This is a genomic window from Polynucleobacter sp. Adler-ghost, assembly GCF_018688495.1.
In the GTDB taxonomy this organism is placed as follows: domain Bacteria; phylum Pseudomonadota; class Gammaproteobacteria; order Burkholderiales; family Burkholderiaceae; genus Polynucleobacter.
The window spans coordinates 34,586-90,334 of sequence record NZ_CP061320.1; the positions used below are offsets into that span (position 1 = coordinate 34,586).

A 55,749-nucleotide genomic window follows, 5' to 3' on the forward strand; every position below is an offset into this window, starting at 1 on the left:
GCTGTTCGCCATTTAAAGAGGTACGTGAGCTGGGTTTAAAACGTCGTGAGACAGTTTGGTCCCTATCTGCCATGGGCGTTGGAGATTTGACGGGGGCTGCTCCTAGTACGAGAGGACCGGAGTGGACGTACCGCTGGTGTACCTGTTGTTTCGCCAGAAGCATCGCAGGGTAGCTATGTACGGAAGAGATAACCGCTGAAAGCATCTAAGCGGGAAACTTGCCTGAAGATGAGATCTCCCGTAGGTTTAACCTACATAAAGGGTCGTTGAAGACCACAACGTTGATAGGTCAGGTGTGGAAGCGCAGTAATGCGTTAAGCTAACTGATACTAATTGCCCGTTAGGCTTGATCCTATAACCAGCACTATTGTGTTGGATGTTTGCCAGATTTAATCTGCATCCTTAATTACATGCTTACTCAAATAGAGTTGTTGATGATTTATCAGCAACTCGACCCTCTACGCCCGGTGACCATAGCAAGTTGGAACCACTCCTTCCCATCCCGAACAGGACAGTGAAACGACTTTACGCCGATGATAGTGCGGATTACCCGTGTGAAAGTAGGTAACTGCCGGGCACCAATGCGACGCCCAGACCCTCTTAGGTCTGGGCGTTTTTACTTGTGCAAAGCGTTTTGAGGTTTAAGAGATTGACAATAACTCCATTTGGAGTCAAAATATTGGGTTCGCGGAGGGGTGTCCGAGCGGCTAAAGGAGGCAGACTGTAAATCTGTTGGCTATGCCTACGTAGGTTCGAATCCTACCCCCTCCACCAGAGATGTGCGGGATTAGTTTAATGGTAAAACAGCAGATTTCCAATCTTCGGTCAAGAGTTCGATTCTCTTATCCCGCTCCAGTTTTAGCAGTATTTGTATTTGCCCATGTGGCTCAGTGGTAGAGCACTCCCTTGGTAAGGGAGAGGTCGGCAGTTCGATCCTGCCCATGGGCACCATGGCTTTAGCAGTAAATATTTTAATTTCGTGTGTTGGTTTAAGAGTTAACTAAAGGCAGACAAAAAAATGGCAAAAGAAAAGTTTGAGCGGACAAAACCGCACGTAAACGTTGGCACCATTGGTCACGTTGACCACGGTAAAACCACATTGACAGCAGCGATCGCAACTGTGCTTTCTAAGGCATTCGGTGGCGAAGCAAAAGCATACGATCAGATCGATGCTGCTCCAGAAGAAAAAGCACGCGGTATTACGATTAATACAGCACACGTTGAGTACGAGACTGCTAATCGTCACTACGCACACGTGGATTGCCCAGGACATGCTGACTACGTTAAGAACATGATTACTGGTGCTGCTCAGATGGACGGCGCTATTTTGGTTTGCTCTGCAGCTGACGGCCCAATGCCACAAACTCGTGAGCACATCCTCTTGGCACGCCAAGTGGGTGTTCCCTACATCATCGTATTTTTGAACAAGTGCGATATGGTGGATGACGCTGAATTGTTAGAGTTAGTTGAAATGGAAGTTCGTGAGCTTTTATCTAAGTACGACTTCCCAGGTGATGACACACCAATCGTTCAAGGTTCTGCTAAGTTAGCACTTGAAGGCGACGAAGGCCCATTGGGTAAAGAAGCCATCATGAAATTGGCTGAAGCATTAGATACCTACATCCCAACTCCAGAGCGTGCTGTTGACGGTGCGTTCTTGATGCCAGTAGAGGACGTGTTCTCTATCTCCGGTCGCGGTACTGTTGTTACAGGTCGTATCGAGCGCGGTATCGTGAAGGTTGGTGAAGAGATTGAAATTATCGGCATCAAGCCAACACTCAAGACAACTTGTACTGGTGTTGAAATGTTCCGCAAATTGCTCGACCAAGGTCAAGCAGGCGATAACGTGGGTATCTTGTTACGCGGTACAAAACGTGAAGAAGTTGAGCGCGGCCAAGTATTGGCTAAGCCAGGTTCAATCACCCCACATACTCACTTTACAGCCGAGGTTTATATCTTGGGTAAAGACGAAGGTGGCCGTCATACACCATTCTTTAACAACTATCGTCCCCAGTTTTACTTCCGTACTACGGACGTAACGGGTTCAATCGAGTTGCCAAAAGACAAAGAAATGGTGATGCCTGGTGATAACGTCACGATTACCGTCAAACTCATCGCACCAATCGCGATGGAAGAAGGTTTACGTTTTGCGATCCGTGAAGGTGGCCGTACTGTTGGCGCCGGCGTGGTTGCGAAGATTTTGGCTTAATAGATTTAATAAAGGGGTGTAGCTCAATTGGCAGAGCGTTGGTCTCCAAAACCAAAGGTTGGGGGTTCGATGCCCTCCGCCCCTGCCACGATTTGAACTGAAAGTTATATGTCTCAACAAACAGCAAGTCACTCTGAAGAAAAGAGCAGCTGGGTCTCCGGACTCGCTGCTTTAATCGTCGTTGCAGCGTTAGTTCTTTACTACACGTTGGCAGACCAATCTTTACTGATTCGTTTGGCTGTTTTGTTTGGCGGTATAGCAACTGCAGTTTTGATTGTGGCCCTGTCAGCAGATGGCCGTCGTTTTATCGCCTATGCTAAAGATTCTTGGTATGAAGTAAAAAAGGTTGTTTGGCCGACCCGCAAAGAGACGACCCAAATGACTCTAGTCGTATTTGGCTTTGTCGTGATCATGTCCTTATTTTTGTGGCTTGCAGACAAATTAATTGAATGGCTAGTTTTTTCAGTCTTTTTGGGCTGGAAGTGAGTAAAAAATGATTGATGCTGAATTGGTCTCAAATCCACAAGCTACTGGCAATATGCGCTGGTATGTAATTCATGCTTATTCAGGTATGGAAAAAAGCGTTAAAAGAGGCTTAGAAGAGCGTATTGCTCGTTCTGGTATGCCAGAAAAATTTGGCCGTATCTTGGTTCCATCCGAAGAGGTTGTAGAAATCAAGTCAGGCGCAAAATCTGTATCTGAGCGACGTTTCTTTCCAGGATATGTCTTGATTGAGATGGAAATGACGGACGAAAGCTGGCATTTGGTGAAAAACACGCCAAAAGTAACTGGTTTCGTTGGCGGTGTTCGTAATCGCCCAAGCCCGATTTCAACGGCAGAAGTATCCAAAATCATGGACCAAATGCAGGCTGGGGTAGATAAGCCTAAGCCCAAGACCTTATTTGAGGTCGGCGAGATCGTGCGAGTTAAAGAGGGTCCATTCGTTGACTTCAACGGCAATATTGAAGAAGTGAACTATGAGAAGTCAAGATTGCGCGTTTCTGTTACAATTTTTGGCCGCGGTACCCCAGTTGAGCTGGAGTTCGGACAAGTAGAAAAGATGTAAAAAATACCCAATTTAGGGGTGTTTTGTATCAAAAAGTAGTGGCATTAAGTGGTTAGTAATAACCGAGGAGCGGATCTAGAAAGCCAAAAACTAGTGAAGCGTTTACTCAACAGCGGTCTTACCTAATGAGGTTAGGCGCGCTTTTAGGAGCAATCAATGGCAAAAAAGATCATTGGCTTTATCAAGCTGCAGATCCCTGCAGGTAAAGCAAATCCATCACCTCCCGTAGGTCCAGCATTGGGTCAACGCGGCCTCAATATTATGGAGTTTTGTAAGGCGTTTAATGCTCAAACTCAGAGCATGGAACCTGGCCTGCCAATTCCAGTCGTGATTACAGCGTTTGCTGACAAGAGCTTCACTTTCATCATGAAGACTCCTCCAGCAACCATCATGATTAAGAAGGCTGCAAAGATCGAAAAAGGATCACCACGTCCGCATACCGATAAGGTAGGAAAAATTACACGTGCTCAAGCAGAAGAAATTGCTAAAGCAAAAATGCCAGATTTGACAGCTGCCGATATGGACGCTGCTGTAAGAACAATCGCTGGTAGCGCCCGCTCAATGGGCATCACAGTGGAAGGTCTCTAATCATGACTAAGTTATCTAAGCGTTTAAAAGCGATCGAATCTAAAGTAGACCGCAACAAGTTTTATGCATTAGAAGATGCATTGAATCTCGTTAAAGAGTGTGCAACTGCTAAGTTCGATGAGTCTATCGACGTTGCAGTTCAGTTGGGTATTGATGCCAAGAAATCTGACCAAGTTGTGCGAGGCGCAGTTGTACTCCCAGCCGGTACAGGTAAGCATGTTCGTGTAGCGGTATTTGCACAAGGCGAAAAAGCTGAACAAGCTAAAGCTGCTGGTGCTGAGATCGTTGGCATGGAAGACCTCGCTGATCAAATCAAAGGCGGAAAAATTGACTTTGATATTTTGATTGCATCCCCAGACACAATGAAGATTGTTGGTACTTTAGGTCAAGTATTGGGCCCACGTGGTTTGATGCCGAATCCAAAAGTCGGAACTGTTACTCCTGACGTTGCTACTGCAGTTAAGAATGCAAAAGCAGGCCAAGTGCAATTCCGTGTGGACAAAGCCGGTATCGTGCACGCAAGCATTGGCCGCCGTTCATTCGAGCCAGCTGCATTGAAATCAAACTTGCTCGCATTGCTTGAGGCTTTGAACAAGGCTAAGCCACCTGCATCTAAGGGTATTTATTTAAAGAAGGTTGCCGTAAGCAGCACCATGGGTGCAGGCGTACGTGTAGACCAAGCATCGATACAGGCGGCGCAGTAATCCGTTTGTAGCAAAAAGAACTTTGGGTCGACTCCTGCTCTTTGAGTGAGAGTCGAACATCAAAGACCGTTGGTGAATTATTTGCTTACTCAGAAGTAATTCTTAATCGTTACGAAAGTAATAGCCAGCGCAGATGGCGACCCTGAAAAGATTTCACAAGATTCACTTGTGATAAATGATCAGACGCTGGTGTGTAACCCCAACTGGAAACAGTTGGTTTTTTAGGAGTTAAACCGTGCCTTTGAATGTACAAGACAAAAAAGCGATTGTTGCTGATGTCGGCGCTCAATTGGCTGGAGCTCAAACAGTCGTGCTCGCTGAATACCGTGGTATTCCAGTAGAGCAGTTGACAAAGCTACGTGCTAGCGCACGTGACCAGGGTGTATATCTTCGCGTTTTGAAGAACACATTGGCACGCCGTGCTGCACAAGGCACACAGTTTGAGCCTCTTGCTGATTCGATGGTTGGCCCCTTGATCTATGGCATTTCTGCTGATCCGATTGCTTCGGCAAAAGTATTGCAGAACTTTGCTAAGACTCAAGACAAGCTAGTCATTACTGCTGGCTTATATAACGGCAAGTTGTTGGACGTAGCGGGCGTTAAATCCCTCGCGTCTATTCCAAGCCGCGACGAGTTGTTATCTCAGTTGTTGGGCGTGATGTTGGCCCCAGTATCTGCAATGGCTCGCGTATTGGGCGCAGTAGCAGCGCAAAAATCAGCCGGAGCACCTGCTCCAGTTGCAGCACCTGCAGTTGAAGCAGCAGCCCCAGCAGAAGTAGTTGCTGAAGCCGCCGCTCCAGAGGCAGCTGCTGAGCCTGCAGCCGCAGCCCCAGAAGCTGGAACAGAAACACCGCAAACCCCTGCCGCTGAATAAGCGCAGATTAACTATTAAGTATTAGGAGCTAAAAATGGCGATTACCAAAGAAGAAATCATTGATGCAGTAGGTAGCATGTCCGTAATGGATTTGAACGACTTGGTTAAGGCGTTCGAAGAGAAGTTTGGCGTTTCAGCTGCAGCGATGGCTGTTGCTGGTCCTGCTGGTGCTGCTGGTGGCGCTGCTGCTGAAGAGCAAACAGAATTTACTGTTAACTTGCTCGAAGCTGGCGCAAACAAAGTTTCAGTAATTAAGGCTGTTCGCGAAATCACTGGCCTTGGCTTGAAAGAAGCTAAAGACTTAGTTGATGGTGCTCCAAAGCCAATCAAAGAAGCTGTTGATAAGAAGACAGCTGAAGAAGCTAAGAAGAAGCTTGAAGAAGCTGGCGCTAAAGCAGAACTCAAGTAATACAAACTCAGTTAGTGCCCCTCAAAAAGGGGTGCTAGCCCTGTTGGGTTTGACCATTAGTGGTCAAACCCGATTTCATTTCTGATTGAAATCGGGTTTGCCTTCTGATACGACTGCAGAATGCAAGTTTGGTCGGACACTGGATCTAAGCGATTTAGTGTTGTCCGCCAGTGATTGGTAGTGGCCAATCGCCAAATCTTTGTACAGTCGCTGAATTCGGAGATGAAATGAACTACAGCTTCACCGAACGCAAGCGAGTCCGTAAAAGCTTTGCTAAGCGAGTAAATAATCATCAGGTTCCATACCTGATCGCAACGCAGCTGGAATCCTACGCTAAATTTTTACAGGCTGAAAAGCCAGCAATGTCTCGTCTTACAGAGGGACTTCAGGCTGCCTTTACATCAGCATTCCCAATTGTGTCTAACAATGGCTATGCACGTATGGAATACGTGTCATACCAGTTGTCACAGCCACCGTTTGACGTTAAAGAATGTCAACAACGTGGTTACACGTACCATTCAGCCTTACGTGCAAAAGTTCGCTTGATTATTTATGATCGCGAAGCGCCTACTAAGGTTAAAGAGGTAAAAGAGAGCGAAGTCTACATGGGTGAAATTCCACTCATGACAGATAACGGCTCTTTTGTGATCAACGGCACTGAGCGCGTCATCGTTTCTCAGTTGCACCGTTCCCCAGGCGTGTTCTTCGAACACGATAAGGGCAAGACACATAGCTCAGGAAAGTTGCTATTCTCCGCGCGTATTATTCCTTACCGTGGTTCATGGCTCGATTTTGAGTTTGATCCAAAAGATATTTTGTATTTCCGCGTTGACCGTCGCCGTAAGATGCCTGTCACCATTTTGCTTAAAGCAATTGGTTTAAACAACGAACAGATTCTTGCAAACTTCTTTAACTTTGATCATTTTGCATTGAGCGCAAACGGCGCATCAATGGAATTTGTACCAGAGCGTTTGCGTGGCCAAATGGCTAACTTTGATGTGCTCGATAAGAATGGCGTAGTTGTCATTCAAAAAGACAAGCGTATCAATGCAAAGCATATTCGTGAGCTCGAAGCCGCTAAGACTAAAAACATCGTAGTTCCAGATGACTACTTAGTTGGTCGCGTAGTTGCACGTAACATCATTGATCCAGACTCCGGTGAAATCTTGGCTTATGCTAATGATGAAATTACTGAGGAGTTGTTGGCTACATTGCGCGATGCAGGCATTAAGCAGTTGGAAACCATCTACACCAATGATTTGGATTCTGGTGCGTATATTTCACAGACATTGCGTACTGACGAAACTGCAGATCAAATGGCTGCTCGTATTGCCATCTATCGTATGATGCGTCCTGGTGAGCCTCCAACAGAAGATGCTGTTGAGGCCTTATTCCAGCGCTTGTTCTACAACGAAGACAGTTACGATTTATCACGCGTTGGTCGTATGAAAGTAAACAGCCGTCTCGGTCGTTCTGAGATGGAAGGCAAAATGGTTTTGTCGGATGAAGATATCCTCGACACCATTAAGTCTTTAGTTGACTTGCGTAACGGCAAAGGCGAAGTCGATGACATCGATCACTTAGGTAATCGTCGCGTACGTTGCGTAGGTGAGTTGGCTGAGAATCAATTCCGCGCTGGTTTGTCACGCGTTGAGCGTGCGGTTAAAGAACGTCTCGGTCAAGCCGAAACAGAAAACCTCATGCCGCATGACTTGATTAACAGCAAGCCAATCTCTTCAGCGATTCGTGAGTTCTTCGGTTCTTCCCAGTTGTCCCAGTTTATGGACCAAACAAACCCATTGTCAGAGATCACGCACAAGCGTCGTATTTCTGCATTGGGACCTGGTGGTTTGACACGCGAGCGCGCAGGTTTCGAAGTGCGCGACGTGCATCCTACCCACTATGGACGTGTTTGCCCAATTGAAACTCCAGAAGGACCAAACATTGGTCTGATCAACTCACTTGCGTTGTTTGCGCGTTTGAATGAGCATGGTTTCTTGGAAACACCATATCGTAAAGTTGCTAATAGCAAGGTAAGCGATGAAGTAATGTATCTCTCCGCTATTGAAGAGGCGAAATACGTTATTGCTCAGGCAAATGCAACGATCGACAAAAACGGTAAGTTAGCCGATGAATTGGTTTCAGCGCGTCAAGCTGGTGAAACTATGATGGTTAGCCCAGAGCGCATTGATTTCATTGACGTTGCTCCTAGCCAGATCGTTTCTGCCGCTGCTTCACTGGTTCCATTCTTGGAGCACGATGATGCGAATCGTGCGTTGATGGGTGCGAATATGCAACGTCAAGCGGTTCCTTGCTTGCGCCCAGATAAGCCATTGGTTGGTACCGGCTTAGAGCGCATTGTTGCGGTTGACTCAGGCACTGTTATTTTGGCTTCCCGCGGCGGTATCGTTGACTATGTTGACGCAAACCGTGTCGTGATTCGTGTAAACGATGACGAGACAGCAGCGGGTGAAGTTGGTGTGGATATTTATAACCTTATCAAGTACACCCGTTCAAACCAAAATACCAACATCAACCAACGTCCAATCGTTCAGGCTGGTGATCGTGTTGCCCGTGGCGACGTAGTTGCTGATGGTGCATCTACCGACTTAGGCGAATTGGCTTTGGGTCAAAACATGACTGTGGCATTTATGCCATGGAACGGTTACAACTTCGAAGACTCAATCTTGATTTCTGAAAAAGTTGTAGCTGACGATCGTTACACTTCGATTCACATTGAAGAGTTGTCGGTTGTTGCTCGCGACACAAAGCTTGGTTCAGAAGAAATTACACGCGATATCTCCAACTTGGCTGAGTCACAACTCTCCCGTTTGGACGAGAGCGGTATTGTTTACATCGGTGCTGAAGTTGAAGCTGGTGACGTATTGGTTGGTAAGGTTACTCCAAAGGGTGAGACAACTCTCACTCCGGAAGAGAAGTTACTGCGTGCGATCTTCGGTGAAAAAGCATCTGACGTTAAAGATACTTCTTTGCGCGTTCCATCTGGAATGATCGGTACTGTTATTGATGTTCAAGTCTTCACCCGTGAAGGTATTGAGCGCGATGCACGTGCACAGTCAATCATTCAAGAAGAATTACAACGCTATCGTTTGGACTTAAACGACCAGTTGCGTATTGTTGAAGGTGATGCCTTCATGCGTTTAGAGAAGTTGTTGATTGGCAAAGTTGCCAACGGCGGCCCTAAGAAATTAGCTAAAGGCACCAAGATCGACAAGGAATACCTTGCCGATTTAGACAAGTACCATTGGTTTGATGTTCGTCCAGCGGATGATGAAGTTGCTTCACAAGTTGAAGCAATCAAATCTTCTATTGAAGCTAAGCGTAAGCAGTTTGATGAGGCTTTCGAAGAGAAGCGCACCAAGCTTACCCAGGGCGATGATTTGCAGCCTGGCGTAACCAAGATGGTTAAGGTGTACCTGGCAGTGAAGCGTCGCTTACAGCCTGGTGACAAGATGGCCGGTCGTCACGGTAACAAAGGTGTAGTTTCTAAAATTGCCCCAGCAGAAGACATGCCATTTATGGCTGACGGACGCCCTGTTGACATCGTCTTGAACCCATTAGGAGTTCCTTCCCGTATGAACGTAGGTCAGATCTTGGAAACCCACTTAGGTTGGGCAGCCCAAGGTATTGGTAAGCGTATTGATGAGATGGTTCGTCAACAGGCTAAACAAGCTGAACTCCGTAAGTTCATGAAGCAGCTTTACAACGAAACCGGTCGTATCGAAGATATCGATAACTTCACTGATGAGCAGATTAACGTTTTGGCTGAGAATTTACGCCAAGGCTTGCCATTCGCAACCCCAGTGTTTGACGGTGCAACTGAAGCTGAAATCGGACGCATGCTCGAGTTGGCCTATCCAGAAGAAGTAGCTACTTCTTTGAAGATGACGCCTTCACGTCAGCAGATGATTTTGTGCGACGGCCGTACTGGCGATCAGTTTGAGCGTCCAGTTACTGTTGGTGTAATGCATGTCTTGAAGCTCCACCATTTGGTCGACGACAAGATGCACGCACGTTCAACCGGACCTTACTCCTTAGTGACGCAACAGCCACTGGGCGGTAAAGCTCAGTTTGGTGGTCAGCGCTTTGGTGAGATGGAAGTTTGGGCCCTCGAAGCATACGGTGCTTCATATGTCTTGCAGGAAATGCTGACAGTGAAGTCCGATGACGTCGCAGGCCGTACCAAGGTTTACGAAAACATCGTCAAGGGCGAGCACACAATTGATGCTGGCATGCCCGAATCCTTCAACGTGTTGGTAAAAGAAATCCGCTCGTTGGGTATTGACATTGACATGGAGCGCAACTGATATGAAAGCATTGCTCGATTTATTTAAGCAAACGCAGGGTGATGAGCAGTTTGATGTCATCAAGATTGGTCTTGCATCCCCTGAGAAAATTCGCTCATGGTCTTTTGGTGAAGTACGCAAACCAGAAACCATCAACTACCGGACTTTTAAGCCCGAGCGTGATGGTTTGTTTTGCGCCAAGATTTTTGGACCAACTAAAGACTACGAGTGCTTATGTGGTAAGTACAAGCGTTTAAAGTTCCGTGGCGTTATCTGCGAGAAGTGTGGCGTTGAAGTTACGCTCGCTAAGGTACGTCGTGAGCGCATGGGCCACATTGAGTTAGCGGCTCCTGTAGCGCACATTTGGTTCTTGAAGTCATTGCCGTCCCGTTTAGGCATGGTTCTCGATATGACATTGCGTGATATCGAGCGCGTTCTTTACTTTGAAGCATATGTAATCGTTGATCCTGGCATGACTCCTGAAGGCGCAATGAAGCGCGGTCAGATCATGTCTGAGGACGAGTACATTGCCAAGACTGAAGAGTATGGTGACGGTGCGTTTACCGCCATCATGGGCGCAGAAGGTATTCGTGATCTCTTGCGTTCGATTGATATCGATCGTGAAGTTGAGACCATTCGTGCTGATTTAAAAGCCACTGGTAGCGATGCCAAGATCAAGAAATACGCTAAGCGCTTAAAAGTGCTCGAGGCGTTCCAGACTTCAGGTATTAAGCCTGACTGGATGATCATGGAAGTATTGCCAGTATTGCCACCAGAATTGCGCCCATTGGTGCCATTGGATGGCGGCCGCTTTGCTACCTCTGATTTGAACGACCTTTATCGTCGTGTGATTAACCGTAACAACCGTTTAAAGCGTTTGTTAGAGTTGCGCGCACCAGAGATCATTGTTCGTAACGAAAAACGTATGTTGCAAGAAGCGGTTGACTCATTGCTCGACAACGGTCGTCGCGGTAAGGCTATGACTGGCGCTAACAAGCGTCCTCTCAAGTCTTTGGCTGAGATGATTAAAGGTAAGAGCGGTCGTTTCCGTCAAAACTTGTTGGGTAAACGTGTTGACTACTCAGGTCGTTCAGTCATCGTGGTTGGCCCAACATTGAAGTTGCATCAGTGCGGTTTACCAAAATTAATGGCCTTGGAATTGTTCAAGCCATTTATTTTCAACAAGCTCGAGACTTTGGGAATTGCAACCACGATTAAGGCTGCGAAGAAGGAAGTTGAAAGCCAGACTCCAATTGTTTGGGACATTCTCGAAGAAGTGATTCGTGAACATCCAATCATGTTGAACCGTGCGCCTACATTGCACCGTCTTGGTATTCAGGCTTTCGAGCCAATGCTAATTGAAGGTAAGGCAATCCAATTGCACCCATTAGTCTGCGCGGCATTTAACGCTGACTTTGACGGTGACCAAATGGCGGTTCACGTTCCTTTGTCGCTCGAAGCACAAATGGAAGCACGTACATTGATGTTGGCTTCGAACAACGTATTGTTCCCAGCTAACGGCGAACCATCCATCGTTCCGTCTCAGGACGTGGTCTTGGGTCTGTACTACGCTACCCGTGACAAGATCAATGGTAAAGGCGAGGGCATGGTCTTCGCTAACATCACTGAAGTCATTCGTGCATACGAAGCTGGCCAGGTTGAATTGGCCTCACGCGTTGCGGTGCGTATTACTGAGCATGAGATCGTGGATAAGAAGGCAGAGGGCGATGCCCGTTTTGCTGAAAAGACCAAGATCTATCAAACTTCAGTTGGCCGTGCCATCTTGTCAGAAATTTTGCCTAAAGGTATGTCTTTTGAGGAAATCAATAAGCCTCTGAAGAAAAAAGAAATATCACGTTTGATCAACACTTCATTCCGTAAGTGCGGTCTTCGTGAAACAGTTATTTTTGCTGACCGCCTCTTGCAGTCTGGTTTCCGCTTGGCGACTAACGCCGGTATCTCGGTTGCGATCGACGATATGCTGATTCCAAGCTCTAAAGAACGCATCATCACAGAAGCTTCTACCAAGGTTAAGGAATATGACAAGCAGTTCATGTCGGGTCTCGTAACCAATCAAGAACGTTATAACAACGTCGTTGATATTTGGGGTGCTGCTGGTGACCAAGTTGGTAAGGCGATGATGGATGAGTTGTCACACGTTGACGTACTCGACCGTAACGGCAAAACGGTGCGTCAAGAATCTTTCAACTCTATCTACATGATGGCGGATTCTGGTGCGCGTGGATCTGCAGCGCAGATTCGTCAGTTGGCTGGTATGCGTGGTTTGATGGCGAAGCCAGACGGCTCCATTATTGAAACCCCAATTACTGCGAACTTCCGTGAAGGTTTGAACGTGTTGCAGTACTTCATTTCAACCCACGGCGCACGTAAAGGTTTGGCTGATACTGCCTTAAAGACAGCGAACTCAGGTTACTTGACACGTCGTTTGTGCGACGTAACTCAAGACCTCGTTGTTATTGAAGATGATTGCGGAGCAACTTCTGGTGTAACAATGAAGGCGCTTGTTGAGGGCGGCGAAATTATCGAGGCATTACGTGACCGTATTTTGGGTCGTGTATGTATCGATGACGTCGTTCATCCTGATACACAAGAAGTCATCGTTCCACATGACACCTTACTCGACGAAGATCACGTTGATCAAATTGTTGCTTTGGGTATTGACGAAGTTAAAGTTCGGACAGTGTTGTCATGCTTAACTCGCTTTGGCTTGTGCGCGAAGTGCTACGGACGTGATTTAGGTCGTGGTGGTTTGGTAAACGTTGGTGAGGCGGTTGGTGTTATCGCTGCTCAGTCTATCGGTGAGCCAGGCACTCAGTTGACTATGCGTACCTTCCACATTGGTGGCGCAGCTTCACGTGCATTGGTTGCAAGCAATATTGAAGCGAAGTCTAACGGAGCCTTGAAGTTCTCTGGCACGATGCGTGTTGTGAAGAACGCCAAGGGCGAGCAGATCGTGATTTCACGTTCTGGCGAAGCAGTCATCATTGACGATAACGGTCGTGAGCGTGAGCGTCATAAAGTGCCTTACGGCGCAACGCTCTTGTTTAAAGAAGATGCAGCAGTGAAGGCTGGCGCAAGCTTGGCAACATGGGATCCGTTAACACGTCCGATTATTTCTGAGTACGCTGGTATTGCTCGCTTTGACAACGTTGAAGAGGGTGTTACTGTAGCTAAGCAGGTTGACGAAGTAACCGGCCTCTCCACTTTGGTGGTGATTGACGGTAAGCGTCGTAGTGCTGCTAGCAAAGGCGTTCGTCCAATGATCAACTTAGTTGATGCTAAAGGCGGCGAAGTGATGATTGCGGGTACAGATCACCCAGTAAACATCGGTTTGCAAGTTGGCGCTTTGATCACTGTTAAAGATGGTCAAAAAGTTGAAGTTGGTGAAGTATTGGCACGTATTCCAATCGAATCACAGAAGACTCGCGACATTACCGGTGGTTTGCCACGCGTTGCTGAATTATTCGAAGCGCGCTCACCAAAAGATGCCGCTGTATTGGCTAAAGTCACTGGAACTGTTTCCTTCGGTAAAGAAACCAAAGGTAAGCAACGTTTAGTGATTACCGATATGGATGGCGAGGCTAATGAATTCTTGATTCCTAAAGAGAAGCAAGTTCTCGTTCATGACGGTCAAGTTGTGAACAAGGGCGAGATGATTGTGGAGGGCCCTGCCGATCCACACGATATCTTGACGCTCAGAGGTATTGAAGAGTTGGCAATCTACATCGTTGATGAAGTGCAAGACGTTTACCGTTTGCAAGGCGTGAAGATTAATGACAAGCACATTGAAGTGATCGTGCGTCAAATGTTGCGTCGTGTGCAAATCACTGATGGTGGCGATACTGCCTACATCACTGGTGAGCAAGTTGAGCGCTCTAAGCTGTATGACGCAAACGATGCTGTGATTGCGCAAGGTAAGCGTCCAGCTCAGTTCGAGAATGTGTTGCTCGGTATTACTAAAGCATCCTTGTCGACAGACAGCTTCATTTCAGCGGCTTCTTTCCAAGAAACCACCCGTGTATTGACCGAAGCCGCGATTATGGGCAAGACCGATACACTCCGTGGCCTCAAGGAAAACGTCATTATTGGTCGCCTGATCCCTGCTGGTACCGGCTTGTCTTACCGCCGTGCACGCAAGGTCAGAGAGCAATTCGAGCGTGATCGCGCTCAAATGATTGCCGCTGAAGAGGAAGCAATGGCTGATATGCCTGTAGAAATAGAGGCTGAAGTGATTGCTCCTGCTGGGGAGGCTGATCCGAGCTAATTTGGTAATTCTGGCCAGAAATGGCCAGTTTTTTCCCCATTTGGTTGACGGAAAAGGCTGGCCAAGCTAGAATGCTGAGTTCTACTGATTCAGAAGAGGGTCTTTTTGGCCTAGAATTTATCTAAGTCATTGATTTTCTTGAAGAAAGCAACAAAGAAGTACTAACCGAGCTATTTTATGCCAACAATTAATCAATTATTACGTAAGCCAAGAACGCGGCTGACCGTTAAAAGCAAGAGCCCTGCGCTGCAAAACAGCCCGCAGCGCCGTGGTGTATGTACACGTGTGTACACAACCACTCCTAAGAAGCCTAACTCTGCGCTACGTAAGGTAGCTAAAGTTCGCCTAACCAATGGTTTTGAAGTCATTTCATACATTGGTGGTGAAGGTCATAACCTCCAGGAACACTCAGTCGTGTTGATCCGCGGTGGTCGTGTTAAGGATTTGCCAGGTGTTCGTTACCACATCGTTCGTGGCTCACTTGACTTGCAAGGTGTAAAAGACCGTAAGCAATCACGTTCCAAGTACGGTGCTAAGCGCGCTAAGAAAGCTGCTTAATAGCAAAAAAGTATTTGTAGTAAGTCTTCGTTTGTCAGACTTTAAAGACAAGTAAGTGGCCGTTCCGTCTAGAGACTAATTTATTTCAGTTGCTAGATAGTAGGACGGCCGGAGTGGGTGATCCATATGGGCCACCCCTAACTGAACTGAAGGAGTAGTTATGCCACGTCGTCGTGAAGTTCCCAAACGGGAAATCTTGCCTGATCCAAAATTCGGCAATGTAGAAGTAGCAAAATTCATGAACGTCCTGATGTTGGACGGCAAGAAATCGGTTGCAGAGCGTATCGTTTACGGTGCCTTTGATCACATCGAGAAAAAAGCAAACAAAGAACCACTCGAAGTTTTCTCAACAGCTATGGGCAACGTTAAGCCAATGGTTGAGGTGAAAAGTCGTCGTGTTGGTGGCGCTAACTACCAGGTTCCTGTTGAAGTTCGCCCATCACGCCGTTCAGCTTTGGCAATGCGCTGGGTGCGCGAAGCCGCTAAAAAGCGCGGTGAAAAATCCATGGCTCAACGTTTGGCCAACGAATTATTAGAAGCTGCAGAAGGTCGCGGCGGAGCAATGAAGAAGCGTGAAGAAGTTCACCGTATGGCAGAAGCTAACAAAGCTTTCTCACATTTCCGCTTCTAATCGCACAGCAAAGAAAAGGTACCAACAGTGGCACGTAAAACCCCTATCGACAGATACCGCAATATCGGTATCTCTGCGCATATTGACGCAGGTAAGACAACAACAACAGAACGCGTTTTGTTCTACACCGGTGTTAATCACAAGATCGGTGAAGTACATGATGGCGCTGCAACTATGGACTGGATGGAGCAAGAGCAAGAGCGTGGTATCACGATTACTTCTGCTGCTACTACAACGTTCTGGAAGGGCATGGCTGGTAATTTTCCAGAGCACCGCATCAATATTATTGATACCCCAGGACACGTAGACTTCACGATTGAAGTTGAGCGTTCAATGCGCGTTTTGGATGGCGCGTGCATGGTTTACTGTGCGGTAGGTGGTGTACAGCCACAATCTGAAACTGTTTGGCGTCAAGCTAATAAGTATCAAGTTCCACGTTTGGCATTCGTTAACAAGATGGACCGCACGGGCGCGAATTTCTTCAAGGTCTATGACCAGATGAAATTGCGTCTTAAAGCAAATCCTATCTTGATCCAAATTCCTATCGGCGCTGAAGAAAACTTCAAAGGTGTTGTGGACTTGGTAAAGATGAAGGCTATCTATTGGGATGAGGAATCACAAGGTACTAAATTTACCTACGAAGAAATTCCTGCTGAGTTACAAGCCTCCGCTGAAGAGTGGCGCGAGAAGTTGCTTGAAGCTGCTGCTGAAAGCTCAGAAGAGCTGATGGAAAAATACCTTGGTGGCGAAGCGTTGACCGAGGAAGAAATTAAAACAGCATTGCGTCAACGCACTATTGCTAATGAAATCATTCCGATGATGTGTGGAACAGCTTTCAAAAATAAAGGTGTTCAGGCGATGTTGGACGCAGTGGTTGAATTGCTGCCGTCACCATTAGATGTTCCTCCAGTTCCTTGTGAATTGGAAGACGGTACACCTACAACACGCAGAGCTGCTGATGATGAGAAATTCTCGGCATTGGCATTTAAGATCATGACTGACCCATTTGTTGGCCAGCTGATCTTCTTCCGCGTTTACTCAGGTGTAATGAAATCTGGCGACACAATCTACAACCCTATCAAGGGTAAGAAAGAACGTGTTGGTCGTTTGTTGCAGATGCATGCAAACGAGCGTGAAGAAATTAAAGAAGTATTTGCTGGCGATATCGCAGCTGCAGTTGGTTTAAAAGACGCAACAACAGGCGAAACATTGTGTGATCCAGATAGTATCGTTATTTTGGAGCGCATGGTATTCCCAGAGCCAGTGATCTCTCAGGCAGTTGAGCCAAAGACAAAGGCTGACCAAGAAAAAATGGGTCTAGCCTTAAATCGTTTGGCACAAGAAGATCCTTCTTTCCGTGTCAAGACCGACGAAGAGTCAGGCCAAACTATTATTTCCGGCATGGGCGAGCTCCACTTGGAAATTTTGGTTGACCGTATGAAGCGTGAGTTCGGTGTTGAGGCAACTGTTGGCAAGCCACAAGTTGCGTACCGCGAAACAATTCGTAAGGTTTGCGAAGAAATCGAAGGTAAATTCGTTAAGCAGTCTGGTGGTCGCGGTCAATACGGTCACGTGGTATTGAAGTTAGAGCCACAAGCCCCGGGTAAAGGTTTTGAATTCGTTGATGCTATTAAGGGCGGTGTAGTTCCACGTGAATACATTCCTGCAGTTGAAAAAGGCATCATCGAAACATTGAACTCCGGTATTTTGGCTGGTTACCCAGTTGTAGATATCAAAGCAACATTGTTCTTCGGTTCATACCATGACGTTGACTCCAACGAAAACGCATTTAAGATGGCGGGCTCAATGGCATTCAAAGACGGTATGCGCAAAGCATCACCAGTATTGCTTGAACCAATGATGGCTGTTGAAGTTGAAACACCAGAAGATTTCATGGGTAACGTAATGGGTGACCTCTCATCACGTCGCGGTATTTTGCAAGGTATGGATGACATTCCAGGGGGCGGAAAGATCGTTCGCGCTGAAGTGCCATTGGCAGAGATGTTTGGTTACTCAACTGGCTTGCGCTCGTTGACCCAAGGTCGCGCTACCTACACCATGGAATTTAAGCATTATTCCGAAGCACCTAAGAACGTTGCTGAAGCAGTGATGGCTGCTAAAGCGAAGTAATTTATCCACATTATTTTGAATATTGACTAGCTAAGAAAGCAGACAAAAAAATGGCAAAAGAAAAGTTTGAGCGGACAAAACCGCACGTAAACGTTGGCACCATTGGTCACGTTGACCACGGTAAAACCACATTGACAGCAGCGATCGCAACTGTGCTTTCTAAGGCATTCGGTGGCGAAGCAAAAGCATACGATCAGATCGATGCTGCTCCAGAAGAAAAAGCACGCGGTATTACGATTAATACAGCACACGTTGAGTACGAGACTGCTAATCGTCACTACGCACACGTGGATTGCCCAGGACATGCTGACTACGTTAAGAACATGATTACTGGTGCTGCTCAGATGGACGGCGCTATTTTGGTTTGCTCTGCAGCTGACGGCCCAATGCCACAAACTCGTGAGCACATCCTCTTGGCACGCCAAGTGGGTGTTCCCTACATCATCGTATTTTTGAACAAGTGCGATATGGTGGATGACGCTGAATTGTTAGAGTTAGTTGAAATGGAAGTTCGTGAGCTTTTATCTAAGTACGACTTCCCAGGTGATGACACACCAATCGTTCAAGGTTCTGCTAAGTTAGCACTTGAAGGCGACGAAGGCCCATTGGGTAAAGAAGCCATCATGAAATTGGCTGAAGCATTAGATACCTACATCCCAACTCCAGAGCGTGCTGTTGACGGTGCGTTCTTGATGCCAGTAGAGGACGTGTTCTCTATCTCCGGTCGCGGTACTGTTGTTACAGGTCGTATCGAGCGCGGTATCGTGAAGGTTGGTGAAGAGATTGAAATTATCGGCATCAAGCCAACACTCAAGACAACTTGTACTGGTGTTGAAATGTTCCGCAAATTGCTCGACCAAGGTCAAGCAGGCGATAACGTGGGTATCTTGTTACGCGGTACAAAACGTGAAGAAGTTGAGCGCGGCCAAGTATTGGCTAAGCCAGGTTCAATCACCCCACATACTCACTTTACAGCCGAGGTTTATATCTTGGGTAAAGACGAAGGTGGCCGTCATACACCATTCTTTAACAACTATCGTCCCCAGTTTTACTTCCGTACTACGGACGTAACGGGTTCAATCGAGTTGCCAAAAGACAAAGAAATGGTGATGCCTGGTGATAACGTCACGATTACCGTCAAACTCATCGCACCAATCGCGATGGAAGAAGGTTTACGTTTTGCGATCCGTGAAGGTGGCCGTACTGTTGGCGCCGGCGTGGTTGCGAAGATTTTGGCTTAATAGATTTAGGTATTAATAAGTAATCAATATTTAGCGGTTTGCTAACCGGTGACATCAGTGCTGCTGATGTCACCGAGCTCTTTAGAAATATAACGTGGCAGCACCACAACGCTCTTTGGAATTAATATGCAAAACCAAAAAATTCGTATTCGTCTTAAAGCATTTGATTACCGTTTGATCGACCAGTCCGCAGCTGAAATCGTTGATACAGCTAAGCGCACTGGGGCAGTTGTTAAGGGTCCAGTACCTTTGCCAACACGTATCGAGCGCTTTGATATTCTGCGTTCACCACACGTAAACAAGACATCACGTGACCAGTTAGAGATTCGTACCCATCTGCGTTTGATGGATATTGTTGATCCTACAGAGAAAACAGTGGATGCTTTGATGAAATTAGACCTCCCTGCAGGTGTGGACGTCGAAATTAAGTTGCAGTAATTCAGTATTTCCAGTCTTAGCGCTTGCCAAGACTGACCTTTCGGGATAGAATCTAAGGCTTCGCTCAATTATTTGGGCGAATTCTGAAGTTCTATCAGCATTAAAAACGTTGTAACTTATTGATTTAGAAGTACTTTTACTTGTAAATCACTTAAATTAATTTTGCCGACCAATCGAAGTCGGCGTGGAGCATGAATATGAGCTTAGGCTTAATCGGTCGCAAGATCGGCATGACCCGTCTATTTACGGACGAAGGGGAAGCAATTCCTGTCACCGTAATTGACGTGAGCGACAACAGAATCGCTCAAATCAAGACCCAGGCAACTGATGGCTATGATGCTATCCAGTTGGCACATGGCACACGTAGAGCTACTCGCGTTACCAAAGCAATGGCTGGTCACTTCGCTAAAGCGGGTGTGATGGCTGGTAACGGTCTCAACGAATTCCAATTAGATACAGCAAAAATCGCAGAAATGACTCCAGGCCAAGTAATTCCTGCTGACACTGCATTTGCTGCTGGCCAAAAAGTGGACGTACAAGGTGTAACGATTGGTAAAGGCTACGCCGGTACTATCAAACGCCATCACTTCGCTTCAGGTCGCGCGTCACACGGTAACTCACGTTCACATAACGTGCCAGGTTCCATCGGTATGGCGCAAGATCCAGGTCGTGTTTTCCCAGGTAAGCGCATGACTGGCCACCTTGGTGATGAAACACGCACTGTACAAAATTTAGTCATCGCACGCATTGATGCAGAACGTAATCTCATCATGGTTAAAGGCGCTATTCCAGGCGCCCCAGGCGGTAAAGTAATTGTTACTCCAGCGGTGAAAACACCGTTGAAGAAGAAATAAGGAGAGCGAATATGGAACTTAAGCTTCTCCAAGATAACGGAACTTTGGGCGCAGGCGTTCAAGCCTCACCAGAAGTATTCGAGCGCGAATATAACGAAGCATTGGTACACCAAGTAGTTGTGGCTTACCAAGCAAATGCACGTAGCGGTAACCGTGCACAAAAAGACCGTGAGCAAGTTAAGCACACAACCAAAAAACCTTGGCGTCAAAAAGGTACTGGTCGTGCACGTGCTGGTATGAGCTCTTCCCCGCTGTGGCGTGGAGGTGGTCGTATATTCCCGAATTCACCTGAAGAAAATTTCAGCCAAAAAGTAAACAAGAAAATGTACCGCGCAGGTATGAGATCAATTTTGTCTCAGTTGGCTCGCGAAGGTCGTTTGAATGTTGTTGACCAATTTAATCTTGATGCTCCAAAGACTAAAGTTTTAGCTGACAAAGTTAAAGCAATGGGCTTGGATTCAGTCTTGATCATCGTTGATCAGGTTAGCGAGAATTTGTACTTGGCATCACGCAACTTGCATAAGGTTGCTGTATGTGAGCCGCAGCATGCTGATCCATTAGCTTTAGTTCAATACAAAAAAGTATTGGTAAGCAAAGCAGCGATCGCAAAAATTGAGGAGTTGCTGAAATGAGCCAAGTCCGTAAAAACGATCACAGCTTGATGAAGGTTCTACTTGGACCAGTTATCTCTGAAAAAGCCACTATGGTTGCAGAGAAAAACGAACAAGTAGTATTTCAAGTTACACGCGACGCTAATAAGAGCGATGTGAAACAGGCCGTTGAATTGCTCTTCAAAGTGCAAGTTGACTCTGTTCAAATCGTGAATCAAAAAGGTAAGCCAAAGCGCTATGGCCGTTTTGAAGGTCGTCGTGACCACACTAAGAAGGCCTACGTAAGCTTGAAGCCAGGTCAAGAAATTAACTTTGAAGCGGAGGCGAATTAATCATGCCTTTGATGAAGACAAAACCGACCTCACCAGGTCGTCGCTCAATGGTCAAGGTGGTAAATCCTGACCTGCATAAAGGTAAACCTTTTGCAGCGTTGGTAGAGCCACAGTTCCAAAAAGCAGGTCGTAATAATAATGGTCACATCACTACCCGTCATAAAGGTGGTGGTCATAAGCATCACTATCGTGTTGTTGATTTCAAACGCAACGACAAAGATGGTATTCCAGCAAAAGTTGAACGCTTAGAATACGATCCAAACCGCAGTGCAAATATTGCATTAATCGTGTTTGCTGATGGTGAGCGTCGCTATATTCTTGCTGCAAAAGGCATGACTGTTGGTCAGGCATTGATGAGTGGCTCAGAAGCCCCGATCAAGTCTGGTAACAACTTGCCAATTCGCAACATTCCAGTTGGTAGCACGATTCACTGTGTAGAGATGTTGCCAGGCAAGGGCGCTCAAATCGCCCGTTCCGCTGGTGGTTCTGCAGTGTTATTGGCTCGTGAAGGTGTATACGCTCAGGTGCGCTTGCGCTCTGGTGAAGTACGTCGTATTTTGATCGATTGCCGTGCCACTATTGGTGAAGTTGGTAATGAAGAGCACAGCTTGCGCGTTATCGGTAAAGCTGGTGCAAATCGCTGGCGTGGTATTCGCCCAACCGTTCGCGGTGTGGCAATGAACCCAGTAGATCACCCACACGGTGGTGGTGAAGGTAGAACTGGCGAAGGCCGTGTACCTGTATCCCCATGGGGCACACCAACCAAAGGTTATCGTACACGTCGCAATAAGCGTACAACTTCGATGATCGTTCAACGTCGTCAAAAACGTTAAGCGATAAGGATAAATAGATATGACACGTTCAGCTAAAAAAGGCCCATTTTGCGAAGCCAGCTTAGTAAATAAAGTTGAAGTCGCACAAGCCAACAAAGACAAAAAGCCGATCAAAACTTGGTCACGCCGTTCAACAATCCTCCCAGACTTTATTGGTCTGACGATTGCTGTACACAACGGTCGTCAACACGTTCCGGTATATGTATCAGAAAACATGGTGGGTCATAAGTTAGGCGAATTTGCCTTGACCCGTACTTTCAAAGGTCACGCTGCTGACAAGAAAGTAACGAAGAAGTAAGGGGATGATGATGGAAGTTAAAGCTATTCACAAAGGCGCCCGCATTTCTGCGCAAAAGACACGTTTGGTTGCTGACCAAATCCGTGGTTTGCCAATTGCACGCGCATTGAACATTTTGAATTTCAGCCCCAAGAAAGCTGCCTTCATTGTGAAGAAAGTTGTTGAGTCCGCAATGGCCAACGCTGAACACAATAAGGGTGCTGATATTGATGAGCTCAAGGTTTCAACAATTATTGTTGATAAAGGTACTTCCTTGAAGCGCTTCACAGCACGCGCTAAGGGTCGTGGCAATCAAATCGAAAAACAAACATGTCACATCACCGTGACCTTGAGTAACTAAGGGAAGATATGGGACAAAAGATAAACCCAACCGGATTCCGACTCTCGGTAACGAAGAACTGGACATCAAAGTGGTATGCAAACAATACTGATTTCGCAAAGATGCTCAAAGAGGACGTTGATGTCCGCATCTATCTCAAGAAGAAGTTAAAGAATGCATCCGTAAGTAAAGTCATTATCGAGCGTCCTGCAAAGAACGCACGCATCACAATTTACAGCTCACGCCCAGGTGTTGTGATCGGTAAAAAAGGTGAAGATATTGAAGTTCTCCGTCGTGAACTCCAGAAGCGTATGGGCGTTCCAGTCCATGTGAACATCGAAGAAATTCGTAAGCCTGAAGTGGATGCTCAATTGATCGCTGACTCTATTACTCAACAGTTAGAAAAGCGCATCATGTTCCGTCGTGCAATGAAGCGTGCAATGCAAAATGCAATGCGCCTTGGTGCACAAGGAATCAAGATCATGTCTTCTGGTCGTTTGAACGGTGCCGAAATCGCACGTCGCGAATGGTACCGTGAAGGCCGTGTTCCACTTCATACATTGAAGGCTGATATTGATTACGCTACATCAGAAGCGGAAACAACATACGGCATCATCGGTGTAAAAGTTTGGGTATACAAAGGCGATACATTAGGTCGCGGTGCTGATGCTCCAGCTGTAACAGCAGAGCCAGTAGCTGATGAGAAGAAGCCACGTCGCGCACCAGCCAAAACAACCGCACGCAAACCAGCAGCTGACAGCAAGCCTTTGGTTGCTGCTAAGCCAACAGTGAAGCGTGTACCGAAAGCCGTTGAAGCCGCAAGTGCTGAAGCGCAGAAGTCAGGAGAGTAAGCATGCTACAACCAAAGCGTCGTAAGTATCGCAAGGAGCAAAAGGGACGTAACACTGGCGTGGCAACACGCGGTAGTTCAGTAGCCTTTGGTGACTTTGGATTGAAAGCTATTGGCCGTGGTCGTTTGACTGCACGTCAGATTGAATCTGCACGTCGCGCAATGACCCGTCATATTAAGCGTGGTGGTCGTATCTGGATTCGTATTTTCCCAGATAAGCCAATTTCACAAAAGCCAGCTGAAGTCCGTATGGGTAACGGTAAAGGTAATCCAGAGTACTACGTAGCAGAAATTCAACCAGGCAAGATTTTGTACGAGATGGATGGAGTGGATGAAACATTGGCGCGCGAAGCTTTCAAGCTTGCAGCTGCTAAGTTGCCATTACAAACCACTTTCGTGATTCGCCACTTAGGTTGATCGGGATAGAAATTATGAAAAAGACAGAATTAGCATCCAAAGACCTGGTTGCCTTGAACGCAGAATTAACAGAGCTCTTGAAGACAAGTTTCAAACTCCGTATGCAAAAAGGTACTCAGCAACTCACAAATACCAGCCAATTGGGTAAGACTAAACGTGAAATTGCTCGCGTTAAGACTTTTATTACCCAAAAAACTGCACAGAAATAAGGAAAAAGGGATATGACAGAATTATCTAAACCCTTGCGCCGCACCCTAGTGGGCCGTGTCGTTAGCGACAAAATGCAAAAAACTGTGACTGTGCTAGTTGAGCGCCAAGTAAAACATGCGCTTTATGGCAAATATGTTGGACAGTCCAAAAAATACCATGCGCATGACGAATCCGGTCAATACAAGATGGGTGATACCGTTGAAATTGCTGAATCTAAGCCAATTTCACGTACAAAATCTTGGGTTGTAACCCGCTTGGTTCAGGAATCAAAGGGCATTTAAAGAAATATTGGGGATTTTGGCGAAATATATTGCCAAATCCCTGTTTTACGTAGTATGATAGTCGGCTTCTCTGGTTTTATTGAGAGAAGCAGTGTTTTTTCATTAATTCCGGGTTTTAGCTTTCGTTAAAGCCCATAGACGGAACCAAGACTGTTTGCCTTTGGCTAACAAGTTGGGGATTAAAAAATGATTCAGACCGAAAGTAGATTACAGGTCGCCGATAACACAGGCGCCAGTGAAGTTTTGTGCATCAAGGTATTGGGCGGCTCTAAGCGTCGTTATGCCAGTATCGGTGATGTCATTAAAGTGACTGTAAAGTCCGCTGCTCCACGTGGCCGTGTAAAAAAAGGTGATATTTACAACGCCGTAGTAGTGAGAACTGCTAAGGGTGTTCGCCGTCCAGATGGATCATTGATTAAGTTCGATGGCAACGCTGCGGTATTGCTCAACGCTAAGTTAGAGCCAATTGGCACACGTATCTTTGGACCAGTAACGCGTGAGTTGCGTACTGAGAAGTTCATGAAGATCGTTTCTCTCGCCCCCGAAGTTATTTAAGAGGCTGATATGAAAAAGATTCGTAAAGGTGATTCAGTAGTTCTGTTGACTGGCCGCGATAAGGGCAAGCAAGGAACTGTTACTGCCGTTCTCGAGAACAAATTAGTGATCGAAGGCGTAAATATTTACAAAAAGAGCGTTAAGCCAAATCCAGCAGCCGGTGTTACTGGCGGCATGATTGACAAAACGATGCCTGTTCACATTTCTAATGTGGCTGTGGTTGACGGTAACGGCAAACCATCACGTGTTGGTATCAAACTCGTTGATGGTAAAAAGCAGCGTTTCCTCAAAACCACTGGCGCAACTTTAAGCGCATAAGGGGCACGGAGAAATTATGAGCACACGTTTTCAAGAACACTATCAAGCTAAAGTTGTTGCTGATTTGATCGCCAAGTTTGGCTATAAGTCGGTAATGGAAGTTCCACGTATCACTAAGGTAACCCTGAACATGGGTCTTGGCGATGCAGTGAATGACAAGAAAATTATCGAAAATGCAGTTGGTGATTTGACTAAAGTTGCAGGTCAAAAACCAGTTGTGACAAAAGCGAAAAAAGCGATTGCTGGTTTCAAAATTCGTCAAGGCTACCCAATCGGTGCCATGGTGACATTGCGTGGCGCACGCATGTACGAATTTTTAGATCGTTTCGTGACTGTTGCTTTGCCACGCGTACGTGACTTCCGCGGAATTTCCGGTAAAGCATTTGACGGCCGTGGTAACTACAACATCGGCGTTAAAGAGCAAATCATTTTCCCAGAAATCGAATACGACAAAATTGATGCTCTCCGTGGCCTCAATATCAGTATTACGACGACCGCTAAGACTGACGAAGAAGCAAAAGCTTTGTTAGCAGCGTTCAAATTCCCTTTCCGCAATTAAGAGGCTAACGTGGCAAAACTATCCCTAATTGAGCGCGAGAATAAGCGCGCAAAAACTGTAGAGAAGTACGCTGTAAAGCGTGCTGAACTCAAGGCAATCATTGCTGATCAATCACGCAGCGATGAAGAGCGCTATGAGGCTCGTTTGAAGCTACAGGCACTTCCACGTAACGCAAGCCCGATTCGTCAAAGAAATCGTTGTTCATTAACCGGTCGTCCGCGCGGTGTATTTAGCAAGTTTGGTTTAGCGCGCAGCAAAATTCGTGAAATCGCCTTCCGTGGCGAAATCCCCGGTTTAACCAAGGCCAGCTGGTAAGCGGCGAAAGAATTAGGAGAACTCATGAGTATCAGCGATCCAATCGCCGACATGTTGACAAGGATCCGCAATGCGCAAGCAGTGCAGAAACCCGTAGTCTTGATGCCGTCGTCAAAAGTTAAAGTAGCTATTGCAAAAGTCTTGCAGGATGAAGGTTATATCGATAGTTTTGAAATCAAAGGTGAAGCAGCTAAGCCAGTGCTACACATTGAACTCAAATACTACGCAGGCCGCCCTGTTATTGAGCGTATCGACCGTGTTTCGACACCAAGTCTGCGCATCTACAAAGGCCGCCACGACATTCCTGAAGTAATGAATGGCTTAGGTATTGCAATTATTTCAACCCCACAAGGCGTAATGACAGACCGCAAAGCACGTGCAAACGGCGTTGGCGGTGAAGTTATTTGCTACGTCGCGTAAGGAGAGAAATATGTCCCGCGTTGGTAAATCACCTATTCCAGTCCCAAAGGGCGCTGAAATCAGCATCAATGGTGCAAATATTACTGTTAAAGGCCCATTAGGCACTTTGACGCACAACTTGCATCCTTCTGTTGGTCTGAAACAAGAAGATGGCGTATTGACAGTTGTTTTAAATAACAACACACCAGAAGCTGGTGCACAGTCAGGTACGGCTCGCGCATTAGTAAACAACATGGTTGTTGGCGTAACTACTGGCTTTGAGCGCAAGCTCAGCTTGGTGGGCGTTGGTTACCGTGCTGCAGCTCAGGGCGAATCATTGAAGTTGCAGTTAGGTTTCTCACACGACATTATTTACAACCTTCCAAAGGGTGTAAAAGCTGAGACTCCAACTCAAACTGAAATCATTATCAAAGGCTCCAACAAGCAGCAAGTTGGCCAGGTTGCTGCTGAAGTTCGCGCATACCGTTCACCAGAGCCATACAAAGGCAAAGGTGTTCGCTACGTGGATGAGGTTGTGCACCTGAAAGAAACTAAGAAGAAGTAAGCGAGATTAGAAAATGAATAAAGACGAATCCAGACAAAGACGTGCTAGGCAGACTCGTATTCGCATTGCCGAAGCATTGGCAAATCGCTTAACAGTTATCCGTAGCAACACACATATTTCTGCGCAGGTTTATAGCCCATGTGGAACCAAGGTTGTAGCAGCTGCTTCAACAATGGAAAAAGATTTGCGCCAAGCGATCAAAAACGGCGGCAACGCTGAAGCGGCTAAACAAATCGGCAAGTTAGTTGCTGAGCGTGCTGTTAAGGCAGGCATTGTTGATGTTGCTTTTGATCGTTCCGGTCATCGTTACCACGGCCGTATTAAGGCCTTAGCTGAAGCTGCGCGTGAAGCCGGCCTGAAGTTCTAAAAAGGTTTAGGAAAAAGACATGGCAAAAATGCAAACCAAGATGCAAAACGAAGAGCGTGATGATGGTCTTCGCGAGAAGATGATTGCTGTTAATCGTGTAACTAAAGTGGTTAAGGGTGGTCGTATTCTCGGCTTCGCTGCACTCACTGTAGTTGGCGATGGCGATGGTCGTATCGGCATGGGCAAAGGTAAATCAAAAGAAGTGCCAGTTGCTGTTCAAAAGGCAATGGACGAAGCACGTCGCAAGATGATCAAGGTTTCCTTGCGTAAAGGTACTTTGCAGCACACTGTAATTGGTAAACATGGCGCATCACGCGTGATGATTTCTCCAGCTAAAGACGGTACTGGTGTTATTGCCGGTGGCCCAATGCGCGCCATTTTCGATGTAATGGGTGTAACTAACGTTGTTGCTAAGTCACTTGGATCAACAAACCCTTACAACATGGTTCGTGCAACGATTGATGGCTTGAGCAAGATGAGTACTCCTTCTGAAATTGCTGCTAAGCGCGGTAAGTCAGTTGAAGAGATTCTCGGCTAAGACCAAATATTAGGAATCTATAAATGACAACAACTAACTCCAAAGTCAAACTGCAATTAGTACGCAGCTTGATCGGCACACGCGAAAGCCACCGTGCAACCGTTCGCGGCTTAGGCCTGCGTCGTATCAATTCTGTTTCAGAATTGGAAGACACACCAGCTGTTCGCGGAATGATTAATAAAGTTTCTTATCTAGTTAAAGTCGTTGGCTAATAACTAGCAAGTAAATAGGCGAAGAATATGCAACTCAATACACTCAAACCCGCACCGGGCTCCAATAAAAATCGTCGTCGCGTAGGTCGCGGTATCGGTTCTGGTCTTGGAAAAACAGCTGGTCGTGGTCACAAAGGTCAGAAGTCACGTTCCGGCGGATTCCACAAAGTTGGATTCGAGGGCGGCCAGATGCCAATGTATCGTCGTTTACCTAAACGTGGTTTCGTGTCCTTGACACGTCGTCACGTTGGTCAAATTACTTTGAATGACTTAGCAAAAATCAACTTGCCAGAAGTGGATTTATTAGTTTTGAGAGCCCACGGTTTTGCTGGTGAGCAGATTAATTCAGTTAAAGTTATTAAGACAGGTGAACTGTCTATTGCTGTAACCCTCAAAGGTATTACTGCAACTGCAGGTGCAAAAGCAGCTATCGAAGCAGCTGGCGGCAAATTGGTTGACTTAGTTTAATTAGCTTTAAGTAAACGATGGCACTCGCACCTACCAACGCAGCAAATATTGCTCAATCAGGAAGCAAGTTTGGCGAATTACGCCAACGCTTGGTATTCCTGGTTTTAGCATTGCTCGTGTTCCGTTTGGGTGCGCATATCCCTGTGCCTGGTATTGATCCAGACCAATTAGCACAATTGTTCTCCGGTCAAAAAGATGGCATCTTAGGAATGTTCAACCTGTTCTCGGGTGGTGCCTTATCTCGCTTCACAGTATTTGCCTTAGGAATCATGCCGTACATTTCTGCATCGATCATTATGCAGTTGATGACTATTGTCATCCCTTCACTAGAATCTCTGAAAAAAGAAGGTCAAGCAGGACAGCGCAAGATTACTCAGTACACCCGTTACGGCACTGTGCTCCTAGCGACATTCCAGGCTTTAGGCATCTCCGTTGCTTTGCAAGCCCAACCAGGTTTGGTTATTAACCCTGGCCTGATGTTTGAACTCAACACAGTGGTGACTTTGGTTACTGGCACTATGTTCCTCATGTGGCTTGGCGAGCAAATTACTGAGCGTGGTCTTGGTAATGGTATCTCCATCATTATTTTTGGCGGCATTGTTTCTGGCTTGCCAACTGCAATCGGTAGCTTGCTTGAATTAGTTCGCACCGGTTCCATGAATATCCTCTCTGCATTGCTTATCGTAGTGATCTGTATTGCAGTAACTTATTTTGTAGTGTTTGTAGAGCGTGGTCAGCGCCGTATCTTGGTGAACTACGCTAAGCGTCAAGTTGGCAATAAGGTGTACGGCGGTCAGTCTTCCTACTTCCCATTGAAGTTGAACATGGCTGGTGTTATCCCTCCAATTTTTGCTTCATCTATTATTCTGTTCCCTGCAACGATTGCTGGCTGGTTTACATCAGGTGAGCCAAGCAATATGTTTAGCAAGGTGATCAAAGACTTGGCAGCAACATTAGCCCCAGGTCAGCCTGTCTACACAATCTTGTATGCGGCAGCGATTATTTTCTTCTGCTTTTTCTACACAGCTTTGGTTTTCAATAGCCGTGATACAGCGGAGAATCTAAAGAAGAGCGGTGCCTTTGTTCCAGGTATTCGTCCTGGCGATCAAACGGGTCGTTATATCGACAAGATCTTAGTACGTTTGACATTGGCCGGTGCAATTTATATGGTTTTGGTTTGTTTGTTGCCAGAATTCTTAGTGTTGAAGTACAACGTGCCATTCTATTTTGGCGGTACTTCATTGTTGATTATTGTCGTTGTTGCAATGGACTTCATGGCTCAAGTTCAGTCATTCGTAATGCAACAACAATATGGTTCTTTGATGAAAAAAGCTAACTTTAAGATGGGCGCTTAACTGAATGTCTAAAGACGATGTAATTCAGATGGCGGGAGAAATTATTGAGAATTTGCCGAACGCAATGTTTCGCGTGAAGCTAGAGAACGGACATGTGGTTCTAGGGCACATTTCTGGAAAGATGAGGATGCATTACATCCGCATATTGCCAGGAGATAAGGTGACGGTGGAGATGACTCCTTACGACCTGACGCGCGCCAGAATCATTTTCCGAGCAAAGTAAAGATTAAGAAGTACATATTTTTTTAGAGGTGAGTTATGAAAGTTTTAGCATCCGTTAAGTGTATTTGCAGAAATTGCAAGATCATTAAGCGCAAACGCGTTGTTCGCGTGATCTGTTCTTCAGACGCACGTCATAAGCAGCGTCAAGGCTGATCTGGTTAATTAAGAGGAAATCTCATGGCACGTATCGCTGGGGTAAATATCCCAAATCATCAACATACTGTTATTGGTTTAACAGCAATTTTTGGCATTGGCACAACACGTGCTCGCAAAATTTGTGAAACCACAGGTGTTGCTATCGACAAAAAAGTTAAAGATCTTACTGACGCTGACTTGGAAAAGTTACGTGATGAAGTAGGTAAGTTCATCACTGAAGGTGACCTTCGTCGTGAAGTAACGATGAGCATCAAACGTTTGATGGACTTAGGCTGCTATCGTGGCGTTCGTCATCGTAAGGGCTTGCCTGTTCGTGGTCAACGTACTAAGACTAATGCGCGTACCCGCAAGGGCCCACGTAAGTCTGGCGTGCAACTCAAGAAATAATCAAGAAAGTTTATTGACATGGCAAAACAACAATCCGCTTCTGCAGCTTCACAGCGCGCACGCAAGAAGGTTAAAAAGAACGTTGCTGATGGTATTGCACACGTTCACGCTTCTTTTAACAACACCATTATTACGATCACTGATCGCCAAGGAAATGCGCTTTCATGGGCAACATCTGGTGGACAGGGCTTTAAGGGCTCACGTAAATCAACTCCTTTTGCAGCTCAGGTAGCAGCAGAGGTAGCAGGTAAAGCTGCTGTTGAGTGCGGAATCAAGAATTTAGAAGTTCAGATCAAGGGCCCAGGTCCAGGTCGTGAATCAGCAGTTCGTGCATTGAACTCTTTGGGTATCAAGATCACTGAGATTCAAGACGTAACTCCAGTTCCACACAATGGTTGCCGCCCTCCAAAGCGTCGTCGTATCTAAGCTTGGATGTTGGCAGTACAACAGTTTTAGTAGTTTTTATTAAAGCCCACTGTTCATCTGAATTAAAGGGTGAACTCACCGTGAGTCGTAAGACTGCGGCAAAGAAAGGAAAGCATCGTGGCACGTTACTTAGGGCCTAAGGCCAAATTAGCACGTCGGGAAGGTACCGACTTATTTTTAAAGAGCGCACGTCGCGCCCTGTCAGACAAGTGCAAGTTAGATACTAAGCCTGGTCAACATGGCCGTACATCTGGCTCAAGAACATCCGATTACGGTAATCAATTGCGTGAAAAGCAAAAGGTAAAGCGTATGTACGGAATTCTAGAGCGTCAGTTCCGTCGTTATTTCGCTGAAGCTGAGCGTCGTAAGGGCAATACTGGCTCAACATTACTTCAGTTGTTGGAATCACGTCTTGATAACGTTGTTTATCGTATGGGCTTTGGTTCTACTCGTGCTGAAGCGCGTCAATTGGTTTCCCACTGCGCAATTTTGCTCAATGGTAGCCCAGTAAATATTCCATCTATTCAGGTCAAGCCTGGTGATGTAGTTGCTATTCGTGAAAAAGCGAAGAAGCAAGCTCGTATTACAGAATCACTCAATTTGGTTCAGCAGATGGCAGCAGTTGGCTGGGTATCAGTCGATGCGGCCAAGCTGGAGGGAACATTTAAGCAAGTGCCTGACCGTGAAGACATTAGCGGCGAAATTAATGAAAGTTTGATCGTCGAATTGTACTCACGCTAATTAGGCACTCTCAAGGAAAAAATATGCAAACAAATTTGCTCAAGCCAAAAATTATTTCTGTTGAAGCGCTTACCGCCAACCAAGCTAAGGTTGTTATGGAGCCGTTCGAGCGTGGTTATGGCCACACACTCGGCAATGCATTACGTCGTGTTTTGTTGTCCTCGATGGTTGGTTATGCGCCAACTGAAGTAGCAATTGCAGGTGTTGTTCATGAATACTCCACATTAGATGGCGTTCAAGAGGATGTAGTTAACCTTTTGTTGAACCTCAAAGGTATCGTATTTAAGTTGCAGTCACGTGATGAAGTTACTATCAATTTGCGTAAAGAAGGTCCAGGCGTAGTTACTGCAAAAGATATCGACTTGCCACATGATGTAGAAATCATTAATCCTGATCACGTTATCGCTCACTTGTCAGCTGGTGGCAAGTTGGATATGCAGATCAAGGTTGAAAAAGGTCGTGGCTACGTGCCAGGCAATATGCGTCAATACCATGACGAAGCTACCAAGATCATTGGTCGTATCGTGCTGGATGCCTCATTTAGCCCAGTAAGCCGTGTTAGCTATGCTGTTGAATCTGCTCGTGTTGAGCAACGTACCGACCTAGATCGTCTAGTTATGACAATCGAAACAAATGGTGTGTTGTCTCCTGAAGAAGCAATTCGTCAAGCCGCTACTATTTTGGTTGATCAATTGGTTGTATTCGCAGCCCTTGAAAGTAGCGAAGTTTCTGGTGATCTCGCGCCAAGCCGCTCTTCAATGGTTGATCCAATGTTGATGCGTCCGGTTGATGATCTCGAACTCACAGTGCGCTCTGCGAACTGCTTGAAGGCTGAGAACATTTACTACATCGGTGACTTAATTCAACGTACTGAGAATGAATTGTTGAAGACGCCTAATTTAGGTCGTAAGTCTTTGAATGAAATCAAAGATGTATTGGCGGCTCGTGGCTTAAGTCTTGGCATGAAACTCGAAAGCTGGCCTCCAGCTAACCTCGAGAAATAATTAGAAAGGAAGCATCATGCGTCACGGAAACGGCTTACGCAAACTAAATAGAACATCATCACATCGCTTAGCGATGCTGCGCAACATGTCCAATTCTCTTTTGGAGCACGAAGTGATTAAAACCACTTTGCCAAAAGCAAAAGAATTGCGCATGGTTGTTGAGCCTTTGATTACCTTGGGTAAAAAAGATAACTTAGCAAACCGTCGCTTAGCATTCAATCGCACACGTGATCGCGATATCGTTACCAAACTCTTCACAGAGTTAGGCCCACGTTATGCAACTCGTCCAGGTGGCTATCTTCGTATTTTGAAGTTCGGCTTCCGTCATGGTGACAATGCACCTATGGCTTTGGTTGAGTTGGTAGATCGCCCAGAAGTTGAAGAAACAGCAGTAGCTGAAGCAGCTTAAGCGCTTTAGTAAGATTAAAAGCCAGGCTTCGGTCTGGCTTTTTTCATTGATACGGTTATAAATACGAAATGACCCCTGATAAATCTACTGAGTTACTGATTGTTGTCACCACTTTTGCATCGCTAGAGGACGCAAAGAAAATGGCGCATCAACTGATTGAGGGCCAATTAGCGGCCTGCGTACAAATTCAAGAGGGTGTTCATTCCATCTATCGGTGGGATGGCAAGATTTGCGAAGAAAAGGAAGTTTTATTATCAGCAAAAACAATTGCAGATAAATGGATTGATATTTCTAGCTTCATCAAAATTCATCATCCCTATGATCTACCAGAATTGATTGCCCATGCCCCAGAAAAATACGAGGCGCATTATGGCAAATGGGTAGAGTCCGAGGTAAAGTAGTTCAATGAAATTCCTTAGTAAATTTATTCCCCTAGCATATGCATTGTTTGTAGTAATTAGCAATGCATATGCGGCGCCGGAATTCCTCCCTCCTGAGAAAGCATTTCAGGCTGAAGCAACATGGGTGACCAATACAAATGATGTCGAGATAGAAATTTTTCCGGCTAAGGCTTACTACATCTATCAGGAATCTCTCCATCTAAAGATAGGCTTTCAGCCGAATAAATTAGAGCTTGTGAAGACATCGTTCCCAGCTGGCATCGAAAAGTTTGATGAGACTTTTCAAAAGAAAATGCAGGTTTATAAACAGGCATTTCTTATTACACTAGATAAAAAAGCTGAAATAGGAAAGCCACTCTACGTGGAATTGGAATTGCAGGGTTGTGCCGAAGCAGGAATTTGTTATCCACCAATGACCCTGAAATTTTTACTTTCGGGTCCCGGAGTGAAGGCGCGGCCGATACCAGAAGTGTTGGATGGAGTTGATTCAAACAAGTATTCAAAAAAAGTATTTAGCTTGCTGGATGTCTGGCGTGAGCGCGATGATGTGAATGCCATAAGTCGCTTTTTAGAGAGCACGCCCACAGCATATTTATTCTTGGCCTTCTTCATTCTGGGTTTGGCTTTAGCTTTTACGCCTTGCGTACTTCCCATGCTGCCTATTTTATCGAGCATCGTGTTTGGAACGCAGGGCAAGCAATCCATTGCTAAGGGACGTGCTAGCCTCTTGGCGGCGGCCTATGTGCTTGGGATGGCCTGCGTCTACGCCTTGGCAGGGGTCCTGATGGCTGCGCTAGGGAGTAGCGTTCAAAGAGCCCTACAAAGCCCTGCAGCGCTGATTGGGTTTGCATTGCTTCTATTGGCCCTATCGGGGAGTTTATTTGGTCTATACGAGCTCAGAATGCCACACTCATGGCAGCAAAAGGTGGACCAACTGGCGGGGCGTCACAAGGGCGGTAGCTTTGCAGGCGCCTTTGCTTTAGGTGGAATTTCAACATTAGTTGCCAGTCCTTGTATTACCGCTCCCTTAGCTGGAGTGCTCGCTTTTATTGCTCAAACAGGTTCAATGAGTTTGGGGGCAGGGCTCCTTTTTGTAATGGCTTTAGGCATGGGATTGCCGCTTTTCTTTATTGCCATTGAGGCTCGCATCTTAATTCCATCCACTGGCATTTGGATGGTTTGGTTACAAAGAACATTGGGTGTTTTATTGGTTGCTACTGCGGCATGGATTGCTTCACCGCTAATACAAAGTAGCAGCGGAGAAGCGGGAAGCAAGAAGGTAGTCAATGGTCAGCGACAACATCAGATTGGAGCAGCTAGTTTTGTCGTGATTGACTCTAGTGCGCAATTAGACCAATTTTTATCCAAAGCAAAAGAGCAAAAGAAGTTAGTGCTCTTAGATTTTTATGCAGACTGGTGCATCTCTTGCAAGGAGATGGAGGTCAACACGTTTGCCAATCCCGCAGTGAATGACGAGCTACAGAAATTTGTTTTACTGCAGGCGGATGTAACAAAGAATAGTGTCGAGAATCAGGCTTTATTGAAACGCTTTGGATTATTTGGCCCGCCTGGAATTCTGATTTTTGATCTCAACTTAGAAGAATTAAAAGATCAACGGGTAATTGGCTATATGCCACCACAACGTTTTGTTGAGCGCTTGAAAAAGGTGCTGGGAAATTAATGGATCTTAAATATGAATGGGCATAGAACCCATTCATACCTAAATAATTATTTATTTGCTTTGATTAGGCGCGCTGCTTCGAGTGCGAAGTAGGTCAAAATGCCATGAGCACCAGCACGCTTAAAGGCGAGCAAGGATTCCATCATCACAGCATCATGATCAAGCCAGCCATTTTGTGCAGCAGCTTTGAGCATGGCGTATTCACCGCTCACTTGATAGGCATAAGTGGGGTAGTTAAATTCATCGCGTACTCTGCGAACGATGTCTAGGTAAGGCATGCCAGGTTTAACCATTACCATGTCAGCACCTTCACTAATATCTAGGGCAACCTCCCGCAAAGCCTCATCAGTATTAGCGCAATCCATCTGGTAGGTTTTCTTATCAGCTTTGCCTAAATTTTTTGCTGAACCAACTGCATCACGAAATGGGCCATAAAAAGCAGACGCATATTTGGCGGAATAAGCCATGATGCGGGTATGTATCAGATTCTTTTGCTCTAAGGCTGCGCGAATTTTTCCGATACGACCATCCATCATGTCCGATGGTGCAACGATATCAACGCCAGCTTGTGCTTGAGCAACAGCTTGTTGAACCAAGATTGCCGTAGTCTCATCATTCAGGATGCGACCTTGATCATCTAGTACGCCATCTTGACCATGGCTTGTGTAAGGGTCAAGCGCTACATCGGTCATGATGCCTAAATTAGGAAAGCGTTTCTTGAGTTCATGCACTGCATTTGGAACTAAGCCATTCGGATTGAAGGCTTCATTGCCGTCAGGTGTTTTTAGAGAGGCATCAATCACTGGAAAGAGTGCTAGTACGGGGATGCCTAAAGAGACGCATTCTTCGGCAACGCTAAAAAGTAAATCGAGTGATACGCGATTAACCCCAGGCATGGAGGCAACACCTTGAGATTGATTTGTACCCTCGAGTAAAAATACTGGATAGATTAGGTCACTTGTACTGAGATGATTTTCTTGCATCAGGCGACGTGACCAATCATCGCGTCGCATACGACGAGGGCGATGAGCCGGAAAGCTCAATACAGAGTTAGCTTGTGATTTCATCTTCTTGAGTCTCCGCTGCAAATAACCATTTAATAACAATATTGTCGGCCTCTTCAAGACCAATACGCTTGGTGCTTGAGAATAATTGTGCCGTAAGTTTCTTGGAATCACCATTGCCATCAGGCAAGGCTGGATCATATTGTTGTAATTGTTTGCGCACCGCCTCTAAGGCGTGCTTACATTCACTTTTATTGAGCTTGTCGCACTTACTGAGCAAAATATGGATGGGTTTGCCGGTTGGGACAAACCACTCAATCATTTGCTCGTCCAGCTCGGTAATACCGCGCCTGGAGTCCACAATCAGTACCATGCCTACCAGTTGCTCCCGCTCTTGCAGATAATCGCTGAGAAGGGCATCCCAATGGTATTTGGTCTCATGATTGACAGCGGCATAGCCATATCCAGGCAAATCCACCAGATAGGCCAAAAGATCATCTTTTGCAAAAAGGCCAAAATAGTTAATGTGCTGGGTGCGCCCAGGTGTTTTACTGGCAAAAGCAAGGCGTTTTTGGTTACAAAGCACATTAATTGCGCTGGATTTACCCGCATTTGAGCGCCCAGCAAAGGCTACCTCTCGGAGTGGAGTGGCAGGTAGACAATGGGTGTCATTGACTGTGGTTGCAAATCGGGCTTGAAAGAGTTTAGACATGTCCAGAAGCTATTGTAAAATCACGCAAAATCATGAAATATCTCATGGTGTTGGGTAAAAGGTTGTAAAAGTAGGGCCCAAACACTTTTAGGAATTTTTGCCAAGGTAAACATAATGCGTCAAACCCCTCAAATCTCCAAATTAACTAGCTTACGTGCTGGCTTTGCAGTTCTGTCTATTTTCGCTCTAAGCGGTCTTGCGCCACAAGCTTTTGCTGCCGATCCGGCACCCATGGCTCCCGCCGCAGAGACAAAGGCCGCGGTTCTAGCTAAGCCAAAGGTTGATGCGGCTGCTGGTGAATCACTCTATAACTCTGGAGATGCAAGTCGCGGAGTTGTAGCCTGTATTACATGCCATGGCCCTAAGGGTCAGAGCGCTGTAGCTACTTGGCCCAAGTTGTCTGCTCAGCATGCTGCATACACAGCGAAACAGTTAAAGAATTTTAAAGAAGGCACTAGAGTGAATGCCATCATGATGGGCATGTCTATGCCCTTAAATGAGCAAGATATGATCAATATTGGCACTTTCCTTTCTCAGCAGGCTCCATCCCAAGGTGTTGCCCAAAGTAAAGATGCTCTTGCATTGGGTAAGAGTATTTATGGTGGCGGTATTGCATCAAAGGGTGTTCCAGCCTGCGCTGGCTGCCATAGTCCTAACGGTGCAGGTATTCCTGCGCAATATCCACGCCAAGGCGGACAGTGGGCTGAATATTCCTACAATCAGCTAGTCAATTTCCGTGAAGGTACTCGTAAAAATAGTACTCAGATGACAACGATTGCCACGAAACTTTCTGATCAAGAGATGAAAGCGGTTTCTGATTACATGGCAGGCTTGCATTAATCATTACTTCAGTAAAAAACAAAAACCCCGCTGATGTAGCGGGGTTTTTTATTGCTTGGAATTTACCAAGAGAAATGAATTAAATTTATTCTGGCAAGGTGGCTTCACTAGAAAAGAGATCGGCAATGTTTTCACGTGCACGAATAACATAGGCATTCTTACCGTCAACCATGATCTCTGCGGGTTTTGGTCTTGTGTTGTAATTGGAAGCCATCACAAAGCCATAGGCGCCAGCAGATAAAATAGCGAGCAGATCACCTTCTTCAACCGCAAGCTGACGATCTCTTCCAAGCCAGTCACCAGATTCACATACGGGTCCAACGACGTCATAAGTAGAGCTTGTAACTTGCTTAGTTTGCACTGGAACGATTCCGTGATATGCCTCGTAGAGCGCTGGGCGCATCAACTCTGTCATTGCTGCATCCACAATACAAAAGTTTTTCTCAGCACCAGGCTTGAGATATTCGACTTGCGTCAAGAGTAGGCCAGCATTACCCACTAAAGATCTACCAGGCTCTAAGACTATATCAAGATGCCCAAAGCCACGTTCAGCAACGCGATTGAGTAAGGTGTTAGTGAACTCAGTAATGTCTGGCGGGTTATCGTCGCCATAAGAAATACCAAGACCTCCACCTAAATCAAGATGGTGTATCTCAATACCCTCTTTTTTCAATTGAGTCACTAGCTCAAGCACTTTATCAAGCGCGTCAAGATAGGGTGAAGTATTTGTGATTTGCGAACCAATATGACAGTCAATGCCAACCACATCAATTTGTGACAGTAGGGCTGCTTCACGATATGTTTTTAAAACCTCGTGATAAGCGATACCAAATTTATTGCCTTTTAATCCGGTAGAAATGTAAGGATGCGTTTGTGCATCTACATCAGGATTCACTCGTAAGGAGATTGGGGCACGGCGGTTTAGCTTAGTGGCAACCCGATTAATTTGGTGTAGCTCTGCAATTGACTCTACATTGATACATTTAACGCCTGCTTGCAAGGCTTGCGCAATTTCATGAGCAGATTTGCCAACACCTGCAAACACTAAACTTTTTGGATCTGCTCCAACAGCTAGGGCGCGCGCTAATTCACCGCCGCTGACTAAGTCAAAGCCGGAGCCTAATTTTTTAAAGCAATCAATCACCGCTAAATTGCTATTTGCCTTCATCGCATAGTGAACGCGAGCTCGTCTTTTGCCAGAGGAATCTACACAAGCTTTGTCGTAGGCCTGATAAGCCTCAGTTAATGCTTTTTTGCTATAGACATACAGGGGCGTGCCAAATTCTTTTGCCAAATCAGATAACGGAATTTCCTCTGCATACCAAGTGCCATTTCGTTCTGTAAATCCAGCTAAGTCGGGGAGTGGAATCGCTTTACTTGTCATTGCTTGGTCGATGTGGAGTTATTAGCAGTAGGGCTTTGGGGTGGATAAAGCTTGCCTTTGGGCTCTGGCTCAGCAGGAGGACTAGGTGCTGGCGGCACATTTGGCAAATACAGGGGACCTCTAACCCCACATCCAACTAGGGATATTAGCAGGCCAATGCCGAGAGTTCTTTTAAGAATCGCTATCATGAATGTCTCTAAAACGAATGATTGAATATAGCATGCAGGACTCTAATATGAAGCCAGGCAATTTAACTGTAGAAACCATTGACGATAAGCAATTTCATCAGTTGGGTAGTAATTTATTGGAGTCCATCGAAGTGGCCCTAGAAGCTGCAGACGATGCGCTAGACCTTGATTTGGATGTGGAGCGCCAGGGTGGAAACGTGATTAATATTCGGTTCAGAGATCGCAGCGTGATAGTGGTCAATACCCAGCCCCCTTTGCACGAGATTTGGGTGGCGGCTAAATCTGGCGGTTATCACTACCGTTGGGCGGGCACTTTAGGCTCCCCGCTGTGGTTAGATACTAAAACTGGGCGCGAACTACTGGGCGACTTATCCGAATTTGCCAGTGCTCAATCTGGTCAGGTGATCACTATTAGCCTGCTTCAGAAATAAGTAGGCCAGGAAATCAAACTGCCCCAGTCGCTGTTAGAGTTTCAATAACCCGATCATCGGGAACACTTTTAATTTGAGCTTTGCCAATCTTCTCTAAAACGACGTAGCGAATTTGTCCGCCCTCAGTCTTTTTATCCACTTGCATTAATTCCATATAACGCTGTGCGCCAAACTTGGGTGGTGTTATCGGCAAATTCATGGATTGAATGATTTGAGTTAGGCGGTTGGCCTCATCTTGAGTAATGAAGTTCAGGCGTCTTGAGAGGTCCGCACCCATGACCATACCGCAGCCAACAGCTTCGCCATGTAACCACTCGCCATAGCCCATGCCTGCTTCGATTGCATGGCCAAAGGTATGCCCGAAATTCAATGTGGCACGAATACCACCTTCTCTTTCATCGGCTGACACTACGGCCGATTTGATTTGGCAAGAGCGTAAGACTGCATGTGCCATTGCAGTGGTGTCGCAGGCCAGCAAAGCTTTTGCATTTACTTCAATCCAATTTAAGAACTCAGCATCTGCAATCGCACCATGCTTGATTACTTCAGCTAGGCCTGCAGACAGTTCGCGTGCAGGCAATGTCTTCAAGGTATTGAGATCAGCAATCACTGCTACTGGCTGATGAAAAGCCCCGATCATATTTTTCCCAAGTGGATGGTTAATACCCGTCTTGCCACCAACTGAGGAGTCCACCTGAGCCAGTAAGGTTGTTGGGACTTGAATGAAGCGAATGCCGCGCATAAAGCTTGCAGCGGCAAAGCCGGTCATGTCTCCAATAACGCCACCACCTAAAGCCACCAACATAGTTTGACGATCAGCGCCAAACTTGAGGAGGTCATCAAAAATCAACTGAAGATTTTTCCAGTCCTTATAAGACTCTCCGTCAGGCAAGACAATTGTTCTGACGGTCTTACCTAGTTTCTCTAAGGTCTTGGTAAGGCGTTCTGCATACAAAGGGGCAACAGTCGTATTAGTGACAATATAAATCAATGTTGCTTTTTCACAGACGCTAAATAATTCTGCTTGATCTATTAAATCTGTACCAATATGAATGGGGTAGCTGCGATTGCCTAGATCAACTTCTAGTGTTTTCATGGATAAATTTATGCGGAGAGTTCGAGTTGCATGATTAAAGTGTTGACTAGCTGATTGACACTGGGTTTTCCAGTCTCAATAATATAGTCAGCGATTTCGCGATACAAAGGATCACGAATAGCGTAGAGGTTTTCTAGAATCTTTTTTGCATCACCATTCTTAAGTAGTGGCCTACCTTCACCGCCTTTAGTGCGATGCCACAGCTCCATGGGATTAGCGTGGAGATAAATTACTGTCCCTCTCTCGCCGAGGAGCTGACGATTCTCAGGCAGGAGTACAGCGCCGCCGCCGGTTGCCAAAATGAGATCATGTTCGGCTGTGATGTCACTGATGGCCTGAGCCTCACGTTTACGAAATCCATCTTCACCTTCCATTTCGAAGATGACGGGAATCTTGACTCCACAACGATCTTCAATCACATGGTCGGCATCTAAAAAGCGGCGCCCTAATTTCTTGGCAAGCAACTTACCGACGGTCGACTTTCCAGCGCCCATCAGGCCAATGAGAAAGATATTGTTGGATGAAGATTTCACCCTTTGATTTTATTAGTGTTTGTCCAGTACGGTGGGGGTTAAGAAGACTAATAGTTCAGTTTTATCTGCTAATTTAGATTTATGGCGAAATAAATGCCCTATCAATGGAATATCGCCTAGGAGCGGAACTTTGATTTCGTCATCGCGTTCTGTGGTTTGAAAGATGCCCCCAATAATGGCCGTACCCCCATTTTCAACTGTGACCTCAGAGCTGAGATTTTTGGTGTCAATTGCATAGCCCTGTTCAGTTTTCATGCCAATGGTGTCTTTATTGATCCCCACTAACATGGAGATCTTTCCATCTGGATGAATCTTGGGCAACACCTCTAGGCGTAAATTGGCTTTGCGAAACTGCAATTTACTCCCGCTTTGAGAGCTGACTTGGTAGGGTAGTTCGGTTCCCTGCTCAATCGTGGCTTTAACCTGATCGCCAGTCATGATGCGGGGGTTCGAGAGAATCTTGCCCTGGCCATCGGACTCGAGTGCTGAGAGCTCCATTTGCAAGAGTCGGGCCGCATTCTTAGAAACCAGAGTGGCAGCTAAGGTGGCTGGGTTAAATCCAGCCAAGCCAGCACCTGAGAGATCAAGGTTTGCGCTTGCGTTTTGGTCTGGGCGATTGCCAATGCCATTGGCTTGGTACCCCAACTTGATACCCAGTTCTCGGGCAAAGCGCTGATCAGCTTCGACAATGCGAGCCTCTATGAGGATCTGGCGTGGGCTATTAATATGATCGCCCCCAAAAGGTAGGGCGGCATCCTCCCGACGAAATTTTTGAAAGCTTTGAATTTCTGCATGAGGGCCTATCCAGTAAATATCGTCATTGCGGACAAGGCGCAATCCTCTGCTGGCAAGTATGGAATGGAGAGCAGTTTGCCAAGGTGTGTCCTTGAGGTCGACCGAGATTTTGCCCTGAATAGATTCGCTTAGGAGAAAGTTGGTATTACCCATTTTGGCTAAAACCTGCAAAAGTTCAGTTACTTCAATTTGGCTAAATTGAAGACTAATGCGACCCTCTTTAAGAGTGTTTGGAGTGCTCGCTTCAGGGAAGTGTCCTTGAGCCGAATTGAGTAAAAAAACTAGTGTCAGGGGGAGTAAAGTGCCGCGGGGTTTCTGTAAGATCTTCAATGGAGTCACTCTGATTTGGTGGATTTAAAGGTGATGGATTTGCCTTTGAGATGAGTCAAGATAGCCAGCTCTTTTTCGGCTTGAGTTAGGCGCCATTCCCCTAATGCCAGGTCCCCCTTGCCCACCATCTTCGTAGACTTGCCGGTGTGAAAAAAAGCCTGCTCTGCAGTCCCCATACGAGTGATACCTAAATACCTCCAGCGACCAAGCTCTGCTTCATACGGAAAAGTGGCAGGCTTGCTTTGAGCGACTTGTATTGGCGGTTTTATATCAATTGAGTGAATACTCACTTCTATTTCATCTATTACTTCATATAGATCGTCTCGCTCAGCACGCCATTCGTTTTGAGAGGATTCCAATTCTTCTTTAAGAGCTAAAAATTGACTTTGAAGGGCGTGTATTTGCTGTTCAGCCCCAGACTGATTGGATTCAAAGAAAAAAAAGAGGCTAATTCCACAGACTAATAAGGCTCCACCAAAGATCCAAATAGGACTGAAATTAAGCCCCTTTACTTGGAGTGGCTTGGTAGAAAAAGAGGGCTTTGTAGTCTTAGTTTGGGGCGATGCATCCATCCCGAGTGGAGGGGCGGTTTTACGAATTCCATGGGGATCTGGAATGGCGGGGTCATCTCCCAGTTCACTCAGAATGTCATCAAAAGACTGGGGAGAAATATGGCGTGGTGGCATGCCATATTGTTCTTTCTGGGGGCGTGAAAAACGATCAGGCAAGGCAGAATTGACTGTAAGAAAAGTGCTAAGCGGGTATTTCAAGGGGAAGTTTTGGCCTTAGAAAGGGAATTACGTAAGCACCCTATAATTTGAGGCTATGGCTCTACCCCCAAAAGACAAGCCGCCCTTAAACGGGAGGTTTAACCGACAGCCTGATAGACGTCCCGGTCAGCAAAGAGCGGAGCGTTTCTCGTCCAAAAAATCGGGAAGCAATCCCCTGATTAAGGCGATGTTGGTTATCGGCGTGTTCTTTGCAGTGATATTCACATTGTTGCTGGGCTATGCTTTTTTAATAGCCAAGCCGAATTTGCCCAAGATCTCGGCACTGGTTGATTACAACCCTAAAACACCATTGCGTATCTATACAGCTGACAAAGTTCTAATTGGGGAGTTTGGGGAGGAGCGCCGTAAGGTAATTCCTTTAAACGAAATCCCAATGAGTATGCGCAATGCAGTTTTAGCCATTGAAGATGATCGCTTTTACTCTCATGGTGGAGTGGATTACGTCGGCATCCTGAGAGCTACGCTCACCAATTTACGCGGCAATCTTTCCCAAGGTGCCTCAACCATCACAATGCAGGTGGCACGGAACTTCTTCCTCAGTAATGAGAAAACTTTCAGTCGTAAGATTTACGAGGTTCTCTTAGCCTGGGAAATTGAGTCCCAATTAAGTAAAGATAAGATTCTTGAGATTTATATGAATCAGATCTTTTTGGGGCAAAGAGCTTATGGATTTTCTAGTGCAGCCCAAATCTACTTTGGTAAAGAGTTAAAAGACATTACGATCGCTGAATCAGCGATGTTGGCCGGCTTGCCAAAAGCACCATCGGCATATAACCCTGTGAGCAATTTCCGGCGTGCCAAAATTCGACAGGAATATATTTTGCAGCGCATGCGTGATTTATCGTACATCACGCCTGAGCAATATCAAATCGCCATGGCTGAAGAATTACATATCCGCGGCCTTGGCAATGAATTTAGTACTCGCGCAGATTTTCCTGCTGAGATGGTTCGTCAGCTTCTGATTGCGCAGTATGGCGAGGCAATCTATTCGCAGGGAATAGATGTTTACACCACAATCTTGAAGGCGGACCAAGATGCCGCATACAAAGCGGTACGACGCGGTATTTTTGAATACGACTTACGTCACGCATATCGTGGTCCTGAGGGATTCATTGATTTGCCAGAAGATACAGTGAAACGTCAACGTGCAATTGATGAAGCTTTGTTGGCTTACCCGCAATTGGATGATTTGCAGTCCGGCGTTGTGCTCGATATCAAGCCAAAAGAAATGCAGGTAATGATTTCTACTGGGGATACGATCACCATAAAGGGTGAGAGTATGAAGCTTGCCGCCGCCGCTTTAACTGATAGCACTCAACCAAAAAAACGTTTGCGTCCTGGTACAATCGTTAGACTGCTTTCCGACGGTGGGGTCTGGAAGTTGGCACAGTTACCTCAAGTTGAAGCTGCCTTTGTTTCAATGAATGCCGAGACGGGTGCGATCCTCTCTTTAGTAGGTGGCTTTGATTTCCGTCGAAATAAATTTAATCACGTCACTCAGGCCCAGCGCCAGCCGGGCTCCTCTTTCAAACCATTTATTTATGCCGCAGCGATCGAGAAAGGCTTTTCTCCAAGTACGATGGTGAATGATGCCCCGCTATCTATTGGCGGGCTGGAAACAGGGAGTCAAGCTTGGGAGCCAAAGAACTACGATGGTAAGTATGAGGGTTTAATGCGTTTACGCACTGCATTAGCAAAATCAAAAAACTTGGTTTCAGTGCGACTAATTCGTACTATCGGGCCATCTTATGCTCAAGACTATATTCAACGTTTTGGGTTTGAAGCAGAGAAGCATCCACCTTATTTGACAATGGCTTTAGGTGCAGGCTCCGTCACACCTTTGCAAATGGCATCTGCTTACAGTGTTTTTGCTAATGGGGGTTATCGTGTAGATCCTTACTTAATTAATAAGATGACAGACTCAAAAGGCGCGGTACTGTTTGAGGCTAAGCCTACTCATGCGCGTGAAGATGCTCCCCGCGTGTTAGATGCAAGAACTTCTTTTGTGATGGACAGTATGCTGCAAGAAGTTACGAAAACCGGTACTGCAGCCAGTGCGAGAGCAAAATTAGGTCGGAATGATATCGCTGGTAAAACAGGTACTACCAATGAGTCGCACGATGCTTGGTTCGCGGGATATAACCCGAAGGTAGTTGCAATTGCTTGGATTGGCTTTGATAAGCCTGCAAGTTTGGGTGATCGTGAAACTGGTGGGGGCCTCGCTTTACCAATGTGGATCTCCTATATGAGTACTGCCTTGAGGGATGAGCCACAACAAGCACGCGAAGTGCCTGCGGGCGTTACCCAAGTGGATGGTGATTGGTTTATCCCTGAATTTTCAAATAATGGCGGTGTGCGCGAACTGCAGTAGTTCGTTTTTGTAATGGCAAGGCAAGCGCGCACCATCATTCCCGGTCAAGCGATGCATGTCATGGTCCGCGGCAATAATCGAGAAATACTTTTTTTTGGTGATGCTGACCGCCGCATCTATTTAGATTGGTTAAGAGAGGCTGCCAAACATTTTGCTTGTTCGGTACATGCATTTGCCTTGATGCCAAATCATGTACATCTCTTAATGACCCCCCAGAATGCAGACTCGCTTGCAAAAACAATGCAATCCCTAGGCAGGCGTTATGCCCAGTATTTCAATCAACAGCAGCATCGGTCGGGAACAATTTGGGAGGGACGCTATCGCTCTTCCTTAATAGATCCAGAGTATTTTTTACGCTGCCAACGCTTCATTGAACTCAATCCTGTGAGATCTGGTTTTGAATCAAGCTCACAGGCTTCGACATGGACTAGTTTTGCTTCCCACATTGGCGACAATGCAGAGCCTTGGCTGGTTGACCATCAGCACTTTTGGAGCTTGGGTAATACTCCTTTTGAGAGGCAAATGACTTGGGCTGCATTTGTGAAAGAGGGTGCGCCTCACTGGGAAGATCGCCAAATTACCGAGGCTTTGGTGAGATCTAAGCCGTGGATCAGCGATGCTTATGCAAAAAAGCTATTTAAAGACAATCCTGAGCAGGTATTAATACGGCGTCGTGGGCGACCTAAAAAATTAATTCCAACTAATTCAATAAGTTAGAGCTTATATAAGATGCTTTGCCTCTAGCCTAATCGCCAGCATATTATGACTATGTCCCTTTTATAGGGATTCCATTCGGATCCTCCCTAATTTAAATGGGACAGAGTTATTTTATTTCTATTGCTTCAATATGGGTATTCCCCTATATTAGATCCTCCAAAAGTAATCAGGCCCTTAGGGCAAGCGGAAATACTATGACTACACACATGAATACAGACCTTCGTCCAATCGCGCAGGGTCTTTACGATCCACAAAATGAGCATGATGCTTGCGGCGTAGGATTCGTTGCCCACATCAAGGGCAAGAAGTCACATGAGATTGTTGCTCAAGGATTGCAAATTCTGGAGAACTTAGATCACCGGGGTGCTGTGGGTGCTGATCCGCTGATGGGCGACGGCGCTGGAATTTTGATCCAAGTGCCGGATACCTTATATCGCGAAGAGATGGCAAAGCAAGGTATCGAGTTACCGCCATTTGGTGAATACGGCGTTGGAATGATTTTCCTGCCAAAAGAACAGGCATCGCGTCTAGCTTGTGAACAAGAGCTAGAGCGTACAGTTCGCTTGGAGGGTCAAGTTGTTTTAGGTTGGAGGGATGTTCCGGTTGATGTAAAGCTGCCAATGTCTCCAACAGTGCAAATGACCGAGCCATTCATTCGTCAGATATTTATTGGTCGCGGCCGCGACATCATGACTACCGACGCACTTGAGCGTAAGTTGTATGTGATTCGTAAAACTGCAAGCCATGCAATTCAAGATTTGCATCTGAAGCACGGTAAAGAATATTTTGTTGCATCGATGTCAGCTCGTACCATTGTTTATAAGGGTTTGCTATTGGCTAACCAGGTAGGAGCGTATTACAAAGACTTACAAGACTCTCGCACTGTATCCGCATTAGCTTTAGTGCATCAGCGTTTCTCCACCAATACTTTCCCTGCTTGGGAGTTAGCTCACCCATATCGCATGATTGCGCACAACGGTGAGATCAATACTGTTAAAGGCAACGTCAACTGGGTCAATGCACGAGAGGGCGCAATCAGCTCACCAGTACTTGGTGATGACCTTAAAAAATTATGGCCACTCATCTATCCAGGTCAATCTGATACAGCCTGTTTTGATAACTGTTTAGAGTTATTAGTCATGTCAGGTTATCCATTGGCACAAGCAATGATGATGATGATTCCAGAGGCGTGGGAACAGCACACATTGATGGATGAAAATCGTCGTGCATTCTATGAGTACCATGCTGCAATGATGGAGCCATGGGATGGCCCAGCAGCGATGGCCTTTACGGATGGTCGCCAGATTGGTGCTACCTTAGATCGCAATGGTTTACGTCCAGCGCGTTATTACGTCACAGATGATGACTTAGTCATCATGGGCTCCGAGGCTGGTGTTCTGCCAATTCCAGAGAGCAAGATCGTTCAAAAATGGCGCTTGCAACCGGGCAAGATGTTCATGATTGATATGGAGCAAGGCCGCATTATTGATGACGTCGAATTGAAGGATGCCGTCTCTAAAGCCAAGCCATATAAGAGCTGGATCGATGCAGTACGTGTGAAGCTCGATGAAGTCGATGCCAGCAAGGCAGATTTAGTGGATGAGAAAAATACTATTCGACCTGCGGCAAAATTATTAGATCGTCAACAAGCTTTTGGTTATACCCAAGAGGACATCAAGTACCTCATGGCACCAATGGCTATGAATGGTGAAGAGGCAATTGGCTCGATGGGTAACGATAGCCCACTAGCCGTACTCTCTAATAAGAACAAGCCACTGTATAACTACTTTAAGCAATTATTTGCACAGGTTACCAATCCGCCGATTGACTCTATCCGTGAAAACATGGTGATGTCTTTGGTGTCCTTCATTGGACCTAAGCCGAATTTGTTGGATACCAACAATATCAATCCGCCAATGCGCTTGGAAGTGAATCAGCCGATTTTAGATTTCGACGATATGACCAAGATTCGTCATATCGGTCACTACACCAACGGTAAATTCCGCTCATATGAGTTGGATATTTGCTACCCAGCATCCTGGGGCAAGGCTGGTATTGAAGCTCGCCTAGCATCCTTGTGTGCTGAGGCTGCTGATGCTGTTCGCTCTGGTTACAACATCTTGATCGTGAGCGATCGTCAGGTTGATGAGCAGCATGTGGCTATTCCGGCATTATTGGCAACTTCAGCCATTCATCAGCACTTGGTTGAAAAAGGTTTGCGTACCAGTGTTGGACTCGTAGTTGAAACTGGTAGCGCGCGTGAGACACATCATTTCGCACTCTTGGCTGGTTATGGTGCTGAAGCGGTTCATCCATACTTAGCAATGGAAACCTTGGCTGAGATGGCTAAAGGTTTGTCTGGTGACCTGTCGGCAGAAAAAGCGGTCAAGAATTTTGTGAAAGCGGTTGGTAAGGGATTGCAAAAAGTAATGTCCAAAATGGGCATCTCTACTTACATGTCCTATACCGGCTCACAGATTTTTGAAGCGATTGGTTTAAATAAGGATGTGATTGATCATTACTTCAAAGGCACTCCATCTAACGTAGGTGGTATCGGTGTATTTGAGGTGGCTGAGGAAGCCTTACGCATGCATCAGTCTGCATTTGGTAATGATCCTGTTTTGACTAACATGCTAGAGGCTGGTGGTGAATATGCCTTCCGTATCCGTGGTGAGGACCACATGTGGACTCCGGATACGATTGCGAAGTTGCAGCACTCTACCCGTGCTGGTATTGATAAGGGCTATCAAACTTATAAAGAGTATGCCAATCTGATTAATGACCAAACTAAGCGACAGATGACCTTGCGCGGTTTGTTTGAATTCAAGATTGATCCAGTGAAAGCGATTCCATTGGACGAGGTAGAGCCTGCTAAAGAAATCGTTAAACGTTTTGCAACCGGTGCGATGTCTTTAGGTTCTATCTCTACTGAAGCGCATGCTACTTTGGCAATTGCGATGAACCGGATTGGTGGCAAGTCTAATACCGGTGAAGGCGGCGAAGATCCAAACCGTTATGTGAATGAACTCAAAGGCATCCCAATCAAGAAAGGCGAAACCTTAGCGAGCATTTTGGGTGACGATGTTGTTGAAGCAAACATCCCTTTGTTAGACGGTGATTCATTGCGCTCCAGAATTAAGCAGGTTGCCTCCGGTCGTTTTGGAGTGACTACTGAATATCTGCGCTCTGCTGATCAAATTCAGATCAAGATGGCCCAAGGCGCGAAGCCTGGTGAAGGCGGACAATTGCCTGGTGGTAAGGTTTCTGATTACATCGGTAAGTTGCGCTTCTCAGTGCCAGGTGTTGGTTTGATTTCTCCTCCACCGCACCACGATATTTACTCTATTGAAGATATCGCCCAGTTGATTCACGATCTAAAGAACGTCAACCCAGCGGCTGACGTGTCTGTTAAATTGGTTTCTGAAGTCGGTGTCGGTACGGTTGCCGCCGGTGTTGCTAAAGCGAAAGCTGATCACGTAGTGATCGCTGGACATGATGGCGGTACAGGTGCATCACCACTCTCTTCTATTAAGCACGCTGGTTCCCCATGGGAATTAGGCTTGGCTGAAACTCAACAAACATTGGTACTCAATGGTTTGCGGAGTCGTATTCGTGTGCAAGCCGATGGCCAAATGAAAACCGGTCGCGATGTAGTGATCGGCGCTTTATTGGGCGCAGATGAGTTTGGTTTTGCAACGGCGCCATTAGTTGTTGAAGGTTGCATCATGATGCGTAAGTGTCATTTGAATACCTGCCCAGTAGGTGTTGCTACACAAGATCCTGAATTGCGCAAAAAGTTCTCTGGTAAGCCAGAACACGTTGTGAACTTCTTCTTCTTTATTGCTGAAGAAGTACGCGAGATCATGGCTCAACTCGGCATTCGTAAGTTTGATGACTTAATTGGGCGCGTTGATCTCTTGGATACACGCAAAGGTATCGAGAACTGGAAAGTTCATGGCTTAGATTTCAGTAAGATTTTTGCTGAGCCTAATGTGCCTAAAGATACTCCCCGCTACCAGATTTTGACTCAAGAGCATGGCTTAGGTAGTGCGTTGGATAATATCTTGATTGAGAAGAGTGAGCCTGCATTACAAAGTGGCGAGAAAGTTTCCTTCATAGTTCCTGTGAAGAACGTGAACCGTACTGTTGGTGCAATGCTCTCCGGAGAAATCGCTCAGCGTTATGGTCATGCCGGTTTGCCGGATGACACTATTCATATTCAATTGAATGGTACTGCTGGTCAAAGTTTCGCTGCCTTCTTGGCACGCGGTATCACCTTGGATTTAGTTGGTGATGGTAATGACTATGTTGGTAAAGGCTTATCTGGTGGGCGTGTGATCGTGCGTGCGCCACATGAATTCCGTGGCGATACATCCAAGAACATCATTGTTGGTAATACCGTTCTCTACGGAGCAATCGGTGGTGAAGCATTCTTTAACGGCGTTGCTGGCGAGCGTTTTGCAGTTCGTAACTCTGGCGCTACAACTGTTGTTGAGGGTACGGGTGATCATGGTTGCGAGTACATGACTGGTGGCACTGTAGTGGTGTTGGGTGCAACTGGTCGTAACTTTGCGGCAGGCATGAGCGGTGGTATTGCTTATGTTTATGACGAAGATGGTCTCTTTGAGAAGCGTTGTAATACCAGCATGGCAACTTTGGAAAAAGTATTGCCTTCCGCTGAGCAGATTGCCAAGATGCCTCAATCACAGTGGCATGCCCCTGTTGATGTGAAGGATGGTGGCGAGCGTATGACTGATGATCAAATTCTGAAGGGCTTGATCGAGCGTCATTTCCGCCACACTGGTTCAGAGCGTGCAAAAGCACTCTTAGCCGATTGGGAAAATGCTCGCGGTCGCTTTGTGAAGGTGCTGCCTACTGAGTACAAGCGTGCTCTAGGTGAGTTGTGGGAAAAAGCACAAAACAAAACTATTGCAGCTTAATCAATATAGATATTAAGAAAAGATACTAAGGATTCGATATGGGTAAGGTCACTGGATTTATGGAGTTTGAGCGCGTAGATGAAACCTACGAAGCTCCCGTTAAGCGCCTCCATCATTACAAAGAGTTTGTTGCGGCACTGACAGATGACGAAGCTAAGGTGCAAGGTGCACGTTGCATGGATTGCGGCATTCCGTTTTGCAATAACGGATGTCCTGTAAACAACATTATTCCTGACTTCAATGATTTGGTATTTCATGATGACTGGAAGAATGCATTAGATGTTTTGCAATCCACCAATAACTTTCCTGAGTTCACTGGCCGTATCTGTCCTGCGCCTTGTGAGGCTGCCTGTACTCTGGGAATCAATAGTGATGCAGTTGGTATTAAGTCTATTGAGCACGCCATTATTGATAAGGGCTGGGAAAATGGTTGGGTTAAGCCGCAGCTACCTAAAACTAAAACGGGTAAAAAAGTTGCTGTCGTTGGTGGTGGACCTGCTGGAATGGCGACTGCGCAGCAATTGGCGCGCGTTGGTCATGATGTGACCGTATTCGAAAAGAATGATCGTGTCGGTGGATTATTGCGCTACGGCATTCCTGATTTCAAAATGGAAAAATGGCTGATTGACCGTCGTGTAGAGCAAATGCAAGCCGAGGGTGTGAAGTTTGAGACGGGTGTATTTGTTGGTAAAGAGGCGATTGGTGCTGAAGTAAAAAATTACTCCACAAAAACAGTTTCACCTGATCAGTTGATGAAAGATTTTGATGCCGTTGTCATTAGTGGTGGATCAGAGCAGCCCCGTGATTTACCAGTGCCTGGTCGTGAGTTGAAGGGTGTTCACTATGCTTTGGATTTCTTGATTCCACAGAATAAAGAAAATGCAGGTGATTTGAAAAATGAAATTTCTGCAGCTGGTAAGCATGTGGTCGTGATCGGTGGCGGTGATACTGGATCTGATTGCGTAGGAACATCTAATCGTCATGGCGCTGCCAAGATTACCCAGTTTGAATTGCTACCGCAGCCACCGGAGACTGAAAATAAGCCTTTGGTATGGCCATATTGGCCAACTAAATTGCGTACATCCTCTTCGCACGAAGAAGGTTGTGAGCGCGATTGGTCTGTTGCGACTAAGCGTTTTGAAGGTAAAGACGGCAAACTTGAGAAGTTGATCTGTGTGCGCTTGGAGTGGAAAGACGGCAAGATGACAGAAATGCCAAACTCTGAATTCGAAATTAAGGCCGATCTAGTGTTCTTAGCCATGGGCTTTGTATCCCCGGCAGCCCAAGTTCTCAATGCCTTCGGTGTTGAAAAAGATGCTCGTGGCAATGCAAAAGCTACTGTTGATGGCCAAAATGCTTACCAAACCAATGTTCCCAAGGTATTTGCTGCTGGCGATATGCGTCGTGGGCAGTCTTTAGTGGTTTGGGCGATTCGTGAAGGCCGTCAAGCTGCCCATGCAGTAGACGAGTATTTAATGGGGTCATCCGTTCTGCCACGATAATATCGAGGATATGAACAGCGGCCACGCCAACTCGGTGGAAGTAAAGCAAAAAACCTCTAGCGGTGGCCATGGCGAAGTTGTCGTTTCAATTAAGGACGTCAACTTCTCTTATGCCCCTGGCGAGCGGCAAATTCTATCCGGACTCAATATGGAGTTCCGTCGCGGCCAAGTAGTTGCAGTGATGGGTGGCTCTGGTTGCGGCAAGACGACTATTCTCAGACTCATTGGCGGTCAGTTCACTGCACAGTCTGGGCAAGTATTATTTGAAAACCATGACATTGGCAAAATGAATGGTGCGCAATTAATGGCTGCTCGTCGTCGTATGGGCATGCTTTTTCAGTTTGGCGCACTCTTTACTGACCTCAGTGTTTTTGAAAATGTCGCCTTTCCCTTACGTGAGCACACGAATTTAAGTGAAGCGCTTTTACGCTCTTTAGTACTCATGAAACTCAATGCAGTGGGTCTGCGTGGCGCGCGCGATTTAATGCCGGCTCAAATTTCCGGTGGCATGGCACGCCGAGTTGCATTAGCAAGAGCAATTGCACTTGACCCTCCATTGATCATGTATGACGAACCCTTTGCTGGCTTGGATCCGATTTCATTGGGAATTACGGCGCGTTTGATTCGGGATTTGAATCAAGCTCTGGGCGCAACCAGTCTTTTGGTTACGCATGATGTGGAGGAAACTTTTGAGATTGCCGATTACGTCTATTTCATTGCCAATGGTCGCATTGGTGCACAAGGCACTCCAGCAGAATTAAGCCGATCTACTGATCCCTTTGTTCGTCAGTTTTTAGATGCCTCGCCAGATGGCCCAGTGCCGTTTCACTATCCAGGACAAAGCCTTGAAGAAGATTTTGGGGTGAGCCTCAAATGAGCATACTGCGTAAAACTATGGATCTCTTTGGTGATCTTGGATTCTTTATTCGTGCAAACTTAACCAGTCTTGGGCTTGCTGCACGCATGTTTGCTGCAGTGATTTGGCGTTCTGGCTTTTTATTAAAGAGACCTCGTTTAGTTTCTGACCAAATTTTATTTTTGGGTAATTACTCGTTTGTGATCATTGCGGTCTCCGGTTTGTTTGTTGGTTTTGTTTTGGGTTTACAGGGCTATTACACCTTGAATCGTTATGGTTCGGAGCAGGCTTTAGGTTTATTGGTGGCTTTATCGCTCACCCGAGAATTGGGTCCAGTGATCACTGCTCTCTTATTTGCTGGTCGGGCCGGTACATCGCTTACCGCTGAGATTGGCTTAATGAAAGCTGGTGAACAACTCAGTGCCATGGAAATGATGGCGGTAGATCCGCTAAGTCGTGTCATTGCCCCGCGATTGTGGGCAGGCATTATTGCGATGCCGATTTTGGCGACAATTTTTACGGCGGTTGGTGTGATGGGTGGCTACTTTGTTGGCGTTCCCCTTATTGGGGTCGACTCTGGCGCCTTCTGGTCGCAGATGCAGGGAGGAGTGGATCTCTTCTCTGATATTGGCAATGGCTTAATTAAAAGCTTGGTGTTTGGTGTAGCAGTAACTTTTATAGCCCTATATCAGGGTTATGAGGCTAAGCCTACGCCAGAGGGTGTATCGCAGGCAACTACCAGAACTGTAGTGATCTCCTCATTATCGGTTTTAGCATTAGATTTTTTGCTCACCGCGATGATGTTCTCGAATTAGAAAGAATAAACTGGGACTCTTATGAGAAAAAGTGCAATTGATGTTTGGGTCGGAATCTTTGTAGCCATTGGTTTGTTGGCTGCATTGTTTTTGGCATTGAAGGTTGGCAATATGAATGCGGTTTCGTTTGCGCCTACTTACAAAATTTCTGCGCGTTTTGACAATATCGGTGGATTAAAGCCTCGTGCGCCAGTAAAAAGTGCTGGTGTAGTTGTGGGCCGTATTGCGAATATCTCATTTGATGACAAAACGTACCAAGCAACTGTCACCATGACTATTGAGGATGCATATCAGTTTCCTAAAGATTCTTCTGCAAAGATTTTGACTTCAGGTTTATTGGGCGAGCAATACATTGGGCTTGAGGCCGGCGGCTCCGATGATATGTTAGTTGCTGGAGATAAGATTACCCAGACTCAGTCTGCAGTAGTTCTTGAGAACCTCATTAGCCAGTTCTTGTATAACAAGGCTGCCGATAGTGGTAAAGACAAAGGCGCTGAAAAATAATGCAGTGGCTTGTCAAACTGAAACGTCTCGTGTTACTTAGTTTGGTAGCGGGCATGGTGGGTTGTGCCTCCATCCCTGCCGGCGTGGAGCCTTCCCCGCATGATCCTTGGGAGCCATTTAATCGCTCCGTCTTTGAGTTCAATGAAGGCTTAGATACCTATCTACTCAAGCCAGTAGTGGCTGGCTACCGTTTTGTCTTGCCAGAGTTTGTGCGTGACGGTATTTACAACTTTTTTAGTAATTACAGCGATATCTACACTGCATTGCAGAATCTTTTGCAGGGCAAGCCCGACTATGCCTTTAGCGATCTGATGAGGGTGGTGGTCAATACCACCTTTGGTTTAGGTGGCTTAATTGATATGGCAACTCCAGGGGGTCTACCAAAGCATAAGGAAGATTGGGGTCAAACCTTTGGTG

61 protein-coding genes, 4 tRNA genes, 1 rRNA gene, 1 pseudogene and 1 other annotated feature (1 of these 68 running past the window's edge) are annotated in these 55,749 nt (G+C 46.2%); of the genes and pseudogenes, 59 read left to right on the forward strand and 8 right to left on the reverse strand.

Annotation, left to right across the window (positions count from 1 at the left end; genetic code table 11):
- The first annotated feature begins 76 nt into the window (after positions 1-76).
- Positions 77-341, forward strand: a sequence feature (23S ribosomal RNA rRNA prediction is too short).
- A gap of 122 nt (positions 342-463) precedes the next feature.
- The 49 genes and pseudogenes from rrf to dsbD all read left to right on the forward strand — a co-directional run bounded on the left by rrf (position 464) and on the right by dsbD (position 35,523).
- A 5S ribosomal RNA gene (rrf, locus tag ICV89_RS00195) occupies positions 464-577 on the forward strand.
- A gap of 112 nt (positions 578-689) precedes the next feature.
- Positions 690-774 (forward strand) — tRNA-Tyr (locus tag ICV89_RS00200).
- Between the two features lie 7 nt (positions 775-781).
- Positions 782-855 (forward strand) — tRNA-Gly (locus ICV89_RS00205).
- A gap of 21 nt (positions 856-876) precedes the next feature.
- A tRNA-Thr gene (locus tag ICV89_RS00210) sits at positions 877-951 on the forward strand.
- Positions 952-1,018: 67 nt separating this feature from the next.
- A complete protein-coding gene (gene tuf, locus ICV89_RS00215) occupies positions 1,019-2,209 on the forward strand; it encodes an elongation factor Tu (RefSeq protein ID WP_215308680.1) in 1,191 nt (396 codons plus the stop codon).
- A gap of 12 nt (positions 2,210-2,221) precedes the next feature.
- Positions 2,222-2,297, forward strand: a tRNA-Trp gene (locus tag ICV89_RS00220).
- A 20-nt stretch (positions 2,298-2,317) separates the two neighbouring features.
- A complete protein-coding gene (gene secE / locus ICV89_RS00225; RefSeq protein WP_215308681.1) occupies positions 2,318-2,695 on the forward strand; it encodes a preprotein translocase subunit SecE in 378 nt (125 codons plus the stop codon).
- A 7-nt stretch (positions 2,696-2,702) separates the two neighbouring features.
- The gene (gene nusG, locus ICV89_RS00230) at positions 2,703-3,275 is read left to right on the forward strand and encodes a transcription termination/antitermination protein NusG (protein ID WP_215308682.1); all 573 of its coding nucleotides are present in this window, start codon (positions 2,703-2,705) and stop codon (positions 3,273-3,275) included.
- Between the two features lie 156 nt (positions 3,276-3,431).
- Positions 3,432-3,863 (forward strand): 50S ribosomal protein L11, encoded by a 432-nt coding sequence (rplK, locus tag ICV89_RS00235; protein ID WP_011901890.1) that lies wholly within the window; start codon positions 3,432-3,434, stop codon positions 3,861-3,863.
- A 2-nt stretch (positions 3,864-3,865) separates the two neighbouring features.
- Positions 3,866-4,567: a 50S ribosomal protein L1 gene (gene rplA / locus ICV89_RS00240; RefSeq protein ID WP_046329371.1), complete on the forward strand. Its 702-nt coding sequence runs from the start codon at positions 3,866-3,868 to the stop codon at positions 4,565-4,567.
- A gap of 235 nt (positions 4,568-4,802) precedes the next feature.
- Positions 4,803-5,318: pseudogene (gene rplJ, locus ICV89_RS00245) on the forward strand (50S ribosomal protein L10); the annotation flags it as partial.
- Between the two features lie 157 nt (positions 5,319-5,475).
- Positions 5,476-5,850 (forward strand): 50S ribosomal protein L7/L12, encoded by a 375-nt coding sequence (gene rplL / locus ICV89_RS00250; protein WP_011901893.1) that lies wholly within the window; start codon positions 5,476-5,478, stop codon positions 5,848-5,850.
- Positions 5,851-6,077: 227 nt separating this feature from the next.
- Positions 6,078-10,178 (forward strand): DNA-directed RNA polymerase subunit beta, encoded by a 4,101-nt coding sequence (gene rpoB / locus ICV89_RS00255; protein WP_215308684.1) that lies wholly within the window; start codon positions 6,078-6,080, stop codon positions 10,176-10,178.
- 1 nt (position 10,179) lies between these two features.
- On the forward strand, positions 10,180-14,442 hold the full coding sequence (gene rpoC / locus ICV89_RS00260) for a DNA-directed RNA polymerase subunit beta' (protein ID WP_215308685.1): 4,263 nt from the start codon (positions 10,180-10,182) through the stop codon (positions 14,440-14,442).
- A 177-nt stretch (positions 14,443-14,619) separates the two neighbouring features.
- Entirely contained in the window at positions 14,620-15,000 is a 381-nt protein-coding gene (rpsL, locus tag ICV89_RS00265) for a 30S ribosomal protein S12 (RefSeq protein WP_041484791.1), read from the forward strand.
- 160 nt (positions 15,001-15,160) lie between these two features.
- Positions 15,161-15,631 carry a 30S ribosomal protein S7 gene (rpsG, locus tag ICV89_RS00270; RefSeq protein WP_015420229.1) on the forward strand — a complete coding sequence of 157 codons (471 nt, stop codon included), beginning with the start codon at positions 15,161-15,163 and terminating at the stop codon, positions 15,629-15,631.
- A gap of 27 nt (positions 15,632-15,658) precedes the next feature.
- Positions 15,659-17,761, forward strand: coding sequence for an elongation factor G (fusA, locus tag ICV89_RS00275; protein WP_215308686.1), 2,103 nt, complete (start codon positions 15,659-15,661; stop codon positions 17,759-17,761).
- 50 nt (positions 17,762-17,811) lie between these two features.
- The gene (gene tuf, locus ICV89_RS00280; protein WP_215308680.1) at positions 17,812-19,002 is read left to right on the forward strand and encodes an elongation factor Tu; all 1,191 of its coding nucleotides are present in this window, start codon (positions 17,812-17,814) and stop codon (positions 19,000-19,002) included.
- 126 nt (positions 19,003-19,128) lie between these two features.
- Positions 19,129-19,440, forward strand: a complete 312-nt coding sequence (gene rpsJ / locus ICV89_RS00285) for a 30S ribosomal protein S10 (protein WP_011901899.1) — start codon at positions 19,129-19,131, stop codon at positions 19,438-19,440.
- Positions 19,441-19,637: 197 nt separating this feature from the next.
- On the forward strand, positions 19,638-20,294 hold the full coding sequence (rplC, locus tag ICV89_RS00290) for a 50S ribosomal protein L3 (RefSeq protein ID WP_215310258.1): 657 nt from the start codon (positions 19,638-19,640) through the stop codon (positions 20,292-20,294).
- Between the two features lie 11 nt (positions 20,295-20,305).
- Positions 20,306-20,926, forward strand: a complete 621-nt coding sequence (rplD, locus tag ICV89_RS00295; protein WP_015420233.1) for a 50S ribosomal protein L4 — start codon at positions 20,306-20,308, stop codon at positions 20,924-20,926.
- Positions 20,923-21,237 (forward strand): 50S ribosomal protein L23, encoded by a 315-nt coding sequence (gene rplW / locus ICV89_RS00300; protein ID WP_076024545.1) that lies wholly within the window; start codon positions 20,923-20,925, stop codon positions 21,235-21,237. Before rplD ends, rplW begins: the two co-directional genes overlap by 4 nt.
- A gap of 2 nt (positions 21,238-21,239) precedes the next feature.
- Positions 21,240-22,070, forward strand: coding sequence for a 50S ribosomal protein L2 (rplB, locus tag ICV89_RS00305; protein ID WP_015420235.1), 831 nt, complete (start codon positions 21,240-21,242; stop codon positions 22,068-22,070).
- A 19-nt stretch (positions 22,071-22,089) separates the two neighbouring features.
- The gene (gene rpsS / locus ICV89_RS00310) at positions 22,090-22,368 is read left to right on the forward strand and encodes a 30S ribosomal protein S19 (RefSeq protein WP_046329379.1); all 279 of its coding nucleotides are present in this window, start codon (positions 22,090-22,092) and stop codon (positions 22,366-22,368) included.
- A gap of 7 nt (positions 22,369-22,375) precedes the next feature.
- Positions 22,376-22,708, forward strand: coding sequence for a 50S ribosomal protein L22 (rplV, locus tag ICV89_RS00315; RefSeq protein WP_205621309.1), 333 nt, complete (start codon positions 22,376-22,378; stop codon positions 22,706-22,708).
- Positions 22,709-22,716: 8 nt separating this feature from the next.
- Positions 22,717-23,538: a 30S ribosomal protein S3 gene (rpsC, locus tag ICV89_RS00320; RefSeq protein ID WP_215308688.1), complete on the forward strand. Its 822-nt coding sequence runs from the start codon at positions 22,717-22,719 to the stop codon at positions 23,536-23,538.
- Between the two features lie 2 nt (positions 23,539-23,540).
- Complete coding sequence (rplP, locus tag ICV89_RS00325) at positions 23,541-23,954, forward strand: 50S ribosomal protein L16 (protein ID WP_088526677.1); 414 nt, start codon at positions 23,541-23,543, stop codon at positions 23,952-23,954.
- Positions 23,955-23,968: 14 nt separating this feature from the next.
- Entirely contained in the window at positions 23,969-24,163 is a 195-nt protein-coding gene (gene rpmC, locus ICV89_RS00330) for a 50S ribosomal protein L29 (RefSeq protein WP_015420239.1), read from the forward strand.
- A gap of 12 nt (positions 24,164-24,175) precedes the next feature.
- Entirely contained in the window at positions 24,176-24,445 is a 270-nt protein-coding gene (rpsQ, locus tag ICV89_RS00335; RefSeq protein ID WP_215308690.1) for a 30S ribosomal protein S17, read from the forward strand.
- Positions 24,446-24,631: 186 nt separating this feature from the next.
- On the forward strand, positions 24,632-25,000 hold the full coding sequence (gene rplN / locus ICV89_RS00340; protein WP_015420241.1) for a 50S ribosomal protein L14: 369 nt from the start codon (positions 24,632-24,634) through the stop codon (positions 24,998-25,000).
- A 9-nt stretch (positions 25,001-25,009) separates the two neighbouring features.
- Complete coding sequence (gene rplX / locus ICV89_RS00345; protein WP_011901911.1) at positions 25,010-25,318, forward strand: 50S ribosomal protein L24; 309 nt, start codon at positions 25,010-25,012, stop codon at positions 25,316-25,318.
- Positions 25,319-25,334: 16 nt separating this feature from the next.
- Entirely contained in the window at positions 25,335-25,877 is a 543-nt protein-coding gene (gene rplE / locus ICV89_RS00350) for a 50S ribosomal protein L5 (protein ID WP_046329383.1), read from the forward strand.
- A 9-nt stretch (positions 25,878-25,886) separates the two neighbouring features.
- Positions 25,887-26,192 (forward strand): 30S ribosomal protein S14, encoded by a 306-nt coding sequence (gene rpsN, locus ICV89_RS00355; protein ID WP_015420244.1) that lies wholly within the window; start codon positions 25,887-25,889, stop codon positions 26,190-26,192.
- A 24-nt stretch (positions 26,193-26,216) separates the two neighbouring features.
- Positions 26,217-26,612 carry a 30S ribosomal protein S8 gene (gene rpsH / locus ICV89_RS00360; RefSeq protein ID WP_015420245.1) on the forward strand — a complete coding sequence of 132 codons (396 nt, stop codon included), beginning with the start codon at positions 26,217-26,219 and terminating at the stop codon, positions 26,610-26,612.
- A gap of 10 nt (positions 26,613-26,622) precedes the next feature.
- On the forward strand, positions 26,623-27,156 hold the full coding sequence (rplF, locus tag ICV89_RS00365; protein ID WP_215308692.1) for a 50S ribosomal protein L6: 534 nt from the start codon (positions 26,623-26,625) through the stop codon (positions 27,154-27,156).
- A gap of 13 nt (positions 27,157-27,169) precedes the next feature.
- Positions 27,170-27,523, forward strand: coding sequence for a 50S ribosomal protein L18 (rplR, locus tag ICV89_RS00370; RefSeq protein WP_046329386.1), 354 nt, complete (start codon positions 27,170-27,172; stop codon positions 27,521-27,523).
- Between the two features lie 19 nt (positions 27,524-27,542).
- Positions 27,543-28,061 carry a 30S ribosomal protein S5 gene (gene rpsE / locus ICV89_RS00375; protein ID WP_015420248.1) on the forward strand — a complete coding sequence of 173 codons (519 nt, stop codon included), beginning with the start codon at positions 27,543-27,545 and terminating at the stop codon, positions 28,059-28,061.
- 23 nt (positions 28,062-28,084) lie between these two features.
- Positions 28,085-28,273, forward strand: coding sequence for a 50S ribosomal protein L30 (rpmD, locus tag ICV89_RS00380; protein ID WP_046329387.1), 189 nt, complete (start codon positions 28,085-28,087; stop codon positions 28,271-28,273).
- Between the two features lie 27 nt (positions 28,274-28,300).
- The gene (rplO, locus tag ICV89_RS00385; protein WP_215308693.1) at positions 28,301-28,741 is read left to right on the forward strand and encodes a 50S ribosomal protein L15; all 441 of its coding nucleotides are present in this window, start codon (positions 28,301-28,303) and stop codon (positions 28,739-28,741) included.
- 17 nt (positions 28,742-28,758) lie between these two features.
- The gene (secY, locus tag ICV89_RS00390) at positions 28,759-30,096 is read left to right on the forward strand and encodes a preprotein translocase subunit SecY (RefSeq protein ID WP_215308695.1); all 1,338 of its coding nucleotides are present in this window, start codon (positions 28,759-28,761) and stop codon (positions 30,094-30,096) included.
- 4 nt (positions 30,097-30,100) lie between these two features.
- The gene (infA, locus tag ICV89_RS00395) at positions 30,101-30,319 is read left to right on the forward strand and encodes a translation initiation factor IF-1 (RefSeq protein ID WP_015420252.1); all 219 of its coding nucleotides are present in this window, start codon (positions 30,101-30,103) and stop codon (positions 30,317-30,319) included.
- 35 nt (positions 30,320-30,354) lie between these two features.
- Entirely contained in the window at positions 30,355-30,471 is a 117-nt protein-coding gene (gene rpmJ, locus ICV89_RS00400) for a 50S ribosomal protein L36 (protein WP_012357167.1), read from the forward strand.
- A 24-nt stretch (positions 30,472-30,495) separates the two neighbouring features.
- Positions 30,496-30,861, forward strand: coding sequence for a 30S ribosomal protein S13 (rpsM, locus tag ICV89_RS00405; RefSeq protein ID WP_215308697.1), 366 nt, complete (start codon positions 30,496-30,498; stop codon positions 30,859-30,861).
- Positions 30,862-30,879: 18 nt separating this feature from the next.
- Positions 30,880-31,287: a 30S ribosomal protein S11 gene (gene rpsK / locus ICV89_RS00410; protein ID WP_011901923.1), complete on the forward strand. Its 408-nt coding sequence runs from the start codon at positions 30,880-30,882 to the stop codon at positions 31,285-31,287.
- Positions 31,288-31,404: 117 nt separating this feature from the next.
- Positions 31,405-32,028: a 30S ribosomal protein S4 gene (gene rpsD, locus ICV89_RS00415; protein ID WP_215308699.1), complete on the forward strand. Its 624-nt coding sequence runs from the start codon at positions 31,405-31,407 to the stop codon at positions 32,026-32,028.
- A 23-nt stretch (positions 32,029-32,051) separates the two neighbouring features.
- Positions 32,052-33,032, forward strand: a complete 981-nt coding sequence (rpoA, locus tag ICV89_RS00420; RefSeq protein ID WP_015420255.1) for a DNA-directed RNA polymerase subunit alpha — start codon at positions 32,052-32,054, stop codon at positions 33,030-33,032.
- Positions 33,033-33,048: 16 nt separating this feature from the next.
- Entirely contained in the window at positions 33,049-33,441 is a 393-nt protein-coding gene (rplQ, locus tag ICV89_RS00425; RefSeq protein ID WP_215308700.1) for a 50S ribosomal protein L17, read from the forward strand.
- A gap of 68 nt (positions 33,442-33,509) precedes the next feature.
- Complete coding sequence (cutA, locus tag ICV89_RS00430; RefSeq protein ID WP_215308701.1) at positions 33,510-33,842, forward strand: divalent-cation tolerance protein CutA; 333 nt, start codon at positions 33,510-33,512, stop codon at positions 33,840-33,842.
- A 4-nt stretch (positions 33,843-33,846) separates the two neighbouring features.
- Positions 33,847-35,523 carry a protein-disulfide reductase DsbD gene (dsbD, locus tag ICV89_RS00435; protein WP_215308703.1) on the forward strand — a complete coding sequence of 559 codons (1,677 nt, stop codon included), beginning with the start codon at positions 33,847-33,849 and terminating at the stop codon, positions 35,521-35,523.
- A gap of 47 nt (positions 35,524-35,570) precedes the next feature.
- On the opposite strand, the gene hemB is transcribed toward dsbD, so the two are convergent.
- Positions 35,571-36,590 (reverse strand): porphobilinogen synthase, encoded by a 1,020-nt coding sequence (gene hemB / locus ICV89_RS00440; RefSeq protein WP_215308705.1) that lies wholly within the window; start codon positions 36,588-36,590, stop codon positions 35,571-35,573.
- A complete protein-coding gene (gene yihA, locus ICV89_RS00445) occupies positions 36,574-37,239 on the reverse strand; it encodes a ribosome biogenesis GTP-binding protein YihA/YsxC (protein ID WP_215308707.1) in 666 nt (221 codons plus the stop codon). The genes hemB and yihA overlap by 17 nt, the downstream gene beginning before the upstream one ends.
- Before the next feature lie 114 nt (positions 37,240-37,353).
- Here yihA and ICV89_RS00450 point away from each other — a divergent pair, with 114 nt between their 5' ends.
- Positions 37,354-38,079, forward strand: coding sequence for a cytochrome c (locus ICV89_RS00450; RefSeq protein WP_215308708.1), 726 nt, complete (start codon positions 37,354-37,356; stop codon positions 38,077-38,079).
- Positions 38,080-38,164: 85 nt separating this feature from the next.
- Here the strand turns inward: ICV89_RS00450 and lysA are convergent, their stop codons facing one another.
- Together lysA and ICV89_RS10895 are read right to left on the reverse strand one after the other, a co-directional pair.
- Positions 38,165-39,463, reverse strand: a complete 1,299-nt coding sequence (gene lysA, locus ICV89_RS00455; protein ID WP_215308710.1) for a diaminopimelate decarboxylase — start codon at positions 39,461-39,463, stop codon at positions 38,165-38,167.
- Entirely contained in the window at positions 39,460-39,651 is a 192-nt protein-coding gene (locus tag ICV89_RS10895; RefSeq protein ID WP_223146582.1) for a lipoprotein, read from the reverse strand. The genes lysA and ICV89_RS10895 overlap by 4 nt, the downstream gene beginning before the upstream one ends.
- A 47-nt stretch (positions 39,652-39,698) precedes the next feature.
- Here ICV89_RS10895 and cyaY point away from each other — a divergent pair, with 47 nt between their 5' ends.
- The gene (gene cyaY / locus ICV89_RS00460) at positions 39,699-40,082 is read left to right on the forward strand and encodes an iron donor protein CyaY (RefSeq protein WP_215308712.1); all 384 of its coding nucleotides are present in this window, start codon (positions 39,699-39,701) and stop codon (positions 40,080-40,082) included.
- A 13-nt stretch (positions 40,083-40,095) separates the two neighbouring features.
- On the opposite strand, the gene aroB is transcribed toward cyaY, so the two are convergent.
- Genes aroB through ICV89_RS00480 form a run of 4 tightly spaced genes read right to left on the reverse strand, consistent with a single transcriptional unit; the run spans position 40,096 to position 43,606 of the window.
- On the reverse strand, positions 40,096-41,178 hold the full coding sequence (aroB, locus tag ICV89_RS00465; RefSeq protein WP_215308713.1) for a 3-dehydroquinate synthase: 1,083 nt from the start codon (positions 41,176-41,178) through the stop codon (positions 40,096-40,098).
- Between the two features lie 8 nt (positions 41,179-41,186).
- A complete protein-coding gene (locus ICV89_RS00470) occupies positions 41,187-41,672 on the reverse strand; it encodes a shikimate kinase (protein ID WP_215310259.1) in 486 nt (161 codons plus the stop codon).
- 51 nt (positions 41,673-41,723) lie between these two features.
- Positions 41,724-42,845 (reverse strand): secretin and TonB N-terminal domain-containing protein, encoded by a 1,122-nt coding sequence (locus ICV89_RS00475; RefSeq protein ID WP_251370857.1) that lies wholly within the window; start codon positions 42,843-42,845, stop codon positions 41,724-41,726.
- Complete coding sequence (locus ICV89_RS00480) at positions 42,842-43,606, reverse strand: hypothetical protein (protein ID WP_215308715.1); 765 nt, start codon at positions 43,604-43,606, stop codon at positions 42,842-42,844. The genes ICV89_RS00475 and ICV89_RS00480 overlap by 4 nt, the downstream gene beginning before the upstream one ends.
- A gap of 55 nt (positions 43,607-43,661) precedes the next feature.
- Between ICV89_RS00480 and ICV89_RS00485 the strand changes: the two genes are divergently transcribed.
- The 8 genes from ICV89_RS00485 to ICV89_RS00520 all read left to right on the forward strand — a co-directional run.
- On the forward strand, positions 43,662-45,998 hold the full coding sequence (locus ICV89_RS00485) for a penicillin-binding protein 1A (RefSeq protein WP_215308717.1): 2,337 nt from the start codon (positions 43,662-43,664) through the stop codon (positions 45,996-45,998).
- Between the two features lie 12 nt (positions 45,999-46,010).
- Positions 46,011-46,715 carry a transposase gene (locus tag ICV89_RS00490; protein WP_215308719.1) on the forward strand — a complete coding sequence of 235 codons (705 nt, stop codon included), beginning with the start codon at positions 46,011-46,013 and terminating at the stop codon, positions 46,713-46,715.
- A gap of 194 nt (positions 46,716-46,909) precedes the next feature.
- Positions 46,910-51,655 (forward strand): glutamate synthase-related protein, encoded by a 4,746-nt coding sequence (locus ICV89_RS00495; protein ID WP_215308721.1) that lies wholly within the window; start codon positions 46,910-46,912, stop codon positions 51,653-51,655.
- Positions 51,656-51,693: 38 nt separating this feature from the next.
- Positions 51,694-53,157 (forward strand): glutamate synthase subunit beta, encoded by a 1,464-nt coding sequence (locus ICV89_RS00500; protein WP_215308722.1) that lies wholly within the window; start codon positions 51,694-51,696, stop codon positions 53,155-53,157.
- A gap of 10 nt (positions 53,158-53,167) precedes the next feature.
- Positions 53,168-54,034, forward strand: a complete 867-nt coding sequence (locus tag ICV89_RS00505) for an ABC transporter ATP-binding protein (protein WP_251370858.1) — start codon at positions 53,168-53,170, stop codon at positions 54,032-54,034.
- A 17-nt stretch (positions 54,035-54,051) separates the two neighbouring features.
- Positions 54,052-54,828, forward strand: a complete 777-nt coding sequence (mlaE, locus tag ICV89_RS00510) for a lipid asymmetry maintenance ABC transporter permease subunit MlaE (RefSeq protein ID WP_215310262.1) — start codon at positions 54,052-54,054, stop codon at positions 54,826-54,828.
- Between the two features lie 21 nt (positions 54,829-54,849).
- Positions 54,850-55,332, forward strand: a complete 483-nt coding sequence (gene mlaD / locus ICV89_RS00515) for an outer membrane lipid asymmetry maintenance protein MlaD (protein ID WP_215308724.1) — start codon at positions 54,850-54,852, stop codon at positions 55,330-55,332.
- On the forward strand, positions 55,332-55,749 hold the 5' portion of the coding sequence (locus ICV89_RS00520) for a VacJ family lipoprotein (RefSeq protein WP_215308726.1). 329 nt of this gene lie beyond the right edge of the window; only the first 418 of its 747 coding nucleotides appear in the window; its start codon is at positions 55,332-55,334; the stop codon falls past the right edge of the window. The genes mlaD and ICV89_RS00520 overlap by 1 nt, the downstream gene beginning before the upstream one ends.

Excerpts from the sequence above, each read along its gene's own strand:
- secY (WP_215308695.1), top strand. The coding sequence starts at position 28,759 with ATGGCACTCGCACCTACCAACGCAGCAAATATTGCTCAATCAGGAAGC.
- rplB (WP_015420235.1), top strand. The coding sequence starts at position 21,240 with ATGCCTTTGATGAAGACAAAACCGACCTCACCAGGTCGTCGCTCAATG.
- tuf (WP_215308680.1), top strand. The coding sequence starts at position 17,812 with ATGGCAAAAGAAAAGTTTGAGCGGACAAAACCGCACGTAAACGTTGGC.
- rplL (WP_011901893.1), top strand. The coding sequence starts at position 5,476 with ATGGCGATTACCAAAGAAGAAATCATTGATGCAGTAGGTAGCATGTCC.
- rpsM (WP_215308697.1), top strand. The coding sequence starts at position 30,496 with ATGGCACGTATCGCTGGGGTAAATATCCCAAATCATCAACATACTGTT.
- rpoA (WP_015420255.1), top strand. The coding sequence starts at position 32,052 with ATGCAAACAAATTTGCTCAAGCCAAAAATTATTTCTGTTGAAGCGCTT.
- lysA (WP_215308710.1), bottom strand. The coding sequence starts at position 39,463 with ATGACAAGTAAAGCGATTCCACTCCCCGACTTAGCTGGATTTACAGAA.
- rplV (WP_205621309.1), top strand. The coding sequence starts at position 22,376 with ATGATGGAAGTTAAAGCTATTCACAAAGGCGCCCGCATTTCTGCGCAA.
- rpmD (WP_046329387.1), top strand. The coding sequence starts at position 28,085 with ATGACAACAACTAACTCCAAAGTCAAACTGCAATTAGTACGCAGCTTG.
- rplC (WP_215310258.1), top strand. The coding sequence starts at position 19,638 with ATGAGCTTAGGCTTAATCGGTCGCAAGATCGGCATGACCCGTCTATTT.
- rpsJ (WP_011901899.1), top strand. The coding sequence starts at position 19,129 with ATGCAAAACCAAAAAATTCGTATTCGTCTTAAAGCATTTGATTACCGT.
- rplK (WP_011901890.1), top strand. The coding sequence starts at position 3,432 with ATGGCAAAAAAGATCATTGGCTTTATCAAGCTGCAGATCCCTGCAGGT.
- dsbD (WP_215308703.1), top strand. The coding sequence starts at position 33,847 with ATGAAATTCCTTAGTAAATTTATTCCCCTAGCATATGCATTGTTTGTA.
- rpsG (WP_015420229.1), top strand. The coding sequence starts at position 15,161 with ATGCCACGTCGTCGTGAAGTTCCCAAACGGGAAATCTTGCCTGATCCA.
- rplF (WP_215308692.1), top strand. The coding sequence starts at position 26,623 with ATGTCCCGCGTTGGTAAATCACCTATTCCAGTCCCAAAGGGCGCTGAA.
- yihA (WP_215308707.1), bottom strand. The coding sequence starts at position 37,239 with ATGTCTAAACTCTTTCAAGCCCGATTTGCAACCACAGTCAATGACACC.
- rpoC (WP_215308685.1), top strand. The coding sequence starts at position 10,180 with ATGAAAGCATTGCTCGATTTATTTAAGCAAACGCAGGGTGATGAGCAG.
- rplA (WP_046329371.1), top strand. The coding sequence starts at position 3,866 with ATGACTAAGTTATCTAAGCGTTTAAAAGCGATCGAATCTAAAGTAGAC.
- ICV89_RS00470 (WP_215310259.1), bottom strand. The coding sequence starts at position 41,672 with ATGGGCGCTGGAAAGTCGACCGTCGGTAAGTTGCTTGCCAAGAAATTA.
- rplX (WP_011901911.1), top strand. The coding sequence starts at position 25,010 with ATGAAAAAGATTCGTAAAGGTGATTCAGTAGTTCTGTTGACTGGCCGC.
- rpsH (WP_015420245.1), top strand. The coding sequence starts at position 26,217 with ATGAGTATCAGCGATCCAATCGCCGACATGTTGACAAGGATCCGCAAT.
- rplW (WP_076024545.1), top strand. The coding sequence starts at position 20,923 with ATGAGCCAAGTCCGTAAAAACGATCACAGCTTGATGAAGGTTCTACTT.
- rplQ (WP_215308700.1), top strand. The coding sequence starts at position 33,049 with ATGCGTCACGGAAACGGCTTACGCAAACTAAATAGAACATCATCACAT.
- infA (WP_015420252.1), top strand. The coding sequence starts at position 30,101 with ATGTCTAAAGACGATGTAATTCAGATGGCGGGAGAAATTATTGAGAAT.
- mlaE (WP_215310262.1), top strand. The coding sequence starts at position 54,052 with ATGGATCTCTTTGGTGATCTTGGATTCTTTATTCGTGCAAACTTAACC.
- cyaY (WP_215308712.1), top strand. The coding sequence starts at position 39,699 with ATGAAGCCAGGCAATTTAACTGTAGAAACCATTGACGATAAGCAATTT.
- ICV89_RS10895 (WP_223146582.1), bottom strand. The coding sequence starts at position 39,651 with ATGATAGCGATTCTTAAAAGAACTCTCGGCATTGGCCTGCTAATATCC.
- nusG (WP_215308682.1), top strand. The coding sequence starts at position 2,703 with ATGATTGATGCTGAATTGGTCTCAAATCCACAAGCTACTGGCAATATG.
- rplE (WP_046329383.1), top strand. The coding sequence starts at position 25,335 with ATGAGCACACGTTTTCAAGAACACTATCAAGCTAAAGTTGTTGCTGAT.
- rplO (WP_215308693.1), top strand. The coding sequence starts at position 28,301 with ATGCAACTCAATACACTCAAACCCGCACCGGGCTCCAATAAAAATCGT.
- ICV89_RS00450 (WP_215308708.1), top strand. The coding sequence starts at position 37,354 with ATGCGTCAAACCCCTCAAATCTCCAAATTAACTAGCTTACGTGCTGGC.
- rpsL (WP_041484791.1), top strand. The coding sequence starts at position 14,620 with ATGCCAACAATTAATCAATTATTACGTAAGCCAAGAACGCGGCTGACC.
- hemB (WP_215308705.1), bottom strand. The coding sequence starts at position 36,590 with ATGAAATCACAAGCTAACTCTGTATTGAGCTTTCCGGCTCATCGCCCT.
- aroB (WP_215308713.1), bottom strand. The coding sequence starts at position 41,178 with ATGAAAACACTAGAAGTTGATCTAGGCAATCGCAGCTACCCCATTCAT.
- rpmJ (WP_012357167.1), top strand. The coding sequence starts at position 30,355 with ATGAAAGTTTTAGCATCCGTTAAGTGTATTTGCAGAAATTGCAAGATC.
- ICV89_RS00505 (WP_251370858.1), top strand. The coding sequence starts at position 53,168 with ATGAACAGCGGCCACGCCAACTCGGTGGAAGTAAAGCAAAAAACCTCT.
- mlaD (WP_215308724.1), top strand. The coding sequence starts at position 54,850 with ATGAGAAAAAGTGCAATTGATGTTTGGGTCGGAATCTTTGTAGCCATT.
- ICV89_RS00495 (WP_215308721.1), top strand. The coding sequence starts at position 46,910 with ATGACTACACACATGAATACAGACCTTCGTCCAATCGCGCAGGGTCTT.
- rplP (WP_088526677.1), top strand. The coding sequence starts at position 23,541 with ATGCTACAACCAAAGCGTCGTAAGTATCGCAAGGAGCAAAAGGGACGT.
- cutA (WP_215308701.1), top strand. The coding sequence starts at position 33,510 with ATGACCCCTGATAAATCTACTGAGTTACTGATTGTTGTCACCACTTTT.
- ICV89_RS00490 (WP_215308719.1), top strand. The coding sequence starts at position 46,011 with ATGGCAAGGCAAGCGCGCACCATCATTCCCGGTCAAGCGATGCATGTC.
- rpsC (WP_215308688.1), top strand. The coding sequence starts at position 22,717 with ATGGGACAAAAGATAAACCCAACCGGATTCCGACTCTCGGTAACGAAG.
- rpsQ (WP_215308690.1), top strand. The coding sequence starts at position 24,176 with ATGACAGAATTATCTAAACCCTTGCGCCGCACCCTAGTGGGCCGTGTC.
- rpsE (WP_015420248.1), top strand. The coding sequence starts at position 27,543 with ATGGCAAAAATGCAAACCAAGATGCAAAACGAAGAGCGTGATGATGGT.
- rpsS (WP_046329379.1), top strand. The coding sequence starts at position 22,090 with ATGACACGTTCAGCTAAAAAAGGCCCATTTTGCGAAGCCAGCTTAGTA.
- rplR (WP_046329386.1), top strand. The coding sequence starts at position 27,170 with ATGAATAAAGACGAATCCAGACAAAGACGTGCTAGGCAGACTCGTATT.
- rpoB (WP_215308684.1), top strand. The coding sequence starts at position 6,078 with ATGAACTACAGCTTCACCGAACGCAAGCGAGTCCGTAAAAGCTTTGCT.
- tuf (WP_215308680.1), top strand. The coding sequence starts at position 1,019 with ATGGCAAAAGAAAAGTTTGAGCGGACAAAACCGCACGTAAACGTTGGC.
- rpmC (WP_015420239.1), top strand. The coding sequence starts at position 23,969 with ATGAAAAAGACAGAATTAGCATCCAAAGACCTGGTTGCCTTGAACGCA.
- rpsK (WP_011901923.1), top strand. The coding sequence starts at position 30,880 with ATGGCAAAACAACAATCCGCTTCTGCAGCTTCACAGCGCGCACGCAAG.
- ICV89_RS00500 (WP_215308722.1), top strand. The coding sequence starts at position 51,694 with ATGGGTAAGGTCACTGGATTTATGGAGTTTGAGCGCGTAGATGAAACC.
- secE (WP_215308681.1), top strand. The coding sequence starts at position 2,318 with ATGTCTCAACAAACAGCAAGTCACTCTGAAGAAAAGAGCAGCTGGGTC.
- rplD (WP_015420233.1), top strand. The coding sequence starts at position 20,306 with ATGGAACTTAAGCTTCTCCAAGATAACGGAACTTTGGGCGCAGGCGTT.
- rplN (WP_015420241.1), top strand. The coding sequence starts at position 24,632 with ATGATTCAGACCGAAAGTAGATTACAGGTCGCCGATAACACAGGCGCC.
- ICV89_RS00485 (WP_215308717.1), top strand. The coding sequence starts at position 43,662 with ATGGCTCTACCCCCAAAAGACAAGCCGCCCTTAAACGGGAGGTTTAAC.